General features: G+C 69.4%; 35 protein-coding genes (1 of these 35 running past the window's edge). 22 read left to right on the forward strand and 13 right to left on the reverse strand.

Going from position 1 to position 57,671, the window contains the following annotated elements; translation table 11 throughout:
• The first annotated feature begins 740 nt into the window (after nt 1–740).
• The 3 genes from ACZ6S5_RS12715 to ACZ6S5_RS12725 are packed head-to-tail and all read left to right on the forward strand — an operon-like array spanning nt 741 to nt 12,004.
• On the forward strand, nt 741–7,190 hold the full coding sequence (locus ACZ6S5_RS12715) for a sigma-70 family RNA polymerase sigma factor (protein WP_466000142.1): 6,450 nt from the start codon (nt 741–743) through the stop codon (nt 7,188–7,190).
• The gene (locus ACZ6S5_RS12720; RefSeq protein WP_466000143.1) at nt 7,187–10,249 is read left to right on the forward strand and encodes a helicase-related protein; all 3,063 of its coding nucleotides are present in this window, start codon (nt 7,187–7,189) and stop codon (nt 10,247–10,249) included. Before ACZ6S5_RS12715 ends, ACZ6S5_RS12720 begins: the two co-directional genes overlap by 4 nt.
• Before the next feature lie 12 nt (nt 10,250–10,261).
• Nucleotides 10,262–12,004, forward strand: a complete 1,743-nt coding sequence (locus ACZ6S5_RS12725) for a hypothetical protein (protein ID WP_466000144.1) — start codon at nt 10,262–10,264, stop codon at nt 12,002–12,004.
• Here ACZ6S5_RS12725 and ACZ6S5_RS12730 read toward each other — a convergent pair.
• Nucleotides 11,994–12,434: a very short patch repair endonuclease gene (locus ACZ6S5_RS12730; RefSeq protein ID WP_466000145.1), complete on the reverse strand. Its 441-nt coding sequence runs from the start codon at nt 12,432–12,434 to the stop codon at nt 11,994–11,996. The genes ACZ6S5_RS12725 and ACZ6S5_RS12730 overlap by 11 nt on opposite strands.
• A gap of 117 nt (nt 12,435–12,551) precedes the next feature.
• Between ACZ6S5_RS12730 and ACZ6S5_RS12735 the strand changes: the two genes are divergently transcribed.
• The 6 genes from ACZ6S5_RS12735 to ACZ6S5_RS12760 all read left to right on the forward strand — a co-directional run bounded on the left by ACZ6S5_RS12735 (nt 12,552) and on the right by ACZ6S5_RS12760 (nt 31,056).
• A complete protein-coding gene (locus ACZ6S5_RS12735; protein ID WP_466000309.1) occupies nt 12,552–15,437 on the forward strand; it encodes an SNF2-related protein in 2,886 nt (961 codons plus the stop codon).
• Complete coding sequence (locus ACZ6S5_RS12740) at nt 15,434–20,176, forward strand: class I SAM-dependent DNA methyltransferase (protein ID WP_466000146.1); 4,743 nt, start codon at nt 15,434–15,436, stop codon at nt 20,174–20,176. Before ACZ6S5_RS12735 ends, ACZ6S5_RS12740 begins: the two co-directional genes overlap by 4 nt.
• Nucleotides 20,173–26,526 carry a DEAD/DEAH box helicase gene (locus ACZ6S5_RS12745; RefSeq protein ID WP_466000147.1) on the forward strand — a complete coding sequence of 2,118 codons (6,354 nt, stop codon included), beginning with the start codon at nt 20,173–20,175 and terminating at the stop codon, nt 26,524–26,526. The genes ACZ6S5_RS12740 and ACZ6S5_RS12745 overlap by 4 nt, the downstream gene beginning before the upstream one ends.
• On the forward strand, nt 26,526–28,661 hold the full coding sequence (locus tag ACZ6S5_RS12750; RefSeq protein WP_466000148.1) for a UvrD-helicase domain-containing protein: 2,136 nt from the start codon (nt 26,526–26,528) through the stop codon (nt 28,659–28,661). Before ACZ6S5_RS12745 ends, ACZ6S5_RS12750 begins: the two co-directional genes overlap by 1 nt.
• A gap of 120 nt (nt 28,662–28,781) precedes the next feature.
• A complete protein-coding gene (locus ACZ6S5_RS12755) occupies nt 28,782–29,768 on the forward strand; it encodes an HNH endonuclease (protein ID WP_466000149.1) in 987 nt (328 codons plus the stop codon).
• A 214-nt stretch (nt 29,769–29,982) separates the two neighbouring features.
• Complete coding sequence (locus tag ACZ6S5_RS12760; RefSeq protein ID WP_466000150.1) at nt 29,983–31,056, forward strand: DNA cytosine methyltransferase; 1,074 nt, start codon at nt 29,983–29,985, stop codon at nt 31,054–31,056.
• Nucleotides 31,057–31,235: 179 nt separating this feature from the next.
• On the opposite strand, the gene ACZ6S5_RS12765 is transcribed toward ACZ6S5_RS12760, so the two are convergent.
• Nucleotides 31,236–31,793 carry a GNAT family N-acetyltransferase gene (locus tag ACZ6S5_RS12765; RefSeq protein WP_466000151.1) on the reverse strand — a complete coding sequence of 186 codons (558 nt, stop codon included), beginning with the start codon at nt 31,791–31,793 and terminating at the stop codon, nt 31,236–31,238.
• Nucleotides 31,793–33,109 carry a helix-turn-helix domain-containing protein gene (locus ACZ6S5_RS12770; protein WP_466000152.1) on the reverse strand — a complete coding sequence of 439 codons (1,317 nt, stop codon included), beginning with the start codon at nt 33,107–33,109 and terminating at the stop codon, nt 31,793–31,795. Before ACZ6S5_RS12770 ends, ACZ6S5_RS12765 begins: the two co-directional genes overlap by 1 nt.
• A 620-nt stretch (nt 33,110–33,729) precedes the next feature.
• Here ACZ6S5_RS12770 and ACZ6S5_RS12775 point away from each other — a divergent pair.
• Genes ACZ6S5_RS12775 through ACZ6S5_RS12785 form a run of 3 tightly spaced genes read left to right on the forward strand, consistent with a single transcriptional unit; the run spans nt 33,730 to nt 35,350 of the window.
• Nucleotides 33,730–33,951 carry a hypothetical protein gene (locus ACZ6S5_RS12775; RefSeq protein WP_466000153.1) on the forward strand — a complete coding sequence of 74 codons (222 nt, stop codon included), beginning with the start codon at nt 33,730–33,732 and terminating at the stop codon, nt 33,949–33,951.
• Nucleotides 33,948–35,105, forward strand: a complete 1,158-nt coding sequence (locus tag ACZ6S5_RS12780; RefSeq protein ID WP_466000154.1) for an FAD-binding oxidoreductase — start codon at nt 33,948–33,950, stop codon at nt 35,103–35,105. The genes ACZ6S5_RS12775 and ACZ6S5_RS12780 overlap by 4 nt, the downstream gene beginning before the upstream one ends.
• Nucleotides 35,102–35,350 (forward strand): DivIVA domain-containing protein, encoded by a 249-nt coding sequence (locus ACZ6S5_RS12785; RefSeq protein WP_466000155.1) that lies wholly within the window; start codon nt 35,102–35,104, stop codon nt 35,348–35,350. The genes ACZ6S5_RS12780 and ACZ6S5_RS12785 overlap by 4 nt, the downstream gene beginning before the upstream one ends.
• Nucleotides 35,351–35,456: 106 nt before the next feature.
• On the opposite strand, the gene ACZ6S5_RS12790 is transcribed toward ACZ6S5_RS12785, so the two are convergent.
• From ACZ6S5_RS12790 to ACZ6S5_RS12805, 4 genes are all read right to left on the reverse strand, one after another.
• Nucleotides 35,457–35,789, reverse strand: coding sequence for a YciI family protein (locus tag ACZ6S5_RS12790; RefSeq protein WP_466000156.1), 333 nt, complete (start codon nt 35,787–35,789; stop codon nt 35,457–35,459).
• A gap of 40 nt (nt 35,790–35,829) precedes the next feature.
• Nucleotides 35,830–36,486, reverse strand: a complete 657-nt coding sequence (locus ACZ6S5_RS12795; RefSeq protein WP_466000157.1) for a methyltransferase domain-containing protein — start codon at nt 36,484–36,486, stop codon at nt 35,830–35,832.
• Nucleotides 36,487–36,675: 189 nt separating this feature from the next.
• Nucleotides 36,676–37,614 (reverse strand): replication-relaxation family protein, encoded by a 939-nt coding sequence (locus ACZ6S5_RS12800; RefSeq protein ID WP_466000158.1) that lies wholly within the window; start codon nt 37,612–37,614, stop codon nt 36,676–36,678.
• 453 nt (nt 37,615–38,067) lie between these two features.
• On the reverse strand, nt 38,068–38,925 hold the full coding sequence (locus tag ACZ6S5_RS12805; protein WP_466000159.1) for a DUF2637 domain-containing protein: 858 nt from the start codon (nt 38,923–38,925) through the stop codon (nt 38,068–38,070).
• Nucleotides 38,926–39,777: 852 nt separating this feature from the next.
• On the opposite strand from ACZ6S5_RS12805, the gene ACZ6S5_RS12810 reads away from it, so the two are divergent.
• Nucleotides 39,778–41,133: a hypothetical protein gene (locus tag ACZ6S5_RS12810; protein ID WP_466000160.1), complete on the forward strand. Its 1,356-nt coding sequence runs from the start codon at nt 39,778–39,780 to the stop codon at nt 41,131–41,133.
• Nucleotides 41,130–41,945: a hypothetical protein gene (locus ACZ6S5_RS12815; RefSeq protein ID WP_466000161.1), complete on the forward strand. Its 816-nt coding sequence runs from the start codon at nt 41,130–41,132 to the stop codon at nt 41,943–41,945. The genes ACZ6S5_RS12810 and ACZ6S5_RS12815 overlap by 4 nt, the downstream gene beginning before the upstream one ends.
• Before the next feature lie 208 nt (nt 41,946–42,153).
• Here ACZ6S5_RS12815 and ACZ6S5_RS12820 read toward each other — a convergent pair whose 3' ends face one another.
• Together ACZ6S5_RS12820 and ACZ6S5_RS12825 are read right to left on the reverse strand one after the other, a co-directional pair.
• Nucleotides 42,154–45,453 (reverse strand): NACHT domain-containing protein, encoded by a 3,300-nt coding sequence (locus ACZ6S5_RS12820; protein ID WP_466000162.1) that lies wholly within the window; start codon nt 45,451–45,453, stop codon nt 42,154–42,156.
• 130 nt (nt 45,454–45,583) lie between these two features.
• On the reverse strand, nt 45,584–46,000 hold the full coding sequence (locus ACZ6S5_RS12825) for a hypothetical protein (protein WP_466000163.1): 417 nt from the start codon (nt 45,998–46,000) through the stop codon (nt 45,584–45,586).
• Between the two features lie 100 nt (nt 46,001–46,100).
• On the opposite strand from ACZ6S5_RS12825, the gene sigJ reads away from it, so the two are divergent.
• The 8 genes from sigJ to ACZ6S5_RS12865 all read left to right on the forward strand — a co-directional run bounded on the left by sigJ (nt 46,101) and on the right by ACZ6S5_RS12865 (nt 52,619).
• Nucleotides 46,101–47,018: an RNA polymerase sigma factor SigJ gene (gene sigJ / locus ACZ6S5_RS12830; RefSeq protein ID WP_466000164.1), complete on the forward strand. Its 918-nt coding sequence runs from the start codon at nt 46,101–46,103 to the stop codon at nt 47,016–47,018.
• A gap of 87 nt (nt 47,019–47,105) precedes the next feature.
• Nucleotides 47,106–47,669 (forward strand): hypothetical protein, encoded by a 564-nt coding sequence (locus ACZ6S5_RS12835; protein ID WP_466000165.1) that lies wholly within the window; start codon nt 47,106–47,108, stop codon nt 47,667–47,669.
• 127 nt (nt 47,670–47,796) lie between these two features.
• On the forward strand, nt 47,797–48,660 hold the full coding sequence (locus tag ACZ6S5_RS12840; RefSeq protein WP_466000166.1) for an oxidoreductase: 864 nt from the start codon (nt 47,797–47,799) through the stop codon (nt 48,658–48,660).
• Between the two features lie 106 nt (nt 48,661–48,766).
• The gene (locus tag ACZ6S5_RS12845) at nt 48,767–49,336 is read left to right on the forward strand and encodes an RNA polymerase sigma factor (RefSeq protein ID WP_466000167.1); all 570 of its coding nucleotides are present in this window, start codon (nt 48,767–48,769) and stop codon (nt 49,334–49,336) included.
• Complete coding sequence (locus ACZ6S5_RS12850; RefSeq protein WP_466000168.1) at nt 49,333–49,962, forward strand: hypothetical protein; 630 nt, start codon at nt 49,333–49,335, stop codon at nt 49,960–49,962. The genes ACZ6S5_RS12845 and ACZ6S5_RS12850 overlap by 4 nt, the downstream gene beginning before the upstream one ends.
• A 171-nt stretch (nt 49,963–50,133) precedes the next feature.
• Nucleotides 50,134–50,790 carry a VanZ family protein gene (locus ACZ6S5_RS12855; protein WP_466000169.1) on the forward strand — a complete coding sequence of 219 codons (657 nt, stop codon included), beginning with the start codon at nt 50,134–50,136 and terminating at the stop codon, nt 50,788–50,790.
• 35 nt (nt 50,791–50,825) lie between these two features.
• Nucleotides 50,826–51,503 carry a response regulator transcription factor gene (locus ACZ6S5_RS12860; RefSeq protein WP_466000170.1) on the forward strand — a complete coding sequence of 226 codons (678 nt, stop codon included), beginning with the start codon at nt 50,826–50,828 and terminating at the stop codon, nt 51,501–51,503.
• Between the two features lie 237 nt (nt 51,504–51,740).
• Nucleotides 51,741–52,619 carry a sensor histidine kinase gene (locus tag ACZ6S5_RS12865; RefSeq protein ID WP_466000171.1) on the forward strand — a complete coding sequence of 293 codons (879 nt, stop codon included), beginning with the start codon at nt 51,741–51,743 and terminating at the stop codon, nt 52,617–52,619.
• A 23-nt stretch (nt 52,620–52,642) separates the two neighbouring features.
• On the opposite strand, the gene ACZ6S5_RS12870 is transcribed toward ACZ6S5_RS12865, so the two are convergent.
• From ACZ6S5_RS12870 to ACZ6S5_RS12885, 4 genes are all read right to left on the reverse strand, one after another.
• Nucleotides 52,643–53,752 (reverse strand): C40 family peptidase, encoded by a 1,110-nt coding sequence (locus ACZ6S5_RS12870; protein WP_466000172.1) that lies wholly within the window; start codon nt 53,750–53,752, stop codon nt 52,643–52,645.
• Between the two features lie 195 nt (nt 53,753–53,947).
• Nucleotides 53,948–56,419: an FtsX-like permease family protein gene (locus ACZ6S5_RS12875; RefSeq protein ID WP_466000173.1), complete on the reverse strand. Its 2,472-nt coding sequence runs from the start codon at nt 56,417–56,419 to the stop codon at nt 53,948–53,950.
• Nucleotides 56,416–57,141, reverse strand: a complete 726-nt coding sequence (locus tag ACZ6S5_RS12880) for an ABC transporter ATP-binding protein (protein WP_466000174.1) — start codon at nt 57,139–57,141, stop codon at nt 56,416–56,418. Before ACZ6S5_RS12880 ends, ACZ6S5_RS12875 begins: the two co-directional genes overlap by 4 nt.
• Nucleotides 57,138–57,671 carry the 3' portion of a PadR family transcriptional regulator gene (locus ACZ6S5_RS12885; protein WP_466000175.1) on the reverse strand. The gene runs 81 nt beyond the window's last position, so 534 of the gene's 615 nt are visible here — the last part of the coding sequence; its start codon lies off the right edge, out of view; the stop codon is at nt 57,138–57,140. Before ACZ6S5_RS12885 ends, ACZ6S5_RS12880 begins: the two co-directional genes overlap by 4 nt.

Consider the following 57,671-nt stretch of genomic DNA (forward strand, 5'->3'; position numbering starts at 1 on the left):
CCCCCCCCCCCCCCCCCCCCCCCCCCCCCCCCCCCCCCCCCCCCCCCCCCTCCCCTCCCCCCCCCCCCCCCCCCCCCCCCCCCCCCCCACCAGCCTGTGTTTGCGTCCCAGGGTTCTGTCGATCCCGGAAGCCGGTAGCTCCGCGCCTACCGTATGGCCCTCCGGCTCACCTCGATCTGCCTCAGAGAGACCGCTCCGGCGGGCGGCGGAGAGAGCGCCGGCGCGGCCCGCATGGAGGCCGCCGCGGGCGACGGTGCAGCCTCGACCAGTCACGGGTGAGGGTGCGGGTGACGGTGGAGCCCGAAGACCGGCGGTGGAGTGGCGCGGACGAGTGGCGGCTGCGGCGGCAGGTTTTGGAGGCAATGGGTTCTGGTATCGCTGGCACATCGGATCGGCGGTGGGCGAGGGCCGCGACGATTCACGTCGAGCTCACCCTCGCGACAGCGGAAGGTGCACGCGTCTTTTGCGGCTCGTCCCGGTACCACCAAAAGGATGGCTGTCAAATCGGCCCGTTCGCTGAACTAATGACGACTCGGGGGTCCCGCTGGCAGGACTCGGGCCTGTAGGGTCCAAGGACCGCCAGTGGGGAGGTGGGTAGATGCACGCGTGGTTACGCCAGGCGTTGAAGACAGTGTGCTCTGTCTGTCACGCGGGTGAGATCGATGCCAGTGGTCTGAGTGAGCCGGTGCGCTCCTAGTCCGCCTCACCCACGCGTTGCACCTACAAGTCAGAGGGTTCGCATGCTGTCCCGCACCACGCCGCCTGCAGAGGCTCCGTCTCTGATCCTCGAGCGCGCCACCTCTCTGGTCGAGTACCTGATGGCCGTTCGAGCGCAGATGGAAAGACCGGGCCGGACCGTACCGCAGGCGGACGCGTTCTGGCAGCACGAACTGCCCGTCCACACCGACTGCCAGGTGGGTGTTTCGGCCGACGGCAGCAGCTGGCTTCGGGTGGGCCTTCCGCCCGCGCCGAAGCAGCTCCAGGCACCTGTCGAGTTCGACCCGTATCTCGCCACTTCGCTGTCGTACGAGACGGAGCCTCGGCTTGTCGGAGACGAGAACACCGTCGATCGTCTCCGCGAGCGGTTTGAGCAGTGGCGGGAGCGGGACTGGCGTCCCTGGGCCGAGCAGGCCAGCCGTACCGAGGCGGTCCGCCGGCTGCACCGGAGCCTGTTCGATCTGAAGCACCGCGTCGACATGAACGCTTCCACCCACGAGCTGGTGTGGGGACACGGTGTGCTGCAGACGGACATCGCCGGAAACAGGGTGCAGTATCCGCTGGTCGTGACCCCGGTCGCCATCGAGTTCGACGCCGATCGGGCCATGATCACGCTGGTGCCGCAGGGGCCCGGCCGGCTCCAGACCGATCCGCTCACCGGCCTCGACGAGCGGTACCTCGGCCAACTGCTCGCCCTCGCCGGCTCCGGCGGACAGCTCGACCTCGACGTCTGGGACGACTTCACCCGCCAGGAGTTCATCGAACGGGCTCTGCGCCGACTCGGTCACGACCCGGCCATCCGGGCCGTTGACGCGCCCGCCCCGACCGGCCCGTATGTCGACGACACCGGCGTGCTCTTCGTCCGGCCCCGGCAACGGATGCTGCGCCGCTTCCTCGAGGAACTGCGAGCCCGGCTGCTCGCCGGCGAGACCACGAGCATCGGTGCGCTGGCCGCCATCCTCGCCCACGAGCCCAGTCGGCTGGAGATGCCCTACGACGAGCCGGCCCACTGGACCCCACTCGGTGAGCGGTTGCTCATGCCACTGCCTACCAACGAGGCGCAGGAGTCCATCGCCCGGCGACTCGCCCAGCACCGCAACGTGGCAGTCCAGGGCCCTCCCGGAACCGGCAAGACCCACACCATCCGCAACCTGATCTGCCACCTTATGGCGCACGGCAAGCGGGTGCTCGTGGTCGCGCAGAAGGAGGATCCTCTGCGCGTCCTGCGGGACGGCCTACCCCAGGAGATCCAGTCGCTCTGCCTGGCGGTACTCGGCCGCTCCACCGACCAACTCGTCCAACTTCAGCTCGCCGCCCGGGAACTATCCGACCGGGGCGCCACCCTCGACCGGCGCAGCGAGCAGCAGCGGGTGGACAGGCTGCGCCGCCAGCTCGAGGAAACTGAACGGGACCTCGGACAGGCGCTCGGCGCGCTGCGCACCCTCGCCGAGAACGAGTCCGCGCACTACGAAATCGACGGCATCCGGTTGTTGCCGAGTGACGTCGGCAGCTGGCTGCGGGACGGCGCCGGCCGGTACGGCGACATCCCCGACGAGATCCCACCGCACCTCGAGGCCCCGCTCACCGTCGAGGAGTTCACGGACCTGCTCGCCATCGCCCGAGGTTCCGTCCGCCAGGACCGCAACCAGGCGCTGCGACACCTGCCGACGGCAGCCGCGCTGCCGAACGCCTCGGCCGTCCTCGCCGCCCGGCAGGAACTGGCCGCCGCGCGGGCCGAGCTGGACCAACTCGTCGCCGCCGGTGTGGTGCTACCGGAGGCACGGGTGCTCGGCTGGCCCACGCTCAACGAGCTGGCCGGACACCTGCGCGAGGCGCTCGCTGTCCTGACCGCCCGGGAGGGCACCTGGACGGATGCGCTCGCCAAGCTCCTGCAGGCCGACCCGAACTGGCGGGCCATGTGGGAGGACCACGCCGCCGCCTGCCAGCGGGCACTCGCCGAACTCGCGACGGTGACCCGGCTCGTCGCCGGACACCGGGTGACAGTTCCCGATGCGCACCTCGCCGAGCCCCGCCGACTGTTGGCGCAGCTCGCCGAGCTGCGCCAACGCTTCGCCGCCGGCAAGGGCGTCAGCAAGCTCTTCCACGGCGCCCTGGCCAAGCTCGCCGCAGACTGCCGCATCGACGGTGAGGCCCTCCGCACCACCGACGACGTCGACATCGTCGTCGCGTACGTCAACCGCCTGCGGCTGCGTCAGGAACTGGCCACCCGGTGGACCGAGTGGCGGAACCTGCTCAACCTGCCGCACGAATCCGGCGACCAGCCCGAACTCTGGACCGGCCGTCTGCTCACCGACGCGACGACCGCCCTGGACTGGGACCGTCGCCGCTGGCCCACCCTGCATGCGACCGTCCGCCGGCTGGTGCCGCAGGTCGAGCAGGCGGTCGACGTACGCCGGCTGACCGCGCTCACCGACCTAGTCGGCCGGTTGGGAACGGTGTTCCGGTACGACCAGTTGGTCGCCGAGGAACGGAACCTGGGCGTCCTGCTCCAGCAGGGCATGTCGAGCGCCGACGCCAGTGAACTGTGGCGGCTGCTGGACCAGTGCCGCCAGCGGATAGACCTCGCCGGCTGGGACGGTCTCCTCGACGAGGTACGTCGGCTGGCCGGACTGCGCCCCGACGCGCAACGGTTCACCGAGCTCGCCGAACGACTCCGCCCGGCCGCTCCCGCCTGGACCGCCCAGATCGATGAGGGAACAGCCGCTGCTCTCGCTGGCACCGGCGGCGACTGCCTGCACCGGTGGCAGTGGCGCCAGGCCCAAACCTGGTTCGACGCCGTCGTCGGCAGCGTCGACCCGGTCGCGCTCGGGCGGCGCGTCGAGCAGACCCGGGACCGGATCGAGCGCCTCACCCAGGAACTCGTCGTCGCCTCTTCCTGGCTCGAGGTCTCGAAGGCCCTCGACGACCGCCGCCGGGCCGCGCTCGCCGACTGGACCGCCGCGCTCCGCAAGATCGGTAAGGGTACGGGCAAGAATGCCGCCCAGTGGCAGGCGCACGCCCAGCGTGCCATGAGCGCCGCCGTTGACGCCGTGCCGGTCTGGGTCATGTCCGTCGACCGGGCCATCGAACAATTCGCAGGCGGCGCGCACTTCGACGTCGTGATCGTTGACGAGGCATCCCAGGCCGACATGTTTTCGCTGCCGATCCTCAGCCTCGCCGAACGCGCCGTCGTCGTCGGGGACGACCAGCAGATCGGCCCGCAGCTCTCCTTTGTCGGCACGGTCACCAGCCTGATCAACTCGCACCTGGTGGACGTGCCCTCCGCAGAACACTTCGATCCGGAAAGCAGCCTCTACGACCACGCCGTCCGCCGATCACCGGAGCGGATCCTGCTCACCGAGCACTTCCGGTCCGTACCGGCGATCATCGGTTTCTCCAGCGAGACGTACTACGGCGGCGAGATCGATCCGCTGCGCACCGACCGGCCCGCCGGCATCGGTGACCCAGTCATCGCAGTGCACGTGCCAGAGGGAATCCGGCAGGACCTGTCAACGTACGGCAACGTCAACGTGGCCGAGGCCGAAGCCCTCGTCGCCAGGGTAGCGGCGATTGTCGCCGATCCCGCGTACGAGGGGCGCAGTATCGGCGTGGTCAGCCTGCTCAGCACCAGCGGGCAGGCGCTCTACCTGCTCACCCGACTCCGTGAGGAGATCGGCGAGGAGGAGATGGAACGACGTCGGCTCCGCGTCGGCGACTCGTACACCTTCCAGGGAGACGAGCGGGACGTCGTACTCGTGTCGATGGTCGTGGAACCGCATCAGGGCCCGGTCGCGGCGTTCACCAAGCGCGACCACCACCGGCGGGTCAACGTCGCCGCCTCCCGAGCCCGCGACCAGCTGTGGGTGTTCCACTCGGTGCAACCCGCCGACCTGCGCGAAGACGACGCCCGCGGACTGCTGCTGACCTACTGCCAGAGCGTCACCGCCGTCGACGAGGCGTACGACGACCTGGAGAAGCGTTGCGACAGCGACTTCGAACGCGAGGTGCTGCGGCGGATCCTGCGTCGCGGTTACAGGCCGCTGCCGCAGTTCCGCATCGGCGGGTACCGGATCGACTTCGTCCTGCCGGCACCGGACGGCCGGCGGCTGGCCATCGAATGCGACGGCGACTCCTACCACCACGGGCCGGAGCAGTGGGAGAGCGACATGCGCCGCCAGGCGGTGCTGGAGCGGGTCGGCAACTGCGTGTTCGTGCGGATCCGGGGGAGCGTCTTCAGCCGGGACCCGGACGCGGCGCTGGAGCCGCTGTGGCAGCGCATCGACGAGCTGAACATCAACGTCCCGCCAGAGCCGCCGGTACCACCGACTCCGCCGTTTCGACCTGGGCCGGGCGCTGGCACGGTCGTCACGGCCAGGGTCCCGGCTCCTGGGCCGGGCATCGATCCGGCAGTACCTTCATGGTCGTCCTCATCTGCGCCGTCAACGGGGACCATGGGAACCGCCCAGGAAGTCCGTCCCGAAGCTGTGGCAGGTACGGCCTCGTTGGTGCGGAACGTTCCGTTTGCAGAGAAGTCCTCGGAACGTTCTGCTTTCAAGGCCGAGCACGGGAGCACCCTCGACCCGCTGGCTCCCACGCCGTGTGCCGCGTCTGTCAGTGCATCGTCTGAATTGGGCACACGTCCGGTCACCGCAACCGAAGGACCCACCCCGCAGCCGGCGACAGCTGGGCCTCGCCCGCCGTCCGGCTCGAAGGCGATCCCGACGGCCGAGCCAGGCGAAGACGTCGCCTTCGCGGCATCCCTCCTCGAGTGGCCGCGCTCTCGTGTGCTGGAGCGGGACACGCCCGTCAACGAAGTGGTGACGGAGGCTCAACCGCTGAGTGGGGAGCCTCCGGTGGTCGTGTCCATGCCGCGGCAGGCCGCCGCATTGAAGAGTTCCCCACCCATCGCAGATGCACTGGTGGACGAACTACGCACGATGCTCGATCGCCGTGGTGCACGAGCGGCACAGTCGGTCGTAGCCGACTTCGTGTCCCGGCACCAGTTGACCCACCGGCAGGTCGATGCGTTGGTGGTCGCGCTGACCCGAAACCCGTCGCACGCAGCTTTCCGAGGCGCGCCTAGTACGACCGGCCAGTCCGCTGACGATCCGCTCATGGGCGATGCCGAGCGCACTCTCGTTCCGGCCGAACTCTCCAACACCGATCAAAGCGCGCCGGACGCTGAGCCGGCACAGGCCGAAAACGGTGCCCCGAACGACGACGACCTTGGATGGATGTTCGGAGGTGACCCGCAGGCGCCTGCAGCGAGGGCGGCCGACGACGTCGTGGGGCAGGCACTGGACGATCTCCTGGGTGACTGGGCACGTAGCGGTCACCTGAGCCGCGCTGACGTCGCGCTGCTGGCAAAGAGGAGAAACTTGTCCTCGGGGCAGCACGGCGAGTTGCTGAGCTTGCTGGAGGACGCAGGCGTCGACCTCCCACGGTCGGCGGACCTGCGACCGAAGCAGGCTGCGCCCAAAGGGTACGAACATGATGGTGACGCCGTCGGCCAGTACCTGCGTTCGATCAGCCGTTACCCGCTGATCGGCGCGTCACGCGAGGTCGAGTTGTGGTCGTTGATCTCCCAAGGCGTCGCTGCTCAGGAGGAGCTGGAAGCGGCAGGTGATGAGCTGACGCCGAGTGCCCGATCGAGTCTCGAGCGCCGCGTAGCGGACGGAAAGCGCGCACATGCAGAACTGGTCTGCGCGAACCTACGGTTGGTGGTCTCGATCGCCAGGGGCCGTAATTACGACGGCAGCGGGGTCGAGTTCGCCGACCGCATCCAAGACGGAAACATCGGCCTGATGCGGGCCGCCGACAAGTTCGACGGCTCGAAGGGCTTCAAGTTCTCGACATATGCGACGTGGTGGATCAGGCAGGCCATCGATCGAGGAATCGGAGACCGAGGCAGGACGATTCGGATCCCGGTGCACATGCACGAAAAGGTGCAAAGGGTGCGCAGGGCGGTTTCGCGGCTGACGTCGAGGCTCGACCGTGAGCCCACCTTGGCGGAGATCTCCGAAGAGACGGGCGTGGAGCCGGGATCGGTGCAGGCAGTTCTGGATCTCGGACGTCCGCTCGTTAGCATCGACATGCTTTTCGGGGAGGATGGCGACCTCCACCTGTCGGACATCCTGCTCGACGACGAGAACCGCGACGGGCGTACCGATCCCGCCGAGATCGTCATCCACGCGATGTTCCGTACGGATGTCGCCCGCACCTTGACCGCGCTTCTGCCAGAGCGGGCTGTCCGCATCCTCGAGCGCAGGTTCGGTCTCGGCACCGGCGATGAGGAGACGCTGGACGCCATCGGTGCCCACTTCAACGTCACCCGTGAACGCATCAGGCAGATCCAAGGCAAGTCGTTGGCGACGCTGCGGGAGAGCGAGGAGGTCGTCGCGTTGCGGTCGTACCTGGTCGACGATTCGAAGGCCGGCGAGTTCGGCGTTCCCGTGAGGAGGAAGGCGTCATGAGCGGCGTGGGGGACCAGTCTCTGGAGCAGGCCTGCGAGGCGTTCGTCGACTGGCTCGACCGACGGGTGGTAGCGGCGGGCCGCGGCGACGGCTTGAGCCGTCTCGAGGTGGCACCGTCCGGCACGTTCTGGTTGGGCCGTCTCGCCTGCGAGGACGAGGTGCGCAAGGATGCCTCCGACGATCGGTCGGAACGTCTGGACCCCTGTGCGATCGCCGTCCGGCTCCGTCCCGCGACGGCGCCACCGTGGTCGATGACGGTGACCGTCCGGGCACGGGCGTGGGTGAAGGACCCGAAGGACGGGCCGGACCCGGACCGGCGCTGGTGGCGGACGGACCTCGTCGAGGAGGTCGTGTCGGTCCTCGCCTACGGCGAGGGCGGAACGTTCGGTGGCAAGCAGCTTCGGGATGCATTCGCCGCGGTGGGCGCGCCGGGTCTCTCCGCCGAGGTGCGGGTGGACGTGGAGGACTGGCATCGGCAGACCGAAGTCGTGGTGCAGCTGGTCAACACGAGCCCGGAGAAGGCACCCGGCCTGACCGACTCCCACCTGTACGAGACGCAGCTCGAAGTCTCTGGCCTTCCCACCGTGCCGTTCGAGCTGGAGGCGCTACCGGACAGCTTCCGATACGACCGGAAGGTGCCGGCCTACGGAGTGAACGTCGGCGTCGAGGTAGTGGCACCAGGCGTGTTCCGCACGTCGGACACCGTGAGCGTGCAGACCTACCGTCCCGACTACTGGAGCGGATCCACCCCGCAGCCGGACCTGTCGTTCATGAGGCTCGCATCCGACCCGCTCCCTCAGCTCCAAGCCTTGGTCGACGCGCTCGACTCGTACGACCACGCCCACTGGTCTTCGACAGCTCTCGACGCGCGGCAAGCCGCCGAGGGCTGGACGCCGACCATGCGAGCCAGGGCGGATGAGTCTGCCGAGCAGGTGTTCGAGGAACTGAGGAGGCTCCGGTCCGGTCTAGCGCTGCTACAGGACCGTCCCGAGATCCTCCGTGCCTTCCAGCTCATGAACAAGGCGATCGCCCGTAGCGCCAAGGGCCGTGGGTATGCCTCCTGGCGGCCCTTCCAGGTCGGCTTCCTGCTCTCGGCCATCCGTTTCCTCGCCGAGCCGGAGGACGAGGCGAGGTACGTCGACACGGTCTGGTTCGCGACCGGTGGCGGCAAGACGGAGACCTACCTGGGGTTGCTCCTGACGGCGGCATTCTTCGACCGCCTCACCGGCAAAGCCCTGGGAGTGACGGCCTGGTCGCGCTTCCCGCTGCGGCTACTGAGCCTCCAGCAGACCCAGCGGTTCGCCGACGCTCTGGCCGGCGCGGAGATGGTGCGCCAGGAGGAGGGCGTCAAGGGCGCACCCTTCAGTCTCGGGTTCCTCGTCGGTCGGGCGGGAACGCCCAACAAGATCGTGCCGAAGACCGAGACCGACGAGATCACCCCGGACAGCCCAGGCATGCCGGACAAGTACCGCGTGCTGTTGCACTGCCCCTTCTGTCGGGACGAGAACCTCCAGATGCGCTTCGACCGCCAGCGGTGGAAGCTCGACCATCGCTGTACGAACCGGAGCTGCCCCTGGAAGGGGCAGGCCCTGCCGATGTACGTCGTCGACCAGGAAGTGTTCAGGTTCCTGCCGACGGTGGTGGTCGGCACCCTCGACAAGGCCGCATCGATCGGTCTGCAGCAGGCGATGCGCGGCCTCGTGGGGCCGCCACAGAAGCTCTGCCCAGTGGAATGGCACGGCTTCACGTACGCGGAGCGGTCCAAGAACCCCAACGGCTGTCTGGTGCCGGACTGCCAGGGCGGCAAGGCCCTCAGGCCGCTGCCCATGGACGCCAAGCGGTTCGGCCCGTCACTGCGGCTGCAGGACGAGCTGCACCTCCTACGGGACAGCCTCGGCGCGGTCGACTCCCACTACGAGAGCCTGCTCGACCATCTCCAGTTCGAGCTGTGTGGCACTCGGGCGAAGATCGTGGCGAGCAGCGCGACGCTGACCGGATACGAGCACCAGACCAAGGTCCTCTACCAGCGAGAGGGGCGGGTCTTTCCGCAGCCGGGCCCGCGAGCGGGTGAATCGTTCTGGACGACCCCGACGGAGAAGCCGTTGCGGCGGTTTGTCGCCGTCGCGCCCCGTGGCGTCACGTTGGAGCACGTCAGCGACCGGACGCTCGACGCCTTGCAGCGCTGCGTCCGCCAGCTCAAGGACGACCCTGCGACCGTGTGTGCCGAAGCCGGCATCGACCGGAAGTACGTGGAAACGCTGGTCAGCCTCTACGGCACCGACGTGGTCTACGGCTCGACGCTCTACGACGTGGAAGCTGCCGGGCGAAGTCTTGGCAGCAACAACACGGTCGAGGGCATCAACGTCGAGCAGCTCACCGGGCAGACCGAGTTCGACGACGTCCGGGCCATCCTGGACCGGTTGGAGAAGCCGGAGGAGGACTTCGCCGAGCGGATCCACGTGGTGGCCGCCAGTTCGATGCTCTCGCACGGTGTCGACGTAGACCGGCTGAACACCATGGTGATGCTGGGCCTGCCGCTGACGACCGCCGAGTTCATCCAGACCACGGCACGGGTCGGTCGTAGGCACCCTGGCCTGGTCTACGTCCTGCACAAGATCGGCCGGGAACGCGATGCGCAGACGTTCCGGCAGTTCACGCAGTACGTGCGGCAGGGCGACCGCTTCGTCGACGCCATTCCGATCACGCGTCGCAGTCGCCGGGTCCTGGACCTCACCGTGGCCGGCGTCGTGGGCGCACGGACGTTGATGATCCGCGAGCCGGCCAGCAAGCAGCGGCTCAGTACGCCAGCGAAGCTGCGCCAGTACGTCCGCGATTCCGGGATGACGCCCGCGGCCGAGGCAGCCGCGGTGGCTTCGGTCCTCGGCCTCGACGGGGCGGAGGACTCCCTGCACCGCGAACAGATCGCCGAATGGCTGCAGGCGTGGTTCGCCGATCTCGAAGACCCTGCGACCACGGCCACGTTCGTCAGCGAACTAGGTCCTCGATCACCAATGACGAGCCTCCGCGATGTCGAGGCCAGCGCTCCCATCCACGACTGACAGGCGGACGAGATGACGGTCCTTGGATCCCGTAGCGGCAGCCAGATCCTGCGTACCTTCCTGCCCAATCAAACGGTCGACCTGCGGGGCGACGTCTACCGTGTCGCGGAGTGGTCGGCACCCAGCCCTATCCAGGTCGATACCGATCTGGTCCGACGTCACCTGCTTCGCGAGGTGGGAGCTTGGGCCTTCCACGGTACGGACGGCGGGGTCGGTGACGACCTGATGCGGAACGCTCCGGTCGAAGTTGTCGAGCTCGACGAGCGACGCGGTGTGACGGTCGAACGGTATCCGCAGGTGTGGCTGTGCCGCACGTGCAAGCGCATCGGGAAGTCCATCGATCGTCCTTGCAAGTGCGGCCAGCGCAACAAATGGGGCCAACTGCACTTCGTCGGCATCCACGACTGTGGCGCAATCGCTGAGCCATACATCAAACGGTGCCAGACGCACGATGACGTCAAGGTCGTGATTCCCAAGAGCGCCAAGGCCGCGGACATCTCCTTCGTCTGCCCCGTCTGTGACACCCGCCTCATGCAGGGGCTCGGCTTCAACAAGCCCTGCGGATGCGGCCAGGGGTACTTCCGCTGGAATGTGCACAAGGCCCGCATGGTCTACACGCCGCGGGGGATGGTGCTGATCAATCCGCCGCGACCCGAGCACCGGGAGGGACTCAAGCTTGCCGGGGGCGCTCGCAAGGCCTTGGTCTGGGTGGTCGATGGCCTGACCGTGCCCCGGCCCGCTGACGTGGTCTCCCCGCCGACCCTCGAAGAACTGATCGAGCAGCTCATGCGCACCGGTCTTCCGCGGGAGATCGCGGAGGTTGCCGCGAAGAGCGCCGCTGATCAGGGAGGACTGGCGAAGGCCGGCGACCACCCGATCGACGGGCTCTCGGGCGAACGGCGTGACGAAGCAGGACGGGAAGCGGTCGACATCGCAATGGCGCTCGCGGAGAGCCGCACGCCGACGACGGCACTACGCAGCGCGACGCCAGCTGATGCCCTCGATGTGCGCTACCAAGTCCGCTACCCGGCGGCGCTCGGCCGGGCCGGGATCGACGGGCTGGACCTCGTCGACCGGTTCCCGGTCCTGAATGCGATGTACGGCTATACCCGGGGCGAGGACGATCCGGCGAAGTGTCGGCTGGTGCCCTTCCGTCGGAAGAAGGGTGGTTACCGGCTCTACGGCAACCTCGCCGAGACGGAGGCATTTTTGGTGCGTCTGGATCCAGTACGAGTCGCCAGCTGGCTGATCGGGAGAGGGCACCGCTTGTCGGGATGGAACTCCAGAGACGGGGCGGTCGCGGCGCGAGTCGCGATCCTGCAGGAGGCGCGGGTGCCGTCCAAGCGTGACGATCCGTCGGTCGAGTCCGCCGGCACCGACTTGCTCAAGCTGGTGCACACCTACGCGCACAGGTTCATTCGGCAGGCTGCCGTCTTCTCCGGGATCGAACGGGACGCGTTGAGCGAGTACCTGGTACCCGGTCACCTTGGCTTCTTCGTCTACGCCGCCGCTCGCGGCGACTTTGTCCTCGGCGGCATGCAGGCGGTGTTCGAGTCGAACCTCGACGAGTTGCTCGACGCGTTCGTCGATGCAGAGCATCGCTGCCCGCTGGATCCGGGATGTGCCCGTGGGAGCGGAGCGTGTAGCGCTTGCGTCCATCTGGGCGAGCCGTCGTGCCGGTTCTTCAACCGTTTTCTGGATCGAAAGGTGCTCTTCGGTGCCAACGGATACCTGCGGACACCGGTCAGGGCGTAGCAGGAGGCACCCGGCGCCGCCATTCGGCTTCCACTCGGTCGGCGGCGGCCTCGGTGGCCTCGTGCTCCCAGACGTGCAGCACCATCCAGCTCAGCTCGGCTAGGGCAGTGTCCTTGGCGCGGTCGCGGGCCACGTTGCGGTCGAGCTTCTGCTGCCACCAGTCCCGGTTGTTGCGGGGCAGGGTGCCATGCTCCGGGCAGCGGTGCCAAAAGCAGCCGTCGACGAAGACCGCTAGCTTCGCCCGAGTGAACGCGAGGTCGGGGCGACCGGGAAGCCCCGGATGGTTGACCCGAAACCGTAGGCCCCGACGGTGCAGCTCACGCCGCAGTGCCAGCTCAGGCTTGGTGGAGGATCGCGGCATCCGCTGCAACCGGGCCGAGGTAGCAGCATCGAGTGGCGGTGGCAGTGGCGCGCTGGACTTTCGGTCCATGTCTGCGACCTATCCCGGGGACGGCATGAGCGATTACGCGCAGCTAGGCTACCTTCCCGGCCGCAACTAACTTGCAGTAACCTTTCGAAGACGGAGAATGCACCTGTGACGGCAACCATGCCCGATGCCCGTGAGGCGCTCGCCCCAGGGGCGGTGGTCGTGATCCGCGACGAGGAGTGGCTCGTCCTCGCTACCGAGGAAACCGCGGACGGCAGCGTTGTGCACGTTCAGGGCCTCGGCGAATTGGTCCGCGACACGAGCGCATCGTTCTACACCCGTCTCGACCAGGTGAAGCCGCTGGACCCGGCGAAGGCCAAGGTCGTGGCCGACAGCAGCCCGCGGTACCGCACGGCACGGCTGTGGCTGGAATCGACGATCCGCAAGACCGCTGTTCCCGTTGGCGAACGCTCGCTGTCTGTAGCGAGGCGGGGCCTCGCTGACGCGCTGAGCTACCAGCAGTCTGCGGTACGCAAGGCGCTCGACCCCGAGAACCTGCGGCCCCGGATCCTGCTCGCCGACGCCGTCGGCCTCGGCAAGACGCTCGAGATCGGCATGATCCTCGCGGAGCTGGTCCGCCGTGGCCGCGGCGACCGGATCCTGATCGTGACGCCCCGGCACGTGCTGGAGCAGATGCAGCACGAGCTCTGGACGCGGTTCGCGCTGCCGTTCGTTCGGCTCGACTCGGCCGGCATCCAGCGGGTACGCCAGAAGCTGCCGGCCACCCGCAACCCGTTCACCTACTACAAGCGCGCGATCATCTCGATCGACACGCTCAAGTCCGACCGCTACGTCGCGAGCCTCCGCAAGCAGCGCTGGGACGCCGTCGTCATCGACGAGTCGCACAACCTGGCGAACGCCGCGACGATGAACAACCGGTTGGCGCGGCTGCTGGCACGTAACACCGAGGCGCTGGTCCTCGCCTCGGCGACTCCGCACAACGGCCGGGCGGAATCGTTCGCCGAGCTGATCCGGTTGCTGGACCCGTCGGCCGTCAAGCCGGATGGCGCGCTCGTGCCGGACGAGGTGCGGCGGCTGGTGGTGCGCCGGCATCGACACACTCCGGAGGTCGCGCAGGTGGTCGGCGCCGACTGGGCGGAACGGCAGGAACCGAACAACGTACTCGTGCCGGCGACGCATGCCGAGAACGCCGTCGCCGAGGAGCTGGAGCAGACGTGGCTCTGGCCCGGCAGGGGCGACAGCCCCTATTCCGGGCAGAACGCCTCACTCTTCCCCTGGACCCTCGCCAAGGCGTTCCTCTCCTCCCCCGCCGCCCTAGAGGAGACGATCGACGCGCGGCTGGACCGGCTCCTCAAGGACGAGAAGGGCGATCCCGAGCGGCAGGCACGCGAGCGCCAGGCGTTGGAACGGCTCAAGGTGCTCAACGAGAAGACGCTGCGGCAGCCATCGGCGAAGTACTCCCGGCTCGTAGCGCACCTCAAGGAGGACTGTGGCGTCGGCCGAGGGTCTCCCGCGCGGGTGGTCGTGTTCGCGGAGCGCCTCGCGACCCTGCGCTGGCTACATGACAACCTGCCGAAGGACCTCGGCCTGCCCCGCGAGGCGGTGCAGATGGTACGCGGCGGGGACGACGACGAGCAGCAGCGCATCGTGGAGGCCTTCAAGCAGGAGCAGGCGCCGGTGCGCGTGCTCGTCGCTGGTGACGTGGCATCCGAGGGCGTCAACCTCCACGCGCAGTGCCACGAGCTGGTGCACTACGACATCCCATGGAGCCTCATCCGCATCGAGCAGCGCAACGGCCGTATCGACCGGTACGGGCAGAAACACCCGCCGCGGGTGACGGCGCTGCTGCTGGACCCGACGAGCCAGCGCTTCGCCGGGGACGTACGGATCCTGGCGAAGCTGGTGGAGAAGGAGGACGAGGCGCACAGCGCGCTCGGCGACGTCGCCTCGCTGATGGGTCGCTACGACGTCAAGGGCGAGGAGGACGAGATCCGCGACGTCCTCGCCGGCAATAAGCAACTCGACGAGGTGGTACGCCCAGTCGCGGCGGTAGCGGCCGGCAACGACGTGGCAGCGATGTTCGCCCAGCTCTTCGACGCGCCGAGCGAGCAGCCCGGCGCCGGGCCGGCCGACGACCAGCCGGAAGGTGGCCTCGACCTCGACTCGGGCCTCTACGACGACGACGTCTCGTACCTCGAGGACGCGTTGCAGGAGGCGTTCATCGACCCAACGGCGCCGCCGAGCCGTGGTGGTGTGGGCTGGCGGCGCGACAAGGCCTTCGGCACGGTCGAGCTGAGTCCGCCCCCGGACCTGGTGCAGCGGCTGGAGGTGCTGCCGCAGACATACCTCGCCGAGCGCAAGGTCACCGAGCGGCTGGTGCTCGCGACGACCCAGGCACGCGGCAAGGAGCGGCTGGCCGCGGCACGACGCGAAGACAAGAGCTCCTGGCCCGACGCCCACTACCTCAGCCCGCTCCACCCGGTGCTGGACTGGGCGGCAGACCGGGCGCTGGCGGCGCTGGGCCGCAACGAGGTCTTCGCCGTACGCGGTACCGTCGACGCTCCGACGGTGCTGCTGTTGGGCACGCTGACCAACCGGCGCGGCCAGGTCGTCTCCACCGCCTGGCTGACCGCGGAGTTTCCGACACACGAGAATCCGTCCTTCACGCTGATCTCCCCACACGAGTCGGCTCGAGCAGCACTACGCGCGCTCGGTTGGGACACCGTGCGTAACAACCGGGCCCCGATTGCCGACGTCGCGGCACTGAGCCAGCTGGTGGCTCCGGCCGTGCATGAGGCGGAGAGCCACCTGCTCAATGTCTTCAAGGCGGCGGAGCGAGACGCGGCGCAGCGGGTCGAGGACTGGACGCGGCGGCTGGACCTCTGGGACGCCGACGCCGATGTACTCATCCAGCGCAGCGATCTCAAGCAGCGCAGGACGAGTGTGGAACAGGAGAAGGCGCTTGTGCAGGCGATGGCACCCGACCGGCAGCTCGTACGGCCGCTGCTGATGGTCGTGCCGGACACGGAAGGTGGCAAGTGGTGAGCGTGTCTGACGCGATCGTCGTCGGTGAGGGTTGGATCTCGGAGCACTACTTCACCACGGAGGCGAAGAGCGAGTCGTTCGGCGCAGAGGTCAAGAAGCGCCGGGACGAGTGGGATGCCGAGGCGAAGGCGGGCCGGGAGACGCCGCGGTCACGGTTCATTGACGCCCGGCAGAAGCTCGAGGCCGCGCTGGCGACCCTGGCGGAGCTGCTCGACTCGTCTGGGGGCACGGAGGTACGCGAGGGGCGCAGTGTCGACGGCCGCAACCCTGACGACATTGCCGCCGGCGTGCACGACCAGCTGCTCGATGTGCTGGAACTGCGCGGGCACGGCCTCGTCCTCGACCGGCAGGGGCCGCTGTGGCGGGTCTCGTCGCCCGGCATCGCCGAACGGGCGCCGCTGGTCGTCGTCTCCGCACGACCGGTCACCACCGTCGAGGAGCTGATGGCCCGCGATGCGGTGACGCTGCGCGAACCCGTGCAGCTCACCGAGGACGGCGACGAGCTGAAGTCGGCCGCCCGGCTGGTGTCGGCGCTCTTCGTCGCCGACGACGCCCCGGACCTGATCCTCGTGCTGGCTGGCCGCTGGGCGCTGCTCGCCGAACGGGAACGCTGGGCCGAGGGACGCTACCTCGCCGTCAACGTGCAGCTCGTCTGCGAGCGTAACGACGCGAAGAAGGGCGGTGAGATCGACCGAGCCTTGACCTGCCTCTGCGCCCAGTCGATTGCGCCGGACGCAAATGGCAAGCTGTGGTGGCACGGCATCCTCGAGGCCTCCGTCAAGCACACCGTCGGCGTCTCCAAGGACCTGCGCGACGGTGTCCGCCTCTCCATCGAGATCATCGCCAACGAGGTCGTCAACCGCCGTCGCGACCAGGGGCTCAACCCGCTGCCGGCAAGCGAGGCCCAACCGCTGGCGAAGCAGTCACTGCGTTTCCTCTACCGCATCCTGTTCCTCCTGTACTCCGAGGCGTCACCCGAGTTGGGCGTGCTGCCCGTCGGTGCGCCGGAGTACGACCAGGGCTACAGCCTGGACCGGCTGCGGGAACTCGTGCAGGTGGAGCTGGCCACGCCGCGTGCTCAGAACGGCACCCACCTCTACGACTCGCTCGGCGTGCTGTTCCGGCTGGTCGACATCGGCCACCTTCCGGCCACGACCGTCGCAGAGAACGAAGACAGCGAGGGACCTGCGACCGCGCAGGGCTTGACGTTCAATGCGCTGCGCGCCGACCTGTTCCGGCCGGAGGCGACCGCACACATCGACGCCGTCGGGCTGGGTAACCTGGCGATGCAGAAGGTCCTCACCCACCTGCTGCTCAGCAAGGAGGCACGGGGCAAGGACCGGGGTTTCATCTCGTACGCGGAGCTGGGCATCAACCAGCTCGGCGCGGTCTACGAGGGCCTGATGTCCTACACCGGCTTCTTCGCAGAGACCGACCTCTACGAGGTCGCCAAGAGCGGCGACGCGTCCAAGGGCTCGTGGGTGGTGCCGGTCGAGCGGGCGGATGGGATTTCGGCGGCCGACTTCGTCAAGACCCCGCATCCAGTCACCGGTGAGCTGCAGCCGGTGGTGCACCACAAGGGCGGTTTCGTGTTCCGCCTGGCGGGGCGAGAGCGGCAGCAGTCGGCGTCGTACTACACGCCCGAAGTGCTCACCCGCTTCACCGTCGGGCAAGCCCTGGAGGAACTACTCGACCAGGACGGCCGGACCACGAGCGCCGCCGATATCCTCGAGATGACGGTCTGCGAACCGGCGCTCGGCTCGGGCGCGTTCGCCATCGAGGCGGTGCGGCAGCTCGCCGAGCAGTACCTAAAGCGCCGCCAAGCCGAGCTGGGCGAGCGGATCGACCCCGACGCCTATCCGCGCGAGCTGCAGAAGGTTAAGGCCTACCTGGCGCTGCACAACGTGTATGGCGTTGACCTCAACGCCACAGCCGTCGAGCTGGCCGAGATCTCGCTGTGGCTCGACACGATGGTCGAGGGCCTGGCGGCCCCGTGGTTCGGGTTGCACTTGCGACGCGGTAACTCCCTCGTCGGGGCCCGCCGCGCGGTGTACCGGCGCAACCAGGTCAGTGACAAGTCCTGGCTGGGCGAGGTGCCGCGGGAGGTGCCGCTGACGTCCCTGGTCAAGGACATCGGAGCCGGACGCGTCGCCTCGGACGGCATCCATCATTTCCTGCTGCCTGCCGAGGGCTGGGGTGCCGCTGCCGACGCCAAGGAGGCTGTCGGGTTGGCGCCCGAGGCAGGTAAGCGCCTGAAGGACTGGCGGCGTGCGCTAAAAGCTAAGCTGACCAAGCAGCAGATTGACGCCCTGGTCGAGCTGGCGTACCGGGTCGAGGTGCTATGGCAGATCGCGTACCGGCGGCTCCAAATCGCCGAACAGGAAATCCGCCGCGCGATCCCGCTATGGGGCGCCGATGGCCTCAGCTCTGGCGGCGCTGTTCAGCGGGAGCAGATCGAGGCGGCGCTCGCCGACGCCAATGGCGCCTACCAGCGTCTACGTCGGGTGATGGACGCGTGGACGGCGTTGTGGTTCTGGCCGCTCACGGACGAGCCGGCCACGGTCGACGGCGGACGGGTCGAGCCGCCGACGCTGGCGCAGTGGATCGCCGGCCTGCAGGCGCTGCTAGGCCGCAGCCCCGAACTGCGTAAGCCGTCCCTCCCGCGGGAGACGCTGACCGGTGGTGCGGCGTGGGACGAACTCAACATCGCCGAGCAACTCGAACTCGGCTTCGCTAACGCTCGTCCGATAGCCGATGTGCTTCGCCAGCACCCATGGTTTTTGGTCTGCGAGCGAATCGCTGAGCAGCAGGGATTTTTCCACTGGAATCTGGACTTCGTGACCGTGTTCGCGCGCGGCGGCTTCGACCTCCAGGTCGGTAACCCGCCATGGGTGCGCCCTCGGTCTGATGTAGACGCACTACTGGCGGAGGGTGACCCGTGGTGGCAGCTTACGGTCAAGCCCACCGAGCGTCAGAAGGCGGCGCGGCGGGAGGTGACGCTCGACTTGCCGGGAATCGCAGAACTAGTGGTCAACGGCACCACCGATGTCGTAGCGACGGCTGCCTTCGCCGGTGCGGTCCCGCAGTATCCGGACCTTTCGGGCCTGCAGCCCGATCTCTACCGATGCTTCATGGAGCAGACTTGGCGCCACACGAGCACAGACGGCGTCGTAGGGCTAATCCACCTCGACACTCATTTCACCGATGACAATGCGGGAGTATTTAGGGCTGCCACCTACGGCCGGCTGCGACGGCACTGGGAATTCGTCAATGAGCTCAAGTTGTTCGAGATCAGCAACAGGAAGCACTACAGCGTCAACGTATATGGAAGTCCCGCGCCTGAGCCCCGATTCCTCCACGCGGTCTCTCTCCTCCATCCCGATACGCTTGTGCGATCGCTCGACCACGACGGATCGGGCAACGAACCAATTCTGAAGGACTCGGACGGAAGGTGGGATCTTCGTCCTCATAGCGGGCGGATCACCGTAGTCGACGACCAAGTGTTACGGACCTGGCATGCGGTAGCCGAGACGCCTGCCGTTCCGATCCGGCAGACCCGCATGGCCTACACGATCAACAGCGCGACTGCTGCCGTTCTCGACAAGTTGTCCATGACACATCGGATCGGAGAGCTGGGACTGCAGTCCTCCGCTGGATGGTACGAGACGACCGACAGACGGAAAGGCTACTTCGAGAAGAAATGGGGAGCTCCATCGTCATGGGACGACGTCATCCTCCAAGGGCCTCACCTATTTGTAGCGACGCCTTTCTACAAGGCGCCAAACGCGACCATGAAGAACTACAGGGACTGGTCGGCGGTCGACGTGGAAGCTCTACCACCAGACGCGGTGCCCGTCACGGTCTATAAGCCTGCGGGTGCCAGGCGTCGATACGATCAGGATTACACGCATTGGGGCGGCACGGATACGCCCCTTCCTGCTCGCAACTTTTACCGTGTGGCGTGGCGCAGAATGGCCGACAACATGGCGGAGAGAACTCTGATGCCCGCCATAATTCCTCCCGGGTCCACACACGTCGATGGCGTCTTCGCCTTCGGTCAGACGGACGAGCGCTACATCGATCTTCCGGTAGTGCAGGCGATCCTTGGTTCGCTCGTTGCGGATTTCCTCGTCCGCTGCGTACCCAAGGTTGACATCCGCGCGGCTTCAGTTAACCGGCTGCCATGGACTGCTGCGCCCGCATCGATTCGTAGTGCGCTCGTCCTGCGAGTTTTACGGCTTACCTGTGTCACTGACGCCTTCGCGGACCTGTGGCGTGCCTGCTACACGACGACCTTCCGGTCCGACCGCTGGACTGGCGGCCTCGAACACGCACGACGTCGCCCACTGGGATCGATCAGCTCTGAATGGACACCCGACACGCCTCTCCGCATCGCGGCCGACCGCCGCCAGGCTCTTGCGGAGATCGATGCGCTCGTGGCGCTGATGTTCGGCCTGTCCACGGAAGATCTGTGCATGCTCTACCGCGCGCAGTTTCATATCCTTTTCGGCTACGATCACGACGAATACACTTACGATTTTAATGGACGGCTCGTGCCCAACTCAGTGTTGAGCGTATGGCGGAAAAAGGGAGAGCGAATCACGCAGGAGGAGCGCACCGCCGCCAATCAGGCGGGCAACACCTATACCTATCAGTTGCCGTTCGTGACCCTGGACCGGGAGGCGGACATGCGGCAGGCGTACGCCCACTTCGAGCGGCTACTGAAGGAACGTCCGTGAGCGCCCTACTCCCAACGCTCCAGGCGGCCAGCATCCGGCAGAGCCTGGTCGACTACCTGACGACGACGTTCGGGCTGACCGACGGGGATGCGCGCGACAGCCTGGACCGGTTCTTGTCGGATCCTGAGTCCGGGATGTTCAAGGGCCCATACGTTCGGCTGCGGCTGCCGTTCCGTCCTGCCGACGAAGGCTGGCGGGACGCACTGGAGTGGTACGAGGGCTTCCCGCCCTACGTCCACCAGGCGGCGGCGTTTGCCCGACTCGCGTCGTCGGCCGGCGGAGAGCCGCGCCGACCGCTGCCGACCTTGGTCACCACCGGCACCGGCTCGGGTAAGACTGAAGCATTCCTGTACCCGATCCTCGATCACGTGCTGCGCGTTCGCCGCCGGGGCGTAACGGGAACGAAGGCGCTTATTCTCTATCCGATGAACGCGCTCGCTAACGACCAGGCGGCGCGACTGACGAAGCTGCTCACGACCCACGCCGAACTGGCCGACGTGACCGCGGCCCTCTACACCGGCCAATCCGGCCCGACCCGCATTGCCGTCACTTCCGACGGGCTGATCACCGACCGGGGGATCATCCGGGACACGGCCCCGGACATCCTGCTCACCAACTACAAGATGCTCGATCAGCTGCTGCTGCGCGCCGACGATCAGGAGCTGTGGCGGCAGTCGGCGACGAGCCTGCGTTACCTCGTACTCGACGAGTTCCACACCTACGACGGGGCGCAAGGCACCGACGTGGCGATGCTGCTGCGCCGCCTCGGGCTGGCACTGAACAGCCACTGGAGTGACGACGACCCACAGATCGACGAGGCAGCGCGCAACCGGCCGCTCGGTCTGATCACCCCGGTAGCGACGTCGGCGACGCTCGGCGACAAGGGCGACCCGACGGTGATGCTCGACTTCGCCCACACGGTCTTCGGCGAGCGGTTCGACGCCGACGCGGTCGTCACCGAGACGCGGCTCAGCCTCGAGGAATGGGCCGGCGACGCCAGCGAGACCGTAGCCGCCGCCGGTTTCACCCCCGTTGACGTCGGCGCGCTCGACCTGGCGGCCGCAGTCGATGCCATGACGGCACTCGGTTACAACCCGACCGGGGAAGAGGTCGCTCCTACCGTCCTCGCCCTCCTCTACGGAGTCGAAGCTGATCGGTTCGCCGACGCGAGCCCCGAGCTGCTCTTTGCGCTCTGTCGTGCGCATCCCCTCGTCCGGGACCTCGCCAACACAGCGGAGCACGCCGTCGCGCTCGACACCCTGATGGGCCGCGTGCTCGGCTACGTTGACGGCAACAGCTCCCGAGCCGAAACCCTGCTGTCGTACCTGCTCGCCATGCTCGGCCACGTCCGCGCCGTCGTCGGCCGCGAGGCCCTCTCGGTGGACGTGCACCTTTGGGTACGCGAACTCACCCGCATCGACCGCGCCGCCGCCGCGACCACCCGCTTCCGGTGGAGCGACGACGGGCCGCCCGTCGCCGGCACCGACGGGGAAGAGGTGCGGCCCTCGTTTCCCGCGATCTACTGCAGGCACTGCGGTCGCTCCGGCTGGGGCATCGGTCTCGCCCCCGTGGGCCACAGCCTCGCCGCCGAGGACGACGGCATCCGTCGCAACCATGCGACCAGGGAAGGCCGGTTCCGGCCGCTGCTGTACGCCCCTGCCGAAGCCGCCATCCACCTCGAAGAGGACAAGGAGGTCGAAGGCCTGGTGTGGTTCTCGGTGCGCAACCGGGAACTCCTCAGCGACGTAGCCGACGACGACCGGGACCTGCGCGACGGGTGGGTGCTGCCGGTGCTCACCAACGCCGGAAACGACGCCGACGAGCAGAGCCGTAAGGACACCTGCCCGTCCTGCGGGCAGGAGGATGGCATCCGGTTCCTCGGCAGCGCCATCGCCACCCTGCTGTCGGTGTCGCTCTCGACCCTCTTCGGCTCGCCGGCCCTCGATGCCGCCGAGAAGAAGGCCCTGGTCTTCACCGACTCCGTGCAGGATGCCGCCCACCGGGCCGGCTTCGTGCAGGCCCGCTCCCACACCCTCACCCTGCGCTCCGTGCTGCGTGAGGCGGTGGCAGAGGGCGCCCTCACGCTCGACGCGCTCGTTGACGAGGTGATCCAGCAGGCGGGCAACGACCGGTTCGCTCGGTACCGCATCATCGCCCCCGACTGCGCCGACCGGGAATCGTTCACGCCCTTCTGGCAGGCGAAGACCCTGCGATCTGTGCCCGCTCCGGTGCGAGCGCGCGTCCGCAAGCGTCTCGCCCTCGACGCCGCACTGGAGTTCGGGCTCAACTCGCATCTCGGGCGCACCCTCGAACTCACCGGTTCGGTGGCGGTCGAGGTCGAAGCCGGAAAAGCTGCGCGGATGGCTGGGATCGCCCAAGCCGTGCTACGAGGTACATCATGGCAAGACAAGCTCGGCTCCGAGGGCCCCGACGATGCCACACTCGTGCGGTGGGTCCGCGGTGTGCTGGAACGAATGCGGGCCCAAGGTGCAATCGACCACCCGTGGTTCGCCCGTTACCGGATGGAAGACGGTCGCCGCTGGTCGATCTGGATCGGACGGCCCCGTAGCGAGGGTATGCCGGCATTCCCCCACAACCGCCCCGCGCCGGCGTACCCCAAGGTCGGGGGTTCCAGCGAACCAGTACGTGGCGGAGGGCTAGACCCTGTTACATCGCCGAAGTCCTGGTACGCCCGCTGGACTTCCCGGCTGCTCGACGTCTCGCCGCTCGACGGCGGACGCCTCGCCCGCATCCTGTTCGACCGACTTGCCCGTGACGGCCTGCTGACTACCACGACCAGCGAATCCGGCGCGACCGTGTACGCGATTCCCCCATCCGGGATCGTCATCGCTCCCACGACGGAGACCGATCTCACCGAGCGGCGTCACCTGCTCGTCTGTGACACCTGCCGTGCCATCACGCCTGGTACTGCCGCCACTGTCGACCAGCTCAGCGGAGCACCCTGCCTGAACGTGCGGTGCGGCGGCCACCTCCGTGCCAGCGAACTGGCCGACAACTTCTACCGGCGCCTCTACGCCTCCCCTGACATGCGCCGCGTCGTCGCCCGCGAACACACCAGCCTCCTCGACGACGAGACCCGGCTGCAATACGAGGACGGCTTTCGCGATGCCGCCACCAGTCCGCAGGCTCCCAATGTGCTCGTCGCCACGCCCACCCTGGAGATGGGCATCGACATCGGCGACCTGTCCGCGGTCTTGCTCGCCTCGCTGCCCCGCACCGTCGCCTCGTACCTCCAGCGCGTCGGTCGCGCCGGGCGCCTCACCGGCAATGCGCTCAACCTCGCCTTCGTCACCGGCCGCGGCGAGCACCTGCCCAAGCTCGGCGATCCGCTCTCGGTCATCGACGGCGAAGTGCGGCCACCCGCTACGTACCTCGCGGCGGAGGAGATCCTGCGCCGCCAGTACACGGCATACCTGGTGGACAGCTTCGCTCGGGACACCAAGCGACGGCACCCCTGGGCCGCCTCCGGAGCCATCGGATCGAGCGCGCCGGGCACGTTCCTCGGCGACCTCGTGCTGCACGCCGAGCGGAGCTCAGACGAGAACCTGCCTCGGTTCCTCGCTACCTTTCGCGAGCTGCCGGAGGAGGTCGTGTCGGGGCTACGCGACTGGCTGCGTCCGGTCAACGGCCCGAGGACCAGCTCTTTCGCCGCTCATGTGCAGGCAGCCAGCCGCCGATGGCAGGACACCGTCGAGACGCTGCAGCGTCGGCAGAAGGACATCGACGCACTCCTGCCCGAACTCGAGGCCCGCGTTCAATCGCCCGCGAAGACCGACGATGACGAGCAGGCGCTGCGCTCGGCCAAGGCCACGCGCAAGCTGACCACAGGTCAGCTCGCCCACCTGCGCAGTAGCTACTGGATCAGCGTCCTCGAGGAGTACGGGCTGCTGCCCAACTACACCCTCCTCGACGACACCGTCACCCTCGACGTCGGGCTGTCCTGGACCGATCCGGACAGCGGCACCCATGAGTACGGCAGCGCCCGGTTCGAACGGGGCTCCGCGCAAGCGCTCAGCGAGTTCGCACCCGGTGCGATTTTCTACGCCCGCGGTTGGGAGATCGAAATCGACGCGGTCGACCTCGGCCTCGACGGCGCCTCCATCCGCACGTGGGCGTTCTGCCCGCACTGCGGATACGCAGTGGACGTCGCCGAGTCCGGCCGGGAACTGCATGTGTCCTCGTGCCCACGCTGTGGCAGCACCGGGATCGGTGACACCGGTCAGCGCCTCGACGTGGTCGAGCTGATCCGGGTCTCCGCCGAAGTGCGGCGCGACGAGGTGACGATATCCGACCGCAAGGACGAACGCGGACGGGTCGCCTTCCAGATCGTCCCGACCGCCGACATCGATCCGGCCCACATCACACGCCGCTGGTTCGCCGAGAGCACCGGCCTTGGCTGCACCTACCTGCGTACGGTCGACCTGCGCTGGCTCAACATGGGCCCGTCCGGCCATGGCGCGACACGCACCATCGCCGGGGGCGAACGTCAGGGCACGCTCTTCCGTGTCTGCGCCGGCTGCGGCAAGAAGGACACCGAGTCCGGACGCAACCGGCCCCACGAACACCGACCTTGGTGCCCATACCGCACCTCGCCGAAGGAGACGACCAGGACGGTCGCTCTGTCACGGACGCTGCGTACGCAGGGTCTGCTGATCCGGCTTCCCCACGCGGTCAGCCTCGGCGACGACTTCGCCCTGCCTAGCCTCTCCGCTGCGCTGCTGCTCGGGCTGCGGGAACAGATGGGCGGCCACCCCGACCACATCCGGGTCGAGCACGTCGTCGATCCGACGCTCTCCGACGGCTCCGACAACCACGAGGCGCTCCTACTGCACGACGCGGTTCCCGGCGGCACCGGCTACCTCGCCGAGACCGCAGACCCGGAGCGCCTGCGGGACCTGCTGGTCCTCGCGTGGAACCGGGTTCGTGACTGCGAATGCCGCCACGAGGAGCGGCTCGCTTGCCATCGGTGCCTGCTACCCTTCACTGCTCCGGGCGCCATCCGTCGGGTGTCGCGGGCGTCAGCCGAACGGCACCTGCGCACCCTCCTCGGCTTCGCTCCCGACGCGGAGACCGCCGAAGGAACGACCTGGACGGTGACCGAGGTGGCACCTCACGAGGAGCCCGAGTCGCACCTGGAGCGAGCATTCCACCGGCTGATCGTCGGCCGGTTGCGTAGGAACGGCGCAGCGGTGACGGAGGTACCCGGGCCGAGTGGCAACATCGCGCGCTTCACCTTGCCGGGCGCGCACCGGCAGTGGACGCTCACCCCGCAGGTCGACGTCGCCGGCTCTCGCCCCGACTTCCTGCTCGAGACGAACGACATGAACGTGCCCGATGTCGCGATCTTCACCGACGGCCGGGCCTACCACGCGAGTGCGGCGGTCAACCGGCTCGCAGACGACGCCCGGAAACGGGCGAACCTGCGGGACGCGGGACTAATCGTCCTGGGCGTGACCATCCAAGACGTCGCCGCGGAGGATGGCAGCGGGTCGGCCCCGGACTGGTACAACCCTGGTTTGGCCGGCAACCTGATGAACATTCCACAGTTCCAGGCGCCGCCCGAGGCCTACAAGGCGCTTGGCAGGGGCCCTGTCGACTGGCTCATCGACTGGATCATCGATCCGAACCCGTCGGCGGTCGGCGTCGTCGCCCGAGCCGTACCCATGTTCGTGTCGGGCAAGTCGCAACCCGTCCAGGTTCCCGAGACGGTGGCTCTGGAGGAGATCGGCCGCGCGGTCCTGGTCGACGAGCACCTGCCGGCCGGTGAACGGCGTGTGTTCGTCCATCGCGCGGGCGCGCTCGCTGTCGTCGTCGAGATGTCCTCGACGACCATGGTCGTGCAGGTTGCTGCCGTCCTCGACGACCGTGACGAGGTCCTCGACGATGCCCACGCGAAGGCGTGGCGGGCGTGGCTTCGCTTCTCCAACGCGCTCGCACTGCGCGATTGGCCGACCGTCGTGACGACGACGAGTCTGGTCGGCGGGCCGTCTGACAGTCCCTCTGCCGATGACGCCTCCGGACCTGGCCGCCCGATGGGCGCCTGGGCAGACGTCTACGACGCAGCCGCGCCCGGCGACGAACGCAATCTCGTTGCCGCCCTCGCCGCCCAGGACGGCATCGCTCCACCCGTGGTCGGTGCCGAAGGCCCCGACGGCATCCCGCTGGACCTGTCTTGGCCCGACCTGCAGGTCGTGGTTGCGTTCCCACACATGCCTCGCCAGGATCGAGTGGATCTTGCCGCCGCGGGTTGGCGCGTCCTCGACCCGTTGCCCGACCTCGTCGCCGCTACCTTGGCCGACGTCGCCCCTGAGCAGCACGGAGACCGTTGATGCCGACGATCATCATGGGCAAGCTCGCCAGTAAGATCGATGGCTCGATCCGCGGCAAGGCGATGACGTTCCTGCAGAAGCTCGGCGCCGACGACACGACGCCGGGCCTGCACGTCGAACCGATCAACGACTGCGCCGACCCCCGCGTGCGCACCGGCCGCGTCGACGAGTTCTGGCGAGCGGTCATGTTCCGGCTCGACGGCGACGGCGAGACCCACTACGTCATCCACGGCATCTGGCCGCACGACGACGCGATCGCCGTCGCCCGACGCGTACGGCTGAAGGTCAACCCGATCAACGGCCTACCGCAGATCGACGAGATCACTCCGTCGACCGTGATCGTGCCCGTCGCCACGCCGGCGATGGAGCAGCCCGCGAAACCGCTGTTCGTTCGCCTCGGGCATAACCCCGTCGACCTCGTCGACACCCTCGGCCTGCCCGAAGGCATCGTCGATCAGGCGATGGCCGCCGCCGACGAGGATGCCGTGCTCGATCTCGCCCAACGTCATGAAGGGTGGATCGGCACGATCCTCGTCGACCTCGCCGCCGGCGACGCCGTCGAAGCGGTCGTCGCGCGCATGCAGCTCGAGAAGACCTCTCCGTCGGGCGACGACGACGCCGACGTCCTGCAGTCCCTCAAACGGCCCGCCGCAGCGCTGCAGTACGCGTTCATCGACGACCAGGACGAGCTTCGCAGGGTCATCGAGGAGGGCGACTTCGGCGCGTGGCGGATCTTCCTGCACCCAGAGCAGCGTCGCTACGTCGACCGCAGCTACAACGGCCCCTTCCGACTCTCCGGCGGGGCCGGCACCGGTAAGACGGTGGTGCTCATCCACCGCGCACGCGCTCTCGCGCGCCGTAACCCAGATGCGCGCATCGTCCTGACGACCTTCACCACTAACCTCGCCGAAGCTCTCGGCGACGGTCTCATCCAGCTCGACCCCCGCGTGCGCCAAGCCAAGGCGCTCGGCCAGTCCGGTGTCCACGTGGCCGGCGTGGACGCCCTTGCCGCGGCGGTTCTGCGCGGTGCCGGCAGCAGCCTCACCGAGGCGATGCGCGAGGTGCTCGGCGAGGAGCGCTCCGCCCCCCTGGCACGCACGGTGGGCACCCGGTGGCGCGAGATCGTCGAGTCGACCGGCACCACCCTGTCGCACGAGCTCGCCAACGAGACGTTCCTATCCACCGAGTACGCCCACGTCGTGCTCCCGAACAAGATCCACGACGAGGCTGGCTACCTGCGTGTCCGCCGCCCTGGCCGTAGCGTCGCCCTCGACCGGGCCAAACGATCCGCGGTCTGGGCGTTGATCGCCGCCTACCGGGCCCAGGGCCGCATCGACGGTAGCCTCGACTTCACCGAGGCCGCTGCCGTCGCCGCCAACTACCTGGCGAAGCAGAGCGACCAGCCCGCCGACCACGTCCTTGTCGATGAGGGCCAAGACCTTTCTCCCGCCCACTGGCTGCTCCTGCGTGCCCTCGTCGGCGAACACGCCGACGACCTGTTCATCGCCGAGGATTCCCATCAGCGCATCTACGGCACACGTGTCGTCCTCGGTCGATACGGAGTCGCCATCGTCGGTCGTTCCCAGCGGCTCACCCTCAACTACCGCACCACGGCACAGAACCTGCACTACGCGATGAGCATCCTCGACGGCGGGCAGTACGTCGACCTCGAGGAAGAAGACGAGACGACTGGCTACCGTTCCGCTCGCAGAGGGCCCGCCCCGGCCATCGAGTCGGTCGACTCGCTCACCGGCGAGCTGCGGGCCATCGTCCGCCACGTTCGCGCCTGGCTCGACGACGGAGACGCCCCCGAGACCGTAGCGGTCTTGGTACCGGACCGGTTCCACCGGGACCGCGTGGTTACCGCCCTCACCGAGGAGGGGGTCCCTGCCCGCGCCGTCGATCGCGACCGGCCCCAAGCCGAGAGAGTGCCGGTCATGACCATGCATCGCGCAAAGGGTACGGAGTTCTCCAAGGTTGTCCTCGTGACTGGCAATCCGTCGCCCGCCGAACTGGCACGCCTGGAGTCGTTGGACTCGTCCGAACGGGCGGACGCGCAACTGCGGGCCCGATCCCTGAGGTATGTGGCAGCCACCCGCGCCCGAGACCAACTGGTGGTGGTGAGCCGAGCCTGAGGCTGGAGAGGCGGGTTGCCTCCACTAGCAGGCGAGCCAAACGATCGAATCCGTGGCGGCGACAGCTACGCCAAGTCATAGCTGCGCACGCGGTCGAAAGCGCATGCAAGGAGCCCCTCGATGCCGACCATTGGCGACTATCTCGAACTGAACGCCGGGCAAGCCGTGAACCAGTGGAGGGCCATCCTCCGACGTGCTCCCAGGCCTGGCGCCAGGCAAGAGGACTTCACCCCCGTCGAGACCCTCCTGTGCCTTGCGGCCAGTCTCGTCTTCAACCATCGCCGGTACCGCGGATCGACCGCCCACCTCGCCGAAGAACCCATCCCAACGCTCGCCCGGCTGTTCAGGCGCCCAAACGGAAGTTTGATCGCCAAGATGGGGAATCTCGACGGCGGCCTGACCCACGGGGCTCGTTACGAGGTCTACGTCGCATCAACCCTCCTCTCCGATCCGGGGCGACTCGATGCGAGCTACCGACTAATCCTGCAAGCGGGCCGTGAGGCAGGGATCGAACCGGATGAGCTGCCCGACTTCCTGGGCTTGGAGGGCGGGGACGAACTGCACCTCCTCGGGCAGGAAGAGCTGACCCAGTCAGATCTCGAAGTGGCGGTTCAGGAGAAGGTCGCTACCTGGTCGCGCAAGGCACCGGACCTTCCTGAGCGAGTGACCGAACGGCTTCTCATGGCTTCGGTGCGAGTCGGGCAACATCGATTCGCGCGCGACGTCCTCGGCAACCACGGACATCGCTGTGCGTTCTGCGGTCTGGGGGTGAGGACGAAGGGCCGTGCGGCGCAGCGCATGCTCGTTGCCAGCCACATCAAGCCGTGGCGGGTGAGTACCTCCGCTGAGAGACTGGACCCGCAGAATGGGGTTGCTGCGTGTCCCACGCACGACGTCGCCTTCGACACCGGGCTCCTGGCGGTCGACCAGGAACTCGGGATCCACGTGCGCGCTGACCTGCAGGAGGCGATCAAAGCGGATCCGGCAGCGCGCTCATCCTTCGGGAGACCTCCGCTCTCGGAACGACTGCTGCTGCCCGAGGGGGCCCAGACGCCAGGAACGCACTACCTGGACTGGCACTTCGTCAACGTCTACCGACAGGTGTGACGCTGGGCTCCAGCGCGCCGAGCTGGCGACCCATCACAGACGCAGGCCAAGGTTGCGGTGGCCTGCAGGTTCCCTGCGGGTTGTCGGTGACCGGAACGCTGGCGGGTGGACGCCACGAAGACCGGCACAGCTCCGGATCTCAGCCCGTGCGACGGATGCCACGTCATGCCCCTGCCCGAGGGCGCCACACCCCTTGATCTACTAGAGTCCCAGCATGGCCGCCCAACCTGTCACGATCTCTGCCGTCGATCTCTTCTGCGGCGTTGGCGGTCTTTCTCGCGGCCTGCAAGATGCAGGAATCCACGTGGCTGCCGGAGTGGACCTGGACCGCACCTGTGACTATCCGTACCGGCGCAACATCGGAGCACGCTTCCACAAGCGCGACGTTCGCGATCTCGCCGTCGAGGAACTGGCGGCGATGTGGCCCGCCGGCGTAGTTCGCGTTCTCGCTGGCTGCGCGCCTTGTCAGCCATTCTCGTCGTATCGGCGCGGCGTCGACACCTCAAAAGAGGCCCAGTGGCCCCTCGTTGACGAGGTCCGTCGACTTGTCCAAGGTACGATGCCCGAGATCGTCACCATGGAAAACGTTCCGCGCATCGGCGGCACCCGTATTTTCAGAGACTTCGTCGAGCAGTTGCGGGAGTGTGGCTACAGGGTGGACTTTGCGTCTTGCCACTGCCCGGCCTATGGGGTACCTCAACACCGTCGTCGCTTGGTCCTGGTTGCGTCGCTACTTGGTGAAATCGCCGTACCCGAGGGTGTTGTCGACCCGGCGGCGTACGCCACCGTTCGTCAGACTATCGGTGGCCTGCCTCCTATCGGGCATGGCGAGACTCACCCCGCGGATCCCCTGCACAAGAGCCGAACTCTGACGCCCCTCAACCTCGAGCGGATCAAGAATTCCACGCCGGGCGGCACATGGGAGGATTGGCCCGAGGAATTGCGCGCGCCCTGCCATCGTAAGGCCTCGGGTGCAACCTTCCGCAACGTGTATGCCCGGATGTCGTGGGACGAGCCGTCTCCTACCATCACTACTTTGTCTCACAACTTTGGCGCCGGTCGGTTCGGCCATCCAGAGCAAGACAGAGCGATGACTCTCCGCGAAGCTGCGATGCTACAGAGCTTTCCGCAGGACTACGAATTCGTGCCACCGGGCGAGCCCGCCCAGTTTGCGCCGCTCGGGCGCCTCATCGGCAATGCGGTTCCGCCGCGGCTCGCAAAGGCTGTAGGCGCGGCAATCGTCGAGCATGTCGCAGCGATGGAGGGCGGATTGGGAGGCACCTCCTAAACTAATTTCTCTCTAGCCCGAGTTCCGGAAGCCAGTGCGCGAGCAGCTCAAAGCTGCGACTGCCGCAAACTTCGAACTGGCGAACTCAGTGTCGGTCGCCACCACAGAAAGGGCAATGATCCCGCCGTGGTGCCGAGGTTGGTCGACCCTTTCCGGTGCCCTGGGAATAGCTGGCCCGATCAGAAGGCAGTCGAGTGACGGTCTCGCACTCTGGTCATGACCGTAAAGGTAGGCGCGTCTTCCCAGGGCGGCCGGAGGCTGGCAATAGACCGCCAACCCCACGCGTCGTAGGCCCTCCGAGCCGCTATGTTGTCCGGACGTACGAGGAGGGTGGCACGGTCTTCCGTTCGGCTACTTATCAACTCGTCATGCAGAGCTCCGGCGATGCCTCGCCGCTGCCATCCGCGGCGCACCAACAACTCGCTGATCGCGAAGGTCCGCCGGCCATCTTCCTGCGTGAAGCCGGGAGGGATGGGCTCCTGGATGCCGTCCCACCACCGCGTGTCCGGTCCCAGCGTAAACCCGTAGATGTAGCCGACTAGCTCCTCATGGACCATCGCCGCGACCAGCTCCCAGCCAGCCCTTGGCATGTGCATCGCAAGCTGTCGCCGGTACCGCTCGGCCGTGTAGAGCGGCCCGTTTTCCGAGTGTGCGTCCAGGTACACGTCCACGAGCTGGTCAAGCAGCTCTTGAGCTTGCTCGGCGTCGTAGTGCCGCAACCGCAGGTTCTCCAGCATCAGACCAACGCCCTGTCGTACGCCTCGACGAACTCACAAACCTGCGGGGCCGAATGGCGTGCCCCAGCAAGATCGGACCGCACCTCGGCGAGCAACCGGAACACCCGGCCCGATCGCACCCTGCCTACGCCCGACAACGCCTTCATTCCCGCCCGCGCTGCCTCGCTAGCATCACCCTGGCGGCTCGCCGCACGAGCGAGCTGAACCGTGTAGTAGGCCTGGTTCCGTCGGTGAGCGGGAGAGGGGGCACCTGTCACCGCGCGGAAGCATTCGGCGGCGCGGCCAGGCCGGTCAAGGGCAAGGTAGGAGAGGCCTTGAATGCCGGTGACCTCCTGTGCCGTTACGAACGAGATGAACGGCAGATCGTCCTCGTGGCTACCGCCGTCGAAGGCCCGGCGAGCCCTGGTTACCTCCTGCTTGAAGCCGAACACGTCCCGGAAGGTGGCGTGAGCGTAGGCCGCTCGCAGGTGCAGGAGAGTTCGCAATTTCGGCGTGGCCCAGCCCGCAGATGCGCGCAGCGCCGCTTCGACGCATTGCACTGCCTCGCCCGGCCGGTCCTCGCGCAGGAGCAACGACATGCAGGCCAATGCCCGCACCTCGACCCGTGCGTCGTCCGCGATCCGCGCTCGGGCAATCGCCTCATTCAGATAGGGGCGTGCCTCCGTTCGGCGGTCGGCGTCGATGGCGAGCCAGGCCGCCTCAATCGCCAGATCCGCCAGGGCGCTCTGCAATGCATCACCCGTTGAGCGGCTGCAGGCCGCCTTCGCTGCCCAGGCCGACAGCCGCTCGTGCACCTGCATCGCGATGTCGCAGAGCGCATCGGCGCCTACCGCCGCGTCCGCCTGGCGGAACTCCTCCACGAGCGAACCGGCGTACCGCACATGGTCCATGCCAATGGCCGGTGGCAGATCGGCCTGGTGTGCCAGCAAATCGAAACAGCCGCTCGTCTGGATTCCGGCCAGAGCGGCTACGGCGTGGAACTGTCGGCGGTTCGTGGTGCCACCTTCTTCGTGAGTGATCGCTGACCGGTCCGCCATCGCGTCGGTCCGGACGGGCAGCGCGAACCAGAGACGGGACGCCGGGATCCCCAGCAGTGTCGCCCAGTGTGCGAGCCGGTCCAAGTGCACGAGTGGCCGGCCACTCTCCACGCGGCTCAGCTGCGCCTGCGTGATTCCGAGCCATGCCGCGACCACGGTCTGCGGCAGCGGGTTCCGCCCGTGGTACGGGTGGTACCGGTACGCCCGGATCACTCGCCCGAGGTGCCGCTCCGTGAGCGCCTGGCTTATCGGCTCGTGCTTCCAGAAGCTCTCCGGCACCTCAGGCGGACTGCTCAGTCTGTCGCGCTCGGCGCCTTGGCAGGGTGCGCAGCGTCCGCTGTCGTTGTCGCGCGCCAGGCGTCCGCCGCAGCGGGGGCAGTTCCTACGTGTCACCGGCAACCTCGCCATTCGCGGTGGCTCTGTCGATGGGGCGCAGTCGTGCGCATCCATTCAAGCCGTTCTGCCGGCCTGCGGTATGCACGCCACGCATATCGACGATTCTCGCAGCATTGGGTGCTGCATTCGGCCCCTCGGGCGCCTGCGCACCCGGCAGTGACCAGATCGCCCCAGCTAGCTGACGGAGAAGGGGCGTGCTCGTCTTCGACCGGGGCGGCTTCTATTCGCCCATCTGCGGCGAGCTTCTCGATGCCCTGGCCCGACTCCAGAGCCGGATCAGCGCACCGTGGCTCGGTAGCCGGAGCAGAGTCACTGGCCGCATACAGCTTGTGCATGGCAACCATGATCACTGCGGCATACCGGCACCCCAGAGCTGCCTCGACAGTGTGCGCATGGCCCGGGGCGGGTGCTGGCTCCGGCCGCGTCGTTCCCCCGTACGGCGGCGGCCGTCCCCGCCCGCCCCGGCGCCACTCCACGCACCCCACCGCCGGAGGCGCCCACCGATGTCCGCCGTACTCGCCGATTTTCCCGTGCTCACCCCGGTCACCGACGAGGACCTGGCGCTGGCCGCCCACGCGGTCCGCGTCCACGTCCCCGAGCCCTGGCCGCAGGGCCTGCTGTGCCGCAGCGAACGCGTCCCGTACCCGTGTCGCCTGGCCCGCTGGGCGCACGCCACGATCCACGCCGCCGGCCTCACAGCGGAGCAACTCGGGGAGCCGGCGTGACGGAACTGGGGGCACCCGAGGCGGTCGCCCGTTGGCTCAGTCTGGTCGCGGCGGACGCGGAGCTGTCCCCGTACCTGATCGGGGTGGACCGGGACCGGCTGACGGACCAGTTGGCAAAAGCGTTGGCCACCGGCACCGACCTGCCGTACCTCGGCTGGTCGGAGGCCGAGCACCGCCGCGCGGAGAGCTACCTGCGGCGACCGTCGTTCTGGGAGGAGGTCGAGGACCACTGCCCGGGCCTGCTGCCTGAGCGGGACGCCCCGCTGATCGAGGCCGCCCTGCGCCGGCTCGCCGACGAGCCGGACCGCCCCGAGAAGCGGGCGCTGCTGAGCGTCCTGGGCCGCGCGTACCGCCGCTTCGGCCTGCGACCAGAGCATCAGACGGTCATCGACGACGCGCTACGGACCAGCGTGTCCTGGCAAGAAGTCGAGCGGGCAGCCACGAAAGCAGGGGACGGCCCGGCCTGGTGGCCGGTCGAGGTGCTCGACCACGACCTGGCCTGCGACGGGGTCGCCGTCATTACGGTACGGCCGTGGCGGCGGCTGCCCTACCGGCCAGGCCAGGCGGTGCCGGTCTGCACGCCGCGCCGGCCCGGCCGGTGGCGCTGGCTGTGCCCGGCGAACGCGCCGCGCCCGGACGGCACCGTCGAGCTGCACGTCCGCGCGGTCCGCGGCGGCGCCGTCTCCACCAGCCTGGTCCATCAGGTACGCCCCGGAGAGCTGCTCCACCTCGGTCCGCCGACGGACGCCGGGCTGAGCCTGCACGGCGGGGACCTGCTGCTGGTCGCCGGCGGGACCGGGCTGGCGCCGCTGCGTGCGATCGTCGAGCAGGTCGCCGCCGCCCCGGACGGCCGGCACGTGACGCTGATCGTGGGAAGCCGTGACGTGGCGAGCCTGTACGACGCGGTCACCCTCGACAAGCTCCAGCAGGCCCACGACTGGCTGACCGTGGTGCCGGCGTTCTCCCACGACCCGCTGGCCGAGCCGGGGGAGCGGGGCGACGCACTGACCGTCGCCCTCGACCACCATCGCCCCGACCAGCAGGTGTACGTGTGCGGGCCGCCGGCGATGCTGGCCGGGTCGCGGCTGCGGCTGCTCGCCGCCGGGGTGCCGGGCGAACGCATCCACCTGCCGGACCGGATCCCGTGGCGGTGACCGTCTACCGCAGCCGGCACGCCCTGCGCGGTCCGCTCACCCCGGACCGGATCGCCGCGCTGCGGCTGCCGACGGGACGGCGTGGCTATCGGGTCGATGACGTCGACGCGCTGCTGCACCGGCTCGCCTACGAGTTGCGGGAACGCGCCCGGGAACGGGACGAGGCGCGCGCCGAGAACCGGCGGATCAAGGACGCCCTGCGCCGCTGGCAGTCGGCCGAGGCGGCGCGGAGACTCGCGCGCTGACCGTGGCCCGCCGCGAACCCGTCAGCCAGCTGCGGCGTCCGCCGTCCGACGAGCTCCTTCCACCACGATTCGGCTCGGTGTCGAGTGGCGCCGGGTACGCGCGGACCTACGGTGCCTCGCGCAACGGCCAGACCTCGACGACTCCCTGCGCGACTGCGCATGGCGCCCTGGACGCGATCTGGATGGCTTCCTCCAGCGTCTCGGCTTCGATGATCGCGAACCCGGCCACCGGCAGGGCGAAGGTCAGGAACGGGCCGCTCTGCACGGTCATGCCGGCGCCGTTGGGGTTTCGCACCTGTACGGGGGAGTCGGCAATGCCCATCACGGTCCCCGCCTCGTGCAGGCGCATGTCATGGGCGTGCGCCTCGTCGCGTACCGCGGTGTCGGTGCGGTCGTAGCCTTCCTGGTCCCCGTATCCGATGGTCACGAATTTCGCCACCACAGGCTCCCTTCTGGTCGCTACGGAAATCGTCACACCTTCAGTGCCCGTCGTGGCCGCGGCGAACCAGGACAACGTGGTCGACGAGGACACCCGTTTCGCCATCAGGGCCGATGCCTGTCCTGTTCGCGGCCTCGAGCCGCTCGGTGTGCCAGCCGTCGGCGTCGAGGTCGAGCGCGGCGAGGATCTCCTCCGGGCTGGCGAAGCGGGCGTGCGGGTGGCTGTCGCGGGCCCATGGCGGCGGCGCGCCGTGCTCGACGACCAGGAGCCGGCCGCCGGGCGCGACCGCCCGCGCCGCGGCGCGCAGCACCACGCCGCGCGGCAGCTCCAGCGGGGACTGGAGGAACTGCGCCGACACCAGGTCGTACCGGCCCGCCGGGAAGCCGCGGGTCAGGTCGTGCCGGGCCACGGTGATCCGGGACGCCACCCCGGCCCGGGTGGCCTCGGCGGTGAGCCGGCCCAGCGCGGTGGCCGAGACGTCGACGGCGGTGACCCGCCAGCCCCGACCGGCCAGCCAGATCGCGTCACCGCCCTCGCCGCAGCCGAGGTCGAGCGCGGTGCCGGGCGGAAGGGGGTCGACCACCTCGGCCAGGACGGCGTTGACCCGGCCGCTCCACACCCGGTCGCGCTGGTGGTAGAGGTCGTCCCAGTAACGGGCGGTGTCCTGGTCCACCGGGTGTGCCTCGTGCTCGATCATCGTGTCCCTCCTCTGCTCGGACGGCCGTCGCCCCGACCTGGCGATGGTGCGCCGCAGGGAACCGAAGTAGCAAGGATCTTTGCCGGTTCAGCAAACGATGAAGGCGGGCAGCGTTTCCGGGCAGGGTGTCCCATCGGTGGACTTCTTGACCCCTCACCCGTCGCGCGACGCGCCACCTGGTCCGGGACATCAGGCTGCCCGCCCATTTGGGCCGGGCGAGGTGGGGGTGGGGAACTCGGTGTCGTGGTGGGTGTCGGTGTAGGGCAGGTCGATGAGCCGGTTGCGGCCGGCGCTGAGACCGATCAGTTGCCACACCTGCTCGGCAGGGCTGCTGCCGGTGGCGGCGCATAGGTCGGCGGCGGTGGTGGCGATGAACGCTCGTGGCGTGGTGCCGGCGAGGCGGTGGTGCAGGTTCGCCTCACGTCGCACCGACGGTAGGTGGAACAGCACCGGCCACGCCCAGGTGCTCATCGCATACAGGCGTTCGTACTTGGCGATCTTTTCGGTGAGGATGTCGAGGCGTTCACGGCCGGTGTCGTATTCGAGGAAGAACGGCACCGACCGGTCCTGCTCGGTCCACACTCCGGCGCCGTCCGGGCGGGGCAAGCCGCTCCGTCCGTGGACCATGACCTGCGGGTCCCCGCCTTTGCGGTAGAACACGCCCGGGTCGTGGAAAGCTGACGCGGGCTGCCAGCGGTCCAGACGGCTGTCGGGGTGGGTGCGGGCGTGGGCGGCAAGGTCGATGAAGAACTGGTTGCCGCCGAGCAGATGGGGCAGGTCCGGGCGTGACGTGAGGGACTGTTTGCGGCGCCGTGCCTGGTCCCGGCGTGGTGGTCCGAGTCCGCGTTGGGCGCGGACGTGGCTGTAGCCGAGTTGGTCCAGGACGTAGTGGTAGGGGTAGGAGCCGCCGTCGGGTTTGTTGGGTCGGAACCGGTCGACAGCGCGGAGGACGGTGAGGCGGCGTAGCCGGCGTTGCGCGAAATCGAGGGACGGGAACAGGGCGGCGGCGATCTGGTCGGTGGTCAGCAGTCCGTGGTCGTAGAGCCAGCCGAGGAGCTGGTCGTCGCGGGCGGTGATGCTGGCTTGCAGGCGCAGCAGCGGATCCGCCGCCGGTAGTGGTTTACGCATGGGCGGCCCCTGGGGGGACACCCCACACATGAGGGTGTGTCTGGAACCCATCGGCGCCGCTAAGGGCGCGCCTGACCTGGGCTGTCAGCAAGTACGAGGGGTCCGCTTGGGGGTCAGTATCAAGGCGGACGGTGAACCGGGGATCGACACCGACACCGGCATGGCCCGTCACACCGCGGTGATCGTGGTGTGTGAGGGCGTGTGTTGCGGCTCGGTGACGGCGCTGGTGGCCCTGGCGTGGGCCGTTGGGCTGGGTCAACATGCTCGTCGCTCCGCTGATAGTCGGGATGCGGGTGGAGGGGCAGTAGGTGCACTGGCTGCGGGCGCCGTGGCGGGCGGGACGGTGTTCGCTCTGACAGGCCGGGTCAGGTTGTGTCAGGAGGCGGGCTTCCTGACAGGCGTTGGTCTGACAGGGGCGGCGTGGTCTGTCAGAACTCGCCCGTGGTGGTTCCCTCACGCGGCCTCCCGACGGGACAGGTGCGGCAAAGCCGGGGCCGATGCGGTGGTCTCGGCGCGTAGGACGCGCACGAGTGCTGAGGCGGTGGCGTTGGACAGGTGGTGCCCGTCCGCGCGTAGCTGTCGGGCGAGTTCCTTGCGGGACAGCGGTGTCCCTTGGACGGCGAGGGTGTGGGCGGCGGTCCGGGCGGCCGGGACCAGCGCGGTGATCTCCGGGCCCCGGTCCCGGACCGGCGGGCCGCCGCGTCGGCGGTCCGGGACCGCCCGGTCCTGGTCCGGGACCGCGGTGGTGCAGTCCCGGACCGTGGCAGTCCTCGCGGGGACCGGCAGCGGCGGTCCGGGGACCGGCTGTCGGATGTCCGGGACCGCGGCGTCCACGAGCAGCGGCGGTCCTGGCTCGCCCGGTGCGGGTCGGGCGGTGTGGCCGGGCGGGGCGGGATCGGCGCGGCCGAGGGCGATCTTCACCATCGTCAGGAAGCCGAGCGCCGGCAGCGCGGCGGCGACCCAGCCGATCACCGACGCTTCGGCCTCCACGACCTGGGCCGACAGGGACAGGAACACCGCCACTGTCAGCACGGTCGCCGGGAAGGCGACGCTCTTGCCCAGGCGCCGGTTGCGGCGCAGTTCCAGACCGGCGGCGATCGAGGCCAGTTCCAGCACGACCGCGTCGGCCCAGGCGAGCCAGCCCGGCTGGCCGTGCGCCGCCGCGACGTCATGGACGTGACGGAACGAGGCTGCGCCGGCCGCGCCGCCGATCAACAGCATGATCAGCACCTGGATTCGGTTCTCCAGCCGCTCCCGCCCCGACCGCACCTCGACGGGCGGGTCAGGCGGCCGCTGCTCAAGCGATGCCAACGGCCCACCACCTGTCGACACGTCGCCGGGCGAGAGCCTCGAATGGCGTCGCCCTGAGCAGGCGGACCGATGAGGCAGCCGTCAGCCTATTCGGATTAATGAGGGTCGAGATCATGTTCGTGCTCCAGCTTCGTTTTGTAGGGATTCAATAGCGACGGGGGATGAGGTCCAGGTCGCGCCTACCCGCACAGGGCTGGTGCCCGGGCGGGCGCGACCTTGCCGCGGAATGGCCGGCAAGGCGGAACCGTCTGTGCGTGCAGAGGTCGGCCAATACCTCTCTGTGATCGAGCCGACGAATAGTCCAGGCCCGCCCAGGGGCAGGCAGCCGGCCACAGGTGCCGCCACAGTCCGTACTGCAGGCTGAGGTCAACGGGCGGACACGGGGACAGGCGGCCAAGCCGAGCCACAAGCGGTCAGGACTCTCGCCACCGGCAGCGCTCAACAAGCGCCACAGTGGTGCGGCTCAACTCGCCGACGAGTGATCCTTCATGTGGGACCTCCCATCTCTCGGTGTCCTCCGCAACGCCAGCGCGAGCAACAGCAGCACTTCGTCCTGAGAGTGCCCTGCGCGCCTCTGTGGCCGACCACGCCGCCCGGCGGTGCGGGAACGTATATCGAGTACGCCCGGGAATGCCCGTCGCGTCAAGCCCGGCTTCCGTGCAGCTCGATCACCGAACGTTGGCGCCAGTCCGGTGGAGTGCCATCCGCCAGGGCACCCGCCGCCAGACCGGCGACAGGTGCCCTGGTCCTTTCGCCGGATCACGTCATCGCCGCTGCTTCCAACCCCGCGAGCCCGGTATTAGGGTTTCGTCCGGCCGTCGGTACGGCGGCTGGCCGACACGGGGAGGTGTCATGCGGCGTCGTCAACTGCTGGCGTCCGGGATGTTCACGGCGATCGGGCTCAGCGCCGGGGAGCTGCTGAGAGCAGCGCCGGCCGCCGCCGAGACGGCCTTGTTGAAGAGCGTCGGCACCCAGTTGCCGGTGACCGACCTGCGGGCAATCGAACTCGACGAGGCCCGCGGCCGCCTCTACCTCGCCCAGGGCGTCGGCGGCGGGCTGCCGCTGGTGGTGACCGACCTCGACGGCCGGCTGCTGAACCGGGTCACGGCCGTCGCCGACATCTCCGACCTCGTCCTCAGCGACGACGGGCGCATCCTGTACGCGGCCCAGAGCTTCAACCGGATCATCGCGCTGGACGCCGCCACCCTCACCGTCATCGCCAGCTACCCCGCACCCGTCGGCGCCCGGCTGTACACGGTCGAACCGACCGGCGAGAAGGTCGTCGGCGGGTTCATCGACGCCGGCATCGGCTCCGGCGGTCTGCTGATCTGGTCCGCGCCCGGCACCCCGCCGGTGGTCTACACCGGGGGCCCCAAGTACCACCCGATCATCGACGCCAGCCCCGGCGCGCCCGGCCTCCTCGTCGCCGGCGACACCGACTATTCGCCGGTCACCACGTACGTCATCGACGTGTCCGGCGACAGCCCGACGATCGTCGCCCGGCGGGACAACACCGGCAGCAACCTGATCGACTACGCCGTGAGCCCGGACGGCACCGAAGTGGTCGAGACGGTGGGCAACCCGTACGAGCACCACTCGTACCGGCTGCCGGATCTCACCGACGCCACCGTCTACCCCAGCGGGGTCTACCCGCAGGACGCCGCCTGGTCCGGCGACGGCTCCACCGTCGCCATCGGGCGCGCCTCGACCGACACCGGTGACCCCGATATCTACCTTTATGCCAAGGGCAGCACCGTCCCGGCGTACGCCGTCGACTTCCGCAACGGCGACAACCTCTGGGAGGGCACGCTGCTGGTCAGCCGGGACGGCACCCGGGCCTGGGCCGTCACCTCCAACGACCCCTACCAGGACACGCAGCTGCTGCACTCCTTCGGGCCGGCGCACCCGCCGACGCCGCCGGTCACCGACCTGGCGGTCACCGCCCAGGCGGGGACCGGCAAGGACAAGGGCACCGCGCAGCTCACCGTGACCTGGAGCTCGCCGATCGGCGACGACCACTACTGGTGGATCACCGCGTCGACCAACGGCGGGCCCGAGCAGGAGTTCTGGCGCGGCAAGCTGGACGCCAGCGGCAGATACGCCCTCACCTACTCGCTGCCACGCGGCACCACTACCTTCACGGTCCGGTACCACGACTACTACCAGTTCTACCCCGACGGCTACGCAACCGCGACGGTGCAGCGGTGAGCGCACCGATCCGGCGGCGCTGTCCGCTCGTCCGCCGCGGCGCACTGACGCTGCTGCTGCTCGCCACCGGCCTCGCCGGCTGCGCCCGACCCGGCACCGCCGGAGCCGGCGCCGTCTGGGCCGCCCCGACGCCCGCCGCCGCGACCAGTGCCGCCGGGGCGACGACCAGCGCCGCCACGGCACTGACACCAACGCCGAACAACCTGTCCGCGAGCGCCTCCCCGACGCCGAAACCGCGCCCGCCTTCGGCAGCGCGGGGCGGCTCGTCCGCCGCCCCGGCGCCGGCCCCGGCCGCCAAGGCCACCCCGGCCCCGGAGTTCCCCCGCGGCTACACCCTCCTGTCGCAGACCTGCACCCTCCAGGCCGGCCAGCAGGTGTACGTCTCGCTCAGCGGCAAAACGAAGGGGAAGTTCCTCTTCTGCACCCAACGGCTGCGCAAGAACGACACGGGCGGCTACTACCTGAACCCGTACGTCTTCGTCGAGCCCTTCTTCCTCGACGGCGGCCAATGGCTCCCGGACTCGCGTGAACCGCTGAGCCTGACCATCACCTGCCGGGTCAGCCACACCGGCGAACAGGACTACTCCCTCACCGCCACGTCACCGAGCGGGAACGGGCCCGGGCACACCGCCTCCTGCGGCCGTCAGGTGCCGCACGCGGTCACCCCGACGACGGGCAGCGACGCCTACACGATCCGATTCACCGGATACACCTCGGGCGGACACTACGGCGTGCTCGCCTTCGACACCGAGGTGCACTTCCCGGGCGCCGGCAAGCCGACCCCGGAGCAGCAGGTGACCGTACCCCGCTGACGCGGAAGTACCACCACTGACCGCCCGGAAGGCTTCACCGCGGTCGTCGTCTTCCGGCGCTGCCTTGACTGCGGTGAGCGCAACGTCGTCCGCGACGACGACTACAGCTGCGCGCTCTGTGGTGCTGAGCTGCCGGATGATGTGGAACCTCGGCTGAGGGCCCAGCGGTCGACCGACCAGCGTCTGCTCTGACCGAGCCGGCTGATCGTCATTTCCGCCAGGCCGGCGCCATGCGCTCGGACATCTCCCGCCAGAATGTCCGCAGGTCCTCCCGGTTGACCGCCTGCCAGTCCGCCCGCCCGGGCGCGCGGAACCAGTGCCCGACGAGATCGATCTGGTGGGCGCAGAACGCCTCGTCCATCTGGTACGGCAACTCGTCCCCCTTTGGCGGCAGCGGGCACAGCCGGAACGGGCAGTCGTCGATGCAGGTGGAGCCGGGTTGGACGTCGTGGGCCTGGCGGCGGCTGAGGGTGACTCGCATGGCGCTGCGGTCGATGGTGAGGCACGGCGGCAGCTCGGCCCGGCTGGCCCGGCTGAGCCGGCGGGCCCGCTCGGAGTTGTCCTGTCCCCGGTCGGCGAGGTTGAGCAGCAGCATCACGTCGGCCAGCAGCCGTTGGGCTCGCGGTTCCAGGACGGCCCAGCCGTGTGACGGTGGCAGCCAGGAGTCCTGCATCCGGCGGACGCCGGGTTGGGAGCTGGCCGCTCCCACCCGTCCGACGATCTCCCGCTCGTCCACCCAGCAGCGCCGTTCCGGATGGCGGTCGGTGAGCGCCTCCACGCACAGGTCGGCGACCTCGAGGACGAGCGGGTGTGCCGTACCGCTGCCGGGCTGCGGGGCACGGTGCCCGCCGCCGGCGATCGAGGTCCAGAAGGTGACCAGGCCGCGTGGGTCCGAACCGTGACCCCGCTCGCGCAACGTCTCGCTGGGATCGCGGGGCAGGGCCAGCAGGGTGAGCGCTTGCAGGAGCACCAGGTGCGAGTACCAGAACCGGGAGTACCGCAGCGCCTTCTCGGCCTCCTCGATCAGGATGCTGCGGTGCGCCGGGTACGTGCGGCAGTTGGCCGCCAGCCGGAAGCCCTGCGCGAGCGTGAGCTCGTAGACGCGGGCCCCGTCCGACGCGTCGGTGGCCAGGCGGTGCACCCACCGCCGCAGAGTCTCCCGGGCCACGCCCCGCCAGTCCGGTTCGCCCGGGGCGTACACACCCTCGGCGAAGAGGAACAGCGACGGGGCGATCCAGGTCCGCAGCTCCTCCAGGCGTTCCCGGCCCAGGGTGTCGGCCGTCTCCGGCGGCTCGTCGAGCAGGTCGTGCAGCGCGCGGACGGCCGCGTCGCCGCCGCTGGCGATCTCCCGGGCCGCGGCCAGTCGGGGCAGGTAGGACGTCTCCTCGGCCATCATCTGGAACAGCTGGCGGTACTGCGGCTCTGGCTGCTGGGCCCGGGGCCCGCCCTCCGGGGGCCGGTTCCCGAGCTGCCGGGCGGCGTCGCCGTACCGGTGCACGAGAGCGATCTTGGCGTCTTCGAGCGGGCGGTCGGTGACCGAGCCGTCCCCCTGGTAGGTGGGCCAGGCGCCGCGGATGGCGTCGGCGAGTTTCCGGTGCAGCGTGTGCCCGCTGGCGGCGTCCATGTCCAGCGCGGTCGCGAACATCTCCAGGGCCCGGGTGCGGTTCCGCGTCCCGGTCGCCTCGGCGCAGAGCCGCTGGACGAGGCTGACCGACCGGTTACGGGTGACCGTCGCGTCCTCGGCGCTCGGGCGGATGCGCACGCTCTGCCGGACGGCGTCACCGACGCGGCGCAGCCTTCCGCGTGCGGCGGGTGGCATCCGTCGCCCGTCCAGCTGTTCGAACACCCCGCCGCTGCGGCCGTAGAGGGTGAGGGCTGAGAGCAGCTCCCGTCCGGGGCCGTGGTTGCGGGTGAAGGCCCGCTCCAGGAAGGCGTCGTCGCGCAGGGCGGCGGCGAGAAAACGCGAGCCGAGGTACGCCTGGATCACCCCGTGCTGGAAACGCACCCCGTCCTGCCGCTTCACCACGATGTTGAGCGCGTCCCCGGTGGTCTCGGCGAGCCCGATGTCCTGCGGGTTGTCAGGGCTGAGCTTGTGCAGCCGGGATCGCAGTTCGGCGAGGATCCACTGGCGGCCGGCGTCCGGGGTGCCGTCGGCGCCGCTGAGTGCGGTGGTGCGCACCGACTGCTGGTTGTCACGTAGACCGAGGCAGGCCAGCGCGGAGAGCACCTCGATGGCGTCGGACCGTTCGGTCGGCGGCATGCCGTAGTCCTCGTACAGGTCCCCGGCGAGGGTGGCCTCGTACCACTCCTCCAGCAGACTCCAGCGCAGCGCGGATCTGCCCCGCCCCGCCGGCTCGACCCGGTCGAGGCGGTCGATTTCGTAGAGCTGGCCGATGACCCGCAGGTAGAACGGTGACTCGGCCACGTCGGCGGCCTTGACCAGCCCGGTGATCCGGTCCGACCGCTGCCCGGCATCCGAGCGGCGGCTGCGGCTCTGCACGTACGCCAGGGCGGCGCCCTGGGCGAGCGGCTCCAGTTGCAGCAGCAGCGCGTCCAGCCCGCGCAGCGGATCGGCGGGGCGCGACGCGACCACCAGGGGCAGCCGCTCCCGGACCGCGCCCCGGACGGCCTCCCGCAGCAGGCTGTCCCGGTCGGCGGGCTGCGCGGTGTCGGCGAGCACCTCCTCCAGGCCGTCGGCGAGCACGACGATGCGGTTCTCCAGCCAGAGCCGCCGCCACACCTTGTCCGCCTCGCCGCTGGCGTGCAGTTGGGTGTCGATGGTGCGCTCGAACTGTGCCTGGGCGAGCTGGTGGAAGTTCAGCTGCTCCGGAGTGGTGACGGTGCGCAGGTCGATCCCGATCGGTACGACGTCGGTGGCCATCAGCAGCTCCGCGAGGCGGACCAGAGTCGCCGTCTTGCCGCTGCCGATGCCGCCCACCAGCAGCAGCGGACGGCGGTGGTGCTCGTCGCGGAGGCGGTGGATCATCAGTTCGCACAGTTCGTCCCGGCCGACCACGTGGACGCCGCTGATGTCGCGTTCGGCGGTGGGGATCACCATCTGGCGGTTGCGCAGGGCGTTGCGGTCGTACCAGCGGCGGACCCGGAGATACCGCCAGAAGATGAACACCGCGAGGCCGAGCCCCAGGATCAGCGGGCCCTTGACGAAGCCCTCCACCTGCCCGCAGTAGTACGACCTCGGCGGCTGTCCCGCGCACCAGCGCGACATGGGCAGGAAACCGGGCTCGGCGTCGAGGACGGTCAGCACCAGCGAGTAGACGGTCCACGCCACGAGGATCGTGGCGGTGGCGATGATCGCCCAGCGCAGCCCGTGGTGGTGCCGCCAGCTCATCCGGTGGTCGGTCCGGTGGTCCGTCCGCCGGCGCAGGCTCCGCTCGGTGCGGCGTTCGCGTCGGGTGCGCCACCTGCGCCGGCGCTGGCGTAGCCACAGCCCGGCCGCCCAGACCCGGCCACGTCTCGGCCCGCGCATGGCCACCCCCATGATCGACATGGTCGGCTGCCGGAGGGAAGCGCGCCGTACCTCCTCGCTCAACCCAGGCTAGTGCCGGTTCCCGGAGGTCAGGGCGTGGTTCGGGGAGTTGGGGCGGGCTAGTTGATCCCGGCGGGCCCCGTATCGGACCTTAGCGCCGGGCCAGCGCCAGCACACTCAGACCGAACATCAAGACACCCAGGGGGAGATGGACCGACGGGACGTGCGCGATGCCGAGCACGACCTGGACCGAGGCGAGTACGAGGAAACCTGACGCGTGCCAGACAGGCCGGGACGAGCCGCCGCCCGGCTTCCACGCCAGCACCGCCGCGAGCAGGTACAGCATCGACGCCCCGTACATCACACGTGCTCCGACACTGTGCAGCGTCTCTCCGTAGGACGAGGTCAGCAGCAGTCCGGCGGAGACCGCCTGAAGGAAGATGGTCAGGGTCTGCAGGGCGATCGCGATTTGCAGGAACGAGGAGCTGCGCTGTGCGTTCGCCGTCGCCATCCCCGTCGCCGTCGCCGTCGCCGTCGCCGTCGCCGTCGCCGTCACCTGAGCGGCCATGTCACAGTCCCCTTTTCCGCCCTCGGGCAGTAGATCGTTAAGGTCTCACCAGCCCGACGACGCGGGCTTGCGAAAGGTAAGGCGAGGGGCGGCCGAAGGCATGGGGACTGTCGGGACCAGCCACGATGAGATAGCCGGCGAGCGACGCCAACTGATCAATGTCGCTTACCGGTTGCTCGGTTCGGTGACCGAGGCCGAGGACGCCGTCCAGGATGCCTACGCACGCTGGTACGGACTGCCACGCAGCCGGCAGGAGGAGATCCTGTCCCCCGGCGCCTGGCTGACGACGGTGACCAGCCGCATCTGCCTGGACCTGCTCGGCTCGGCGCGGGCCCGCCGTGAACGCTATGTCGGCGCGTGGCTGCCCGAGCCGCTGCCCGACCGCACCGAGTGGGACCACGCGGGCGGCGCCGACCCCACCGGCTCTGCAGACCCCGCTGACCAGATCGTCCTGGACGAGTCGGTGGCCATGGCCTTCCTCGTCGTCCTGGAGTCGATGACGCCCGCCGAGCGAGTGGCGTTCGTCCTGCAGGATGTCTTCCGGTACCCGTTCGCCGAGATCGCCAACGTTCTCGGCCGGACCCCTGCGGCCTGCAAGCAACTGGCCGCCTCCGCCCGGCGGCGGGTGAGCGTCGCGCGCGCTCCGGTGACGGCGACCGGCCACGCCGACGTGGTGAGGCACGTCAAAGAGGCATGGGAGACCAAGGACATCGCAGCCCTAGTCGGTCTCCTCAATCCGGCTGCCGTGATGACCGCCGACGGCGGCGGCATGGTCGGCACCGTCCTGCGCCCGGTCGAGGGCGGCGCGCGCATCGCCCAGTACATGGTCGCCATTGCCGATAAGGCTCCGGGGCTCGAACTCCTGGAGCGGTCGGTCAACGGTGTGCCGGGCCTGGTAGCCCAGCGCGCCGGCGTCGTCATGACCGTAGCCTCGTTCGACGTCTCCGACGGGCGCGTCACCCGGATCTGGGCGGTCCGCAACCCGGAGAAGCTGCGGCCGTGGGTGCGGGAGGGCTAGCTGGCCCTCGCTCGGCGGCGGCTCCACCGCTGGCCGGACCGGTGCGGTTGTCCACGGCGGCGGCCGCGCGGGCGTAGGGTCGATGCCGTGGTAGCGGCGGGGCGTCGATACCGGTACGTCGGCCCGGCGGACGTACGGGCGTCGGTCGTCGGCTCTCCCGAGGGCTGGCCCATCCGATCATCGGTCGATCTCGACGCCTACCTGACGGCCGCGGATCCGCGCGACCGTGACGAGCCGTTCACCTACGTCATCGACCCCGGCGGCACGCTGCGGCTCGCGTCGAGACGCAGCGAGCACGTCGCCTGCGCCGGCGGTGGGGAGGTCCTCGGTGCGGGGGAGATCGCCTTCGCCGGCGAGCGGGACGGCTGGGTCGTGATCGAGGTGAGCAACCAGTCCATCGGCTACTGCCCCGCTCCCACCTCATGGGCGGCGGTGGCCGCAGCCCTCGATCGGGCGGGTATCGGCCGCCCGGAAGGCTTCACCGCGGCCGTCGTCTTTCGGCGCTGCCTTGACTGCGGCGAGCGCAACGTCGTCCGCGACGACGACTACATCTGCGCGCTCTGCGGTGCTGAGCTGCCGGAGGATGTGGAACCTCGGCTGATCGCCCAGCCGTCGACCGGCCAGCGTTGCGCTGACGACCGAGCCGGCTGATCATCACTTCCGCCAGGCGGGGCCATCCGCTCGGACATCTCTCGCCAGAACGTCCGCAGCTCCTCCCGTTTGGTGGCCGCGTCGGTGGGAAACTCGCGGATTTGCGACAACAGGGAGAGGAATCCGCATGACGTCGACCAGCCTGCCCGGCGGGACGTTCAACATGGGGGATCTGACGGTCACCCGCATGGGGTACGGCGCGATGCAACTGGCCGGCCCGCACGTCTTCGGTCCACCGGCCGATCGCCCCGCTGCCGTCGCCGTGCTGCGCGAGGCCGTCGACCTGGGGATCAACCACATCGACACGGCCGACTTCTACGGCCCGTACGTCACCAACGAGATCATCAAGGAGGCCCTGCACCCCTATCCCGACGATCTGCACATCGTCACGAAGGTCGGGGCGCTGCGGGACGCCGAGGGCAACTGGCCGCAGGCCCTCGCTCCGGAGCAGCTACGCCAGGCCGTGCACGACAACCTGGCTCGCCTCGGCCTCGACGTGCTCGACGTGGTCAACCTGCGCGTCGGCGGGTTCGACCGCCCCACCCCCGGCTCCATCGAAGAGCCGTTCACGGTCCTCGCCCAGCTGCAGCAGCAGGGGCTGATCAAGCATCTCGGGCTCAGCACGGTCAACGCCGAGCAGATTGCCGAGGCGCAGTCCATCGGTTCGGTGGTGTGCGTGCAGAACTTCTACAACATCGCCAACCGGGACGACGATCCCCTCGTCGACTCGCTCGCGGCGCTGGGCATCGCCTACGTGCCCTACTTCCCGCTCGGCGGCTTCTCCCCGTTGCAGTCCGAGGAGCTGCACGCGGTCGCCGCCCGCCTCGACGCCACCCCGATGGCGGTGGCACTGGCGTGGCTGCTGCACCGCTCCTCGAACATCCTGCTCATCCCCGGCACCTCGTCCGTCGCGCACCTGCGGGAGAACGTCGCCGCTGCCGCGCTGGCCCTCCCCGACGACGCGCTGACCGAACTGAACATCATCGACTGACTCCTCGGTACCCAGCAGCCGCCGGAGGCGCTCGGCGCAGGCCGTCATGGCGTGGGCTTAGAGTTCAGACCGGTAACCAGAGGGCTCCAGGCGGACATCCCCAGGTATGGAACAAGACGACGCGGCCGCTCGAAGGCGCTTCGAGGAACTGTTCGACGCCCACTACGCGGAGTTGACGCGTTTCGCTACCCGTCGGGTAGGCGCCGACGCGGCGGGCGACATCGTCGCCGGCACGTTCCTCATCGCCTGGCGCCGGTTCGGCGAACTGCCGGCCGACCACGCCCGAGCCTGGCTCTTTTCCACCGCCCGGCAGGTCATCGCCAACGAATTGCGGGGGCGTACGCGCCGGGAACGGCTGACTGCCAAGGCGGCTGCCGGAGGCGACGCCCAGGTGGCGGACCATTCCGGCCGGGTCGACGAGCAGATCCGCGTACGCGCGGTGCTCGCCGAGCTGTCCCCGGCCGACCAGGAGCTCCTGCGGCTGATCGAGTGGGAAGGGCTGGACGTGGCCGAAGCGGCACTCGTCCTGCACTGTTCGCGCACCGCGCTCAAGGTGCGGCTGCACCGGGCGCGGCGGCGATTCGCCCAGCGGTTGCTGGCAACGGACGAACAGGGCACCTCGGCGGCCCGGCGCACCCGGTCATCCATCGTTCCCGAAGGGAGCACCAGCCCATGAACGACGCTCTGGACCGCCTGCGCGCGGCCGATCCCGCCCTCACCATCACCGAACCTGATCCGCGCGACTCGCAAGCGCAGGCCCTGCTCGAACGGGTCCTCGCCGGGCCACAGGTGTCACCTCGGCGGCATGGACGTCGCCGGCTCGTCGTCGGCTTGGCCAGCGCGACCGTGGCCGCCGCCGGCACCGCGTTCTTCATCGCCGAACCGGCTGCGGCGTACACAGTGGACAAGAACGCCGACGGCTCGGTCGCCGTCTCGTTCCGCGCCGAGCGGCTGAAGGACACGGACAAGCTCAACGCCGAGCTCGCGCGGGCCGGTGCGCGTACGGTCGTCATGCGGATGGTCCCGGCCGATCAGTGCACGGCACCGCTCGACATGGATCCGGCGTTCCCGTTCCTTTCCACCGCGACTCGGGAGGAACTGGACCGCTATCCGGTCTCCTACCGGATCCAGGACGGGAGCGTGGTCATCACCATCCGGCCTGACAAGATCCCGGCCGCCGACACCCTGGCCTTCGGGTACGCCATCCGCAACGACCGCGAAGGCCGCACCACGTTCGTCGTCCCCGCAGTCGTACGCGCGCTGCCATCCTGCATGGCGATCCCGAACCCGCCCCGGCGGTGACCTGAGCGGGCGCGGGTACCGATCGTGGTACCCGCGCAGCTTGGCGATCTGGTTGGTCGGGGTGTATCGCGGACGTATCCAGAACTGCATACGCCACTGCAACGGCCCGTCGTCTTGAATGGGTGCGTGAATCAGAATGCATCCCTGCCGGCGCCGCCCCGCCGCACGCGCATGATCGTGCTCGTCGGCCTGGCGATCCTCGGCCTGGCGGGCGCGGCGTTCGTCGTGCGGCGGCCGCTCCTGATGTCCGCTCCGAGGTGCATGGCCGGGCGGTGGCACGGCTGCTTCGACACGTTCAACGGTGTGCTGCTCATGATGCTGGTCGGCTTGCCGTTGGCCGCTCTGGTGGTGTGGGCTCTGGCGCTGGGTCGGCGTGCCGCCGGCGTCACCTCGGCGTGGCGCATGTCGCTGGCCGAGGTGGGCATGGTCTACGGGACGGTGCCGCTCGTATGGCTGACCTTGATGCCGGGCCCGGGGGCGGGCGTCGTCCCGGGCCGGGTGAGCCTGGTCCCGCTGCGGGATCTGGTGACGATGGGGCCGGTCGGGATCGGCGGCAATTTGCTGATCTTCGCGGCGCTGGGGTTCTTCGCCCCGATGCGGTTCGCGGCGCTGGCGTCCGTGCCGCGGATCCTGGCGCTCGGGACGGGCTGCTCGGTCCTGGTGGAAATCGCACAGTACGTCCTGCGGCTGGACCGGGTGTCGTCCGTGGATGACGTACTGGTCAACGCCGCCGGCGCGGTGCTGGCCGGGCTGGCGTCACGCCGCTGGTGGCGCACTACGGAGGTGCCATCGGAGCGGCCGCGCCCGGCGCCGGTGTCGGCTGGATGAGTCGCGTGCCGGGTGCCGGCACATAGGGTTCAGGGATGCGCGTACTGATCGTGGAGGACGAGCCCTACCTGGCCGAGGCCGTCCGTGACGGTCTGCGGCTGGAGGCGATTGCCGCCGACATCGCCGGCGATGGCGACTCTGCCTTGGAACTGCTCAGCGTGAACGCCTACGACCTCGCGGTCCTCGACCGTGACATTCCCGGCCCGTCCGGCGACGAGGTCGCCCGGTGCATCGTCGCGTCCGGCAGCGGCACGCCGATCCTCATGCTCACCGCTGCCGACCGGATCGACGACAAGGCTTCCGGGTTCGAGCTCGGCGCCGACGACTACCTCACCAAACCGTTCGAGCTGCGGGAGCTCGTCCTGCGGTTGAGGGCGCTCGACCGCAGACGCGGCTACGTCCGGCCGCCCGTCCGCGAGCTCGCCGGTCTGCGGCTCGACCCGTTCCGCCGGGAGGTCTTCCGCGACGGACGCTACGTCGCGCTCACCCGCAAACAGTTCGCGGTGCTGGAAGTTCTCGTCGCCGCCGAGGGCGGGGTCGTCAGCGCCGAGGAGCTGCTGGAGCGGGCCTGGGACGAGAACGCGGACCCGCTCACCAACGCCGTACGCATCACCGTCTCCGCGCTGCGCAAACGGCTCGGCGAACCCTGGATCATCGCCACGGTGCCCGGCGTTGGCTACCGCATCGACACAGCACCCCACATCGAGGCATGAGGCAGTGCCGTGGATAGAGCCCCTGGTCTGAGCGTTCGCCTCAAACTCACCGCCAGCTACGCCGGCTTTCTCATGCTCGCAGGCACGTTGCTCCTCGCGGCTGTGTGGGTGTTCCTCCTGCGATACGTACCCGAGGCACCCGCCGTGCGGCCATTGATCCGCCGCCACGAACTTCCCCCTCTGGGAAGCCCCAGCCGCGACGACCTCCTACGCGCTTTCGCCCCACGGGCAGCCGAAGTGTTCGTGTTTCTGTTGATATTCGGTCTGCTGGGAGGGTGGCTTCTCGCCGGCCGGATGCTCGCCCCCCTGACTCGCATCACCGACGCCACCCGCATGGCCACGACGGGGTCGCTCTCCCACCGGATCCGGCTGCCGGGCCGCCACGACGAATTCCGCGAACTCGCCGACGCCTTCGACACCATGCTCGAAAAGCTCGAGTCCCACGTCGCCGAACAGCAGAGATTCGCCGCGAACGCCTCCCACGAACTGCGCACCCCGCTGGCGATTTCCCGGACGCTGCTCGACGTCGCCCGCAAGGACCCGACGCGGGACCGGGACGAACTCATCGAACGCCTGCACGTCGCCAATACGCGGGCGATCGACCTCACCGAGGCCCTTCTGCTGCTCAGCCGCGGCGACCGCGGAAACTTCACCCGCGAGAGCGTCGACCTCTCCCTCATCGCCGAAGAAGCCGCCGAGACATTGCTTCCCCTCGCCGAGCAGCGCCGGATCACCCTCGACGTCACCAGCGGAGCGGCCCCGACCAGCGGCTCCGCCGAACTCCTGTCGCGGATGGTGACAAACCTCGTCCAGAACGCCATCGTCCACAACCTCCCCGCCGACGGCACCGTGACGGTCCACACCGCGGCACACGGCGACACCACCGTGCTGCAAGTCGAGAACACGGGTCACCGGCTCCCCTCGGAACTGATACCGACCCTCATCGAACCGTTCCAGCGCGGAACCGAACGCGTACGCACCGACGAACACGCCGGCGTCGGCCTCGGCCTGGCCATCGTGCACAGCATCGTCCGCGCCCACCACGGGACCCTCGACCTCGTCCCCAGCCCCGCTGGCGGTCTTCTCGTCACGGTCCGGCTTCCCGGCATGCCGTAGGCCTACCTGAGCCACCACCTCTGTCAGCCGGGGCGGCGGGCACCGCTGTACGGCATGTTCGCCAGCTGCGCCATCCGGACCACGTCCCCGGTGTGCGGGGCGTGGACGATCAGCCCGTTGCCGACGTAGATGCCCATGTGGTGGTGGTCGGAGTAGAAGAAGACCAGGTCACCCGTACGGAGGTTGGCTTTGCTCACCGCCACACCCGACGTCCACTGAGCACCTGTGTAGTGGTCCAGCTGCACCCCGGCGGCGGCCCAGGCGTACTGGGTCAGGCCGGAGCAGTCGAAGGAGTCCGGGCCGTTGGCCGCCCACACGTACGGCTTGCCGATCTGCTTGCACGCCGTCTTCGCCGCGACGCCGCCGCTGCCGGTGATGGCGACGGCGGGACACTGCCCGCCGATGAACAGCGAGCTGGTCGACGTGATCGGCGAGGTGCTGGTCGACGTGGCGGCCGACTGCGCGGCGGCTGCGGCTCTGGCGGCCGCGGCCTCCGCGGCCGCCTTGGCCGCGTCCGCTGCGGCGATCTTCTTGCGCAGCGCGTCCAGCCGCTTGATCTCGGCGTCGATGGTCTTCTTGCGGGCCGCCAGCTGGGCCTGCTGGCGCTGCTGTACCGCGATCAGCGCGTCGACCTTCTCCTTGTCGGCGTCGTAGCTCGCCTGCTGGGTCGACAGTTGGGTGATCTGCCGCTGCTCCGAATGTGCCACCTGATTCACGAGCGCGAGCTGGTCCCCCACTTCGGTCGGCGGCGCGCCGGGAGACAGCAGGGCGTTGAATGTGGAAAGGGACTTCTCCCGCTTGTAGTACCCCGACACGATCTCCTGGACCCGCGTCCGGCTGACCTCCACCGACTTGCCGAGTGGCTCGATTTGCCGGCTCAGTTCGGCCGATCTCCGCTGGTTCGCGGTCAGGTCCGTGCGTACCTTGTTGTACTGCTCGATGACGGGTTCGAGCTTTTCAAACGCCGTTTCGATCTGCTGCTGCACCTCGGCGGCCGACGGGGCGGCGTGGGCAGGCGCGGCCGGCCCGACGACCACCATGGCGGCCGCCGCGACGGCGAGGATTCCGGCGAGCAGACGCGATCCGGTGGGCCGGGTGCGCACGGGTGGCAACGGGTGCAGCTCCTTCCACATCCCGGGCCCTCCAGGTGGAGACCGGCATTCGGAACGGACGCTGGCCAACATTAGTGAGTGCGGCCCGAGGAAATCAACGAGCCGGTGAAATCAATTCTCTGCGCGGTCAGACGGGCACATCGGGTGCCGGAAATGATGTCTACGTAAGGCTCCGCTAATCGAATTCTTAAACATTTCTAATATCGATTCGAGTGACTAGTCCAGCCTGCGGTGGCCCAGGGACCGCGGTTCGCGGCCGGCGAGCAGCCATCCGGCGATCGCGGCGAGCGCCGGCAGTCCGACGACCGTCGCCGCCAGGTGCGCGACCGGCACGTCGCTGAGCGCGCCGAGGTCGTGGTGCAGCACGCTCACCAACCCGACGTACGCGCCGGCCAGCCCGAGAATGGCGCCGAGGAACGCGAGCGCCCCGGCCGTCGTGGCGGTCAGGGTGCGCCGGACCCGCCGAGGCGCGCCGGTGGCGGCCAGGGTGCGCAGGTCCCCGGCTGCCTCGCCGCGGATGAGGCCGACGGTCATGGCCAGGATGCCGAGGGCGAGCAGCGCGCCGGCGGCGACCGCCCCGGTCCGCAGTGAGCCGAGGGAGGCCCGCTCGTGGCGGTACTCGATGGTGAAGCCGGCGCTCGTGGCGAGGTTCCGCGCGGTCGACAGTTCCTGCTCGCTGAGCGGGTGGCCCGCCTCGATGAGCCAGCCGACCCGCGTGGGCTGCCAGCCGTGGCGGGCCATCATGCCTGCGGTGACCATCGAGTTCGGCATCGAGGTGTACCGGGTGTCGGGGAGCGCCTGGGTCTTCGGGTAGACGCGGCGTTCGGGGATGTTCACCAGTTCGAGTGCGCCGGTGCGGGCGGTGAGCACCTCGGTGTCGGCCGCGACCGCCGCGCTGTCCAGGCGGTAGAGCCGGAGCAGCTCCGGGGTGGCGACATAGAGGGGGTAGGTCGTCATCTGCTGGCGGTCGGCGACCGGCGGGCCGATCTCGACGGCGGGGTGGCCGGGTTGGCCTCCGGGCTGGCCCGGCTCGGTGTAGGAGGCGACCACCGCCATGTCGAGCGGGGTCACGGTGGTCCTGCCGAGGTTTCCGGCCATGGCCTCCATCTGGGCCTGCAAACTGGCGAGCTGCTCCGGGGTGCGTACCGGGATCACCGGGGTGGGTCGGCCGATGCGGACCAGGAGTTGGCCCTCGGCCAGGTTGCCCTGGCCGGCGGCCTGCTTGGCCTGGTGATCGGCGGCGGCGGACCCGGCCACCACCGCCACCGAGATCCCCAGGGCGAGACTGATCGCGGCGAGCGCCGCACCGGCCCGGGCCTGGTAGCGGACCAGGTCGGTCAGCGCCAGCCGGACGGCCACCGGCATCCCGCCGCGCGCCGCGGCCAACAACCGGATCGCCGTGGGCCCGACGAAGAGCACCCCGACGGCGGTGGCGATGGTGCCGGCGGAGATCAGTACCGGCTTCTTTCCGCCGGAGAGCAGCAGGCAGGTGACGCCGGCGGCGAGCAGGATCACGGCGACCGCCGCGGTGCGCCGGGCCGGTCGGGGCCGTGGCGGCCGCGCCGACAGTGCGCTCATGATCGGGGTACGCGCGATCGCCCGCGCCGGCCACCACGCGGCGGCGGTCGCGGTCGCCACGGCCAGCACCATCCCCGCGCCGAGCGTCGGCCAGGGCAGGTCGAACCGGTCGATGCGGTGCCCAGCGGCCGTCTCCACGCGCTCGGCGACGAGCAGCCAGGCGGCGACGCCGACGGTGGTGCCGAGCACCGCGGCGACCGCGCCGACGGCGGTGCCGTTGGCCAGCAACACCAGTCGCAGGTGTCGTCGGGTGGCGCCCATCGCGGCGAGCATGCCGAGCTGCCGTAGCCGGCGCTGCGCCACCACGATGAACCCGGCCGCGGCGACCAGCGACACCAGCAGCAGACCGACGGTGGAAAGCGCCAGGGTGGTGGCGGCGATCACGGTACGGGTCGTGCCGGGCCGGGATTCGCGTACGAGGGGACCGTCGATGGTCGCGCGGAACGCCTCCAGGGAGGCCCGGTCCCCGGCGACGAGGACGGTGACGCTCTTCGGCGGGTCGGCGTGTGCCGGGTCGACGAGGGCGAACTCGTCGGTCAGGTCCTCGGGGTTCTCCACCATCCCGACCACGAGGCGGTCGTGGCCGTCGACGGTGACCCGCCGGCCGAGCCCGGTGCGCAGCGTACGCGCCACCGCGTCGGTGACCGCGACCTCGCCGGCACCGGCCGGGTACCGCCCCTGCCGCACCGCCAGCATCGGCGCCCCGTACGCGCCGTCGGGGTCCTGCGCCCGGACGTCGACCGGGTCGAACAGGCCCGGCACCTCCAGGTAGCGGTGACCGATCGTGTCGATCGTGCCGAACCACTGCCGGGCGGCGGCCAGCCGGGAGTCGAGGATGGCCGGGTCGCTGCCGTCGAGGCGCAGGAGGTGGTCGGCGCGGCCGAACGTCGCGTCGCTCGAGGAGGCCATGTTGTAGGTCGCCGAGACGGCGAAGGTGGCCCCGGTGACGGCGACCGTGAGCAGCGCCAGGGTCAGCACCTGCTGGCGCCATTCGCGGCGGAACAGCCGTACCGCCCAGCGGATCACGGCCCGGCGGGCCGGTAGACCGCCGCCGGGAGCGCGGCGGGGCGCCGGCCGGCCGGTGGTCGGCGGGGTGGCGGTCGCGGTCACGGGGCCACGTCCCCGGCGAGCAAAGTGTCCGGGCCGACCGACGGCGCGGTCTGGTCGACGACCCGGCCGTCGCGCAGGAACACCACCCGGTCGGCCCAGGACGCGAGCTGCGCGTCGTGGGTCACCAGCACCCCGGCGATCCCGCGCTTGCAGGCCGCGCGGAGCATCCGCATGACCGCCTCGCCGTTGGCCGAGTCCAGCGCGCCGGTCGGCTCGTCCGCGAGCAGCAGCCGCCGGTCGCCGACCACCGCGCGGGCGATCGCGACCCGCTGGCGTTCGCCGCCGGACAGGTCGTCGGGGAAGTGCGCGGCCCGCTCGGCCAGCCCCAACTCCTCCAGTACGCGCAGGCCGGCGGCGCGGGCGGCCCGCGCGCCCAGGCCGTCGAGTTCGAGCGGCAGGGCCACGTTCTCCACGGCGGACAGCCCGGCGAGCAGGTTCAAATCCTGGAAGACGAAGCCGATGGCGCGGCGGCGCATCCGGGCCCGCGCGTCGGCGGACATGCTCGACACGTCGTCTCCGCAGACCAGCACCGCGCCGTCGGTCGGCTCCTCCAGGCTGCCGGCGATGGTCAGCAGGGTGCTCTTGCCGGAGCCGCTCGGCCCCATGATCGCCACCAGCTCGCCACCGTTCACGGTGAGGTCCACGTGACGCAGCGCGTGCACGGCGGCGTTGCCGGTGCCGTACACCTTGGACACCTCGCGCATGCTCAGCACGGCGCTCATCGACGGGCCTCCTCGCGTGCCGGCGCGGACCCCGCCGCTTTCGTGCCGGCGGGGCCGGCCGGCTCGGTCCGGCCGCTCGGCGCGTCGGTGGGCGTGGCCGGTAGGCGGCGCAGCCGGGCGTCGGCCGCGTCGAGCCAGCGCACCACCGATTCGAGCCGGAACAGTTCCGCGTCGACGACGAGGCCGAGCGCGATGTCGTCCGGGTCCGCGGCGGCCTTGAGGTGGGTGTACCGCTGCATCTCCTCGACCAGGCGCCGTCGGTGGACCTGCAGGATCTCCCGTACGTCGACGCCGGGAAGGCGCACCGCCACCTGCACCTTGATGATGAGTTCGTCGCGGGGTGGGGGCGTGGCGTCGGGCGGGGTGCGCAACCACCGGTCCAGTTCGCGCTGGCCGTCGGCGGTGATCCGGAACCGCCGCTGCGCGCCGTCGCGCCCGGCCTCGTCGGACTCGACGTGCCCTTCGCGTTCGAGGCGCTGCAGCGTTGTGTAGACCTGCCCGACGTTGAGCGGCCAGACCTCACCCGTGCG

It is taken from the genome of Micromonospora sp. NPDC051924 (assembly GCF_055586005.1).

Bases quoted from the DNA above. Each gene is read 5' to 3' on its own strand.
- ACZ6S5_RS12715 (WP_466000142.1), top strand. From the start codon at position 741: ATGCTGTCCCGCACCACGCCGCCTGCAGAGGCTCCGTCTCTGATCCTC.
- ACZ6S5_RS12720 (WP_466000143.1), top strand. From the start codon at position 7,187: ATGAGCGGCGTGGGGGACCAGTCTCTGGAGCAGGCCTGCGAGGCGTTC.
- ACZ6S5_RS12725 (WP_466000144.1), top strand. From the start codon at position 10,262: ATGACGGTCCTTGGATCCCGTAGCGGCAGCCAGATCCTGCGTACCTTC.
- ACZ6S5_RS12730 (WP_466000145.1), bottom strand. From the start codon at position 12,434: ATGGACCGAAAGTCCAGCGCGCCACTGCCACCGCCACTCGATGCTGCT.
- ACZ6S5_RS12735 (WP_466000309.1), top strand. From the start codon at position 12,552: ATGCCCGATGCCCGTGAGGCGCTCGCCCCAGGGGCGGTGGTCGTGATC.
- ACZ6S5_RS12750 (WP_466000148.1), top strand. From the start codon at position 26,526: ATGCCGACGATCATCATGGGCAAGCTCGCCAGTAAGATCGATGGCTCG.
- ACZ6S5_RS12755 (WP_466000149.1), top strand. From the start codon at position 28,782: ATGCCGACCATTGGCGACTATCTCGAACTGAACGCCGGGCAAGCCGTG.
- ACZ6S5_RS12760 (WP_466000150.1), top strand. From the start codon at position 29,983: ATGGCCGCCCAACCTGTCACGATCTCTGCCGTCGATCTCTTCTGCGGC.
- ACZ6S5_RS12765 (WP_466000151.1), bottom strand. From the start codon at position 31,793: ATGCTGGAGAACCTGCGGTTGCGGCACTACGACGCCGAGCAAGCTCAA.
- ACZ6S5_RS12775 (WP_466000153.1), top strand. From the start codon at position 33,730: ATGTCCGCCGTACTCGCCGATTTTCCCGTGCTCACCCCGGTCACCGAC.
- ACZ6S5_RS12795 (WP_466000157.1), bottom strand. From the start codon at position 36,486: ATGATCGAGCACGAGGCACACCCGGTGGACCAGGACACCGCCCGTTAC.
- ACZ6S5_RS12800 (WP_466000158.1), bottom strand. From the start codon at position 37,614: ATGCGTAAACCACTACCGGCGGCGGATCCGCTGCTGCGCCTGCAAGCC.
- ACZ6S5_RS12810 (WP_466000160.1), top strand. From the start codon at position 39,778: ATGCGGCGTCGTCAACTGCTGGCGTCCGGGATGTTCACGGCGATCGGG.
- ACZ6S5_RS12820 (WP_466000162.1), bottom strand. From the start codon at position 45,453: ATGTCGATCATGGGGGTGGCCATGCGCGGGCCGAGACGTGGCCGGGTC.
- ACZ6S5_RS12825 (WP_466000163.1), bottom strand. From the start codon at position 46,000: ATGGCCGCTCAGGTGACGGCGACGGCGACGGCGACGGCGACGGCGACG.
- sigJ (WP_466000164.1), top strand. From the start codon at position 46,101: ATGGGGACTGTCGGGACCAGCCACGATGAGATAGCCGGCGAGCGACGC.
- ACZ6S5_RS12840 (WP_466000166.1), top strand. From the start codon at position 47,797: ATGACGTCGACCAGCCTGCCCGGCGGGACGTTCAACATGGGGGATCTG.
- ACZ6S5_RS12845 (WP_466000167.1), top strand. From the start codon at position 48,767: ATGGAACAAGACGACGCGGCCGCTCGAAGGCGCTTCGAGGAACTGTTC.
- ACZ6S5_RS12850 (WP_466000168.1), top strand. From the start codon at position 49,333: ATGAACGACGCTCTGGACCGCCTGCGCGCGGCCGATCCCGCCCTCACC.
- ACZ6S5_RS12855 (WP_466000169.1), top strand. From the start codon at position 50,134: ATGATCGTGCTCGTCGGCCTGGCGATCCTCGGCCTGGCGGGCGCGGCG.
- ACZ6S5_RS12860 (WP_466000170.1), top strand. From the start codon at position 50,826: ATGCGCGTACTGATCGTGGAGGACGAGCCCTACCTGGCCGAGGCCGTC.
- ACZ6S5_RS12870 (WP_466000172.1), bottom strand. From the start codon at position 53,752: ATGTGGAAGGAGCTGCACCCGTTGCCACCCGTGCGCACCCGGCCCACC.
- ACZ6S5_RS12880 (WP_466000174.1), bottom strand. From the start codon at position 57,141: ATGAGCGCCGTGCTGAGCATGCGCGAGGTGTCCAAGGTGTACGGCACC.